The following is a 56,831-nucleotide window of genomic DNA, read 5'->3' on the forward strand; positions in this document are numbered from 1 at the left end:
CTGCCGCCTGCCGCAGGCTGCGATCTTTTGATCTTGTTCTTCGGCAAAAAGTCAAAAGATCGCAGCCTGCGGCAGCTCCTACACGGGGATCAGGGAAGCCCGAGCCGCCGTTGGCGTTTGTTACGAGGCTGTTTTAATGCCGTTGTCCAACATCCACATCATCCATCAGGATGCCGCCGTACTGGTGGTGAACAAACCGACCCTGTTGCTCTCCGTCCCCGGCCGGGCCGATGACAACAAGGACTGCCTGATTACCCGTCTGCAGGAAAACGGCTACCCGGAAGCGCGAATCGTCCACCGGCTGGACTGGGAGACGTCCGGCATCATCCTGCTGGCCCGTGACCCGGACACCCATCGCGAGCTGTCCCGGCAATTTCACGACCGCGAAACCGAAAAGGCCTACACAGCCCTGTGCTGGGGCCAGCCGGAACTGGACAGCGGCAGCATCGACCTGCCCTTGCGCTACGACCCGCCGACCAAGCCACGGCACGTGGTCGATCACGAATTCGGCAAACATGCGCTGACCTTCTGGCGCGTGCTCGAACGTTGCGGCGACTGGTGCCGCGTTGAGCTGACACCGATCACCGGCCGTTCCCACCAGTTGCGCGTGCATATGCTCTCGATTGGTCATCCGCTGCTGGGTGACGGCCTCTACGCCCATGAACAGGCATTGGCGGCCTGGCCGCGCCTGTGCCTGCACGCGAGCATGCTCAGCTTCACTCACCCGCAAAGTGGCGAGCGCCTTCGCTTCGAGTGTCCTGCGCCGTTCTGAAGCTACAACTGCAGTCAATGTGGGAGCGACGGTGCGGCGATCCGACCTGCTCGCGAAAACGGAGTGTCAGTCGACATTTGTATTGTCTGATACTCCGCTATCGCGAGCAGGCTCACTCCCACAGGGTCCGCCTTCACATTCATCTTCGGTGTCCACCCCAACATCAGCCCACCGCCAATTCCATGGCCAATACGTTAAACTGGCGCCACTGCTGTCTGGAGCTACTTTATGCGCGAAGAGTTGAACCAAGGCCTGATCGATTTCCTCAAGGCCTCCCCTACCCCGTTCCATGCCACCGCCAGCCTTGTTCAGCGCCTGGAAGCGGCGGGCTATCAACGCCTCGACGAGCGCGAGCCGTGGAATACCGAAGCCAACGGTCGCTACTACGTCACCCGCAACGACTCTTCGATTGTCGCGATCAAGATGGGCCGTCACTCACCGCTGCACGGTGGCATTCGACTGGTCGGCGCCCACACCGACAGCCCGTGCCTGCGGGTCAAGCCGCAACCGGAACTGCAACGCCAGGGCTTCTGGCAATTGGGCGTCGAAGTGTATGGCGGCGCGCTGCTGGCGCCGTGGTTCGACCGTGACCTGTCTCTGGCGGGCCGCGTAACCTTCCGTCGTGATGGCAAGGTCGAGAGCCAGTTGATCGACTTCAAGACTCCGGTCGCGATCATTCCGAACCTGGCGATTCACCTCAACCGTGAAGCCAACATGGGCTGGGCCATCAACGCCCAGACCGAATTGCCGCCGATCCTTGCGCAATTTGCCGGTGACGAGCGCGTGGACTTCCGCGCGGTGCTCACCGATCAACTCGCCCGCGAACACGGCCTGAACGCTGATGTGGTGCTCGATTACGAGTTGAGTTTCTACGACACCCAAAGCGCGGCGGTCATTGGTTTGCATGGCGACTTCATCGCCGGCGCGCGCCTGGACAACCTGCTGTCGTGCTACGCCGGCCTGCAAGCGCTGCTGACAGCCGACACCGACGAAACCTGCGTGCTGGTCTGCAACGACCACGAAGAAGTCGGCTCCTGCTCGGCGTGCGGTGCCGACGGTCCGATGCTCGAGCAAACCTTGCGTCGCCTGCTGCCTGAAGGTGATGAATTCGTACGCACTATTCAGAAATCCCTGCTGGTTTCGGCTGACAACGCCCACGGCGTGCACCCGAACTACGCCGACAAACACGATGCCAACCACGGCCCGAAACTCAACGCCGGCCCGGTGATCAAGGTCAACAGCAACCAGCGCTACGCCACCAACAGCGAAACCGCCGGGTTCTTCCGTCATCTGTGCATGGCTGAAGAAGTGCCGGTGCAGAGTTTCGTGGTGCGCAGCGACATGGGCTGTGGCTCGACCATCGGCCCGATCACCGCCAGCCACCTGGGCGTGCGCACCGTGGACATCGGCCTGCCGACGTTCGCCATGCACTCGATCCGCGAATTGTGCGGCAGCCAAGATCTGGCGCATCTGGTCAAGGTGCTGAGCGCGTTCTACGCCTGCCGCGAATTGCCTTAACACCGGTAGGAGCTGCCGCAGGCTGCGATCTCTTGATCCTGATTTTGACGCCAGGTTAATCGCCGAAGATCAGATCAAAAGATCGCAGCCTTCGGCAGCTCCTACACACATCACACCGGCCCCGTCAAAAGCCGCCTAGACTTCAAGTATCCCTTCGACAAGGCCGTCTCCATGATCTCGATGTCTAGCTTTCACGCCATGCTGATCCCGATTCTTGCCGGGATGCTCCTGCTGGCCGTCGGCTTCAACTTCCGCGATAAAAACGCCGGCGTGTTCGGCATGTGGATCGGCATGCTGACCATTCTCGCAACCGTGGTGATCAAGATCCTCGCCAAACTCAACGAATAATTCATCGCCCTTGGCTCGCATTGATTTTGACGGGCTCGTACACTCGGCCGATCCGCTCCCTGCGAGGTTGACCGCCTAGTGTTCGCTCGTCTTTTTGCCCTGCCGTGTATTTTCCTTGTCTGCCTGATGACGCTGCTGTCAGTGGCGCCTGCCTAGGCGGCCGGCCTGCCAGGCCTGCTCAGCAGCCAGGCCAAGGCCCAGCCCGAAGCACAGGAACCGCTGGGGCAATCCCTGGACGAAGTGATCAAGTCTCTGGAGAACGATCAGCAACGCACCAAGCTGCTGACCGATCTGAAAAAGCTCCGTGACACCACCAAAAAGGCTCAACCAACGACCGAGGAAGGCGTGCTGGGCCTGATTGGCGGAACCCTGTCCAACATCGAGAAGAAATTTTCCGGCGACGACAGTCCGCTCACGCGTTGGTCCAGTGAGTTCGATCAGGCCAGGGAAGAACTGGTGGCGCTGGCGTTGCCGGCCAATGAATGGCTGCCCATGCTGTTCGCCTTTGCCATGATCCTGATGGTCTGGAGCCTGCTGGCCGCCGCCCTGATCTGGATCAGCCACCGCGTGCGGATGCGTTTCGGCCTGACCGAAGAACTGCCGCAGCACCCCCGGGCCCTCGACATGTTGCGCTTCGCCTTGCGCAAACTCGGGCCATGGCTGATCGCCCTGGTGATCACGGTCTACATGAGCTACGCCTTGCCCTCGTCCCTGGGCAAAAGCCTGGCCATGGTACTGGCCTATGCACTGGTAGTCGGCACCTGCTTCTCGGCCATCTGCGTGATTGCCTTTTCCCTGCTCGACGGCCCGCACCGCCACCGCGCCTTGTACATCCTGCGGCACCAGGCGTTTCGGCCGCTGTGGCTGATCGGCAGCTTCGCCGCGTTTGGCGAAGCGCTGAGCGACCCGCAACTGGTCGACAGCCTCGGCAGCCATCTGGCCCATACCGCTGCGACTGTCGCCAATGTCCTGGCAGCGCTGTCCACAGGGCGATTCATCCTGCGCTTCCGCCGACCGATCGCTCACTTGATCCGCAACCAGCCGCTGTCCCGGCGCCTGACCCGTCGCGCCCTCAACGACACCCTGTCGATCCTCGGCACCTTCTGGTACGTGCCGGCGTTGGTGCTGGTGGCCATCTCCCTGTTCGCCACCTTTATTTCCGCTGGCGACACCAGTACCGCCCTGCGCCAGTCGCTGATCTGCACCGTTTTACTGGTGTTGTGCATGGTCATCAACGGCCTGGTACGCCGCTACGCCCTCAAACCCAAGCATGGCATCCGGCGTTACGCCGTGTATTCGGAACGGCTGAAAAACTTTTTCTACACCATCGTTCATCTGCTGGTGTGGCTGGCCTTCATCGAGCTGGGCCTGCGGGTCTGGGGCATGTCGTTGATCCGCTTCACCGAAGGCGACGGCCACGAAGTCAGCGTCAAACTGTTTAGCCTCGCCGGCACGCTGCTGTTCGCCTGGCTGATCTGGATTCTCAGCGACACCGCCGTACATCACGCGCTGACCCGCTCGCGCAAAGGCCTGGCCAATGCCCGCGCACAGACGATGATGCCGCTGATCCGCAACGTGCTGTTCGTGGCGATTTTCATCATCGCGCTGATCGTTGCCCTGGCGAACATGGGCATGAACGTCACGCCACTGCTGGCCGGTGCCGGTGTGATCGGTCTGGCCATCGGTTTTGGTGCGCAGTCGCTGGTAGCCGACCTGATTACCGGGTTGTTCATCATCATCGAAGACTCCCTGGCCATCGACGACTACGTGGATGTCGGCGGCCACCTCGGCACAGTCGAAGGCCTGACCATCCGCACCGTGCGCCTGCGGGACATCGACGGCATTGTCCACACCATTCCATTCAGCGAAATCAAAAGCATCAAGAACTACTCTCGGGAATTCGGCTATGCGATCTTCCGGGTCGCGGTGCCGGCCAGCATGGACATCGACAACGCAATCAAACTGATGCGCGAAGTTGGTCAGAAAATGCGCACCGATCCGTTGCAGCGGCGCAATATCTGGTCGCCACTGGAGTTTCAGGGGGTGGAAAGTTTTGAGTCGGGCAATGCGATCCTCCGCGCCCGTTTCAAGACCGCGCCAATCAAGCAGTGGGAAGTGTCGCGAGCGTTCAATCTGTCACTCAAGCGGCACATGGATGAAGCCGGACTGGATCTGGCGACACCGCGGATGAGTATTCAGGTGATGACCGCTGGCGGTGACCCGCAGAATGAATAACCTCCTACAAAAGCAGTATCAGACAACATCCACCCCGACATGAATCGCATCATGCCGCCAGAACTCCAGGTCGCAGTCGATCAACCGTTCATGCTGGTCATAGTTGACCCGGGCAATCCGCAGGCCCGGGCTGCCCACCGACACTTTCAAAGCCGCCGCCGCATCCACCGACAACGCCGTGGGCACAATCTCGAAGCGCACCCGCCCGTAGTGCAATTCGTAATGCCGTGCATACAACTCGGTGATCGACTGATTCAAATCGAAATCGAGGATCCCGGGAAAGTACTGCGGGTTCAGATAGTGCTCCACATACAGCACCAGTCGCCCGTCGATCCGTCGCGAGCGGCAGATCTGGATAACGCTCGACAGCGCTGGCAATTGTAGCCAGGCACAGACCGCCGCCGATGCCGGTTGCAATCGCGCTGAAATCACCTCGGTGGACGGGATCCGCCCCTGGGCGCTGACCATTGCGTGAAAGTGGCTGCGCTGCATGAGGTTGTACGCCAGGCGTGGTGGCGAGACGAACCAGCCGCGACGCTCCTCGCGATAGATCTGCCCCTGTGACTCCAACTGCAACAACGCTTCACGCAAAGTGATCCGCGTGGTGCCGAACAATTCACTGAGTTTGCGCTCGGCCGGCAATTTGCTGCCGGGGGTCAACAGTCCATGGTCGATCTGCTCCTGAAGCACCTGGCCGATGGCTGTTACCGCTTTTGTTGCCTCTTCACGCATCAGCGTTTCCTTTCTGGACTAGACCAGCACCAATTCAGGGCAGAACCGCAGCGCAAACCGGCTCATTCAATAGTCTGCAAGCGTAGGCAGCGCAGATGACCGAGATATGACAAAACTGCCCAACGGTCGCCATTCCCTGACTTCCTCTTCTTTCAACAACGTGCAATTCATCGGCCAAGTCCCTTGCCTGCCGGAGCTTTGGCCATGGTCTACGCTTAGCAGGCCAGTCGCGATACCGCTGAACAAAAAGTCATCCCGGGCGACGAACGACATCAAAGTGTCATCCAGCCCCCTTAAATTGGCTCAGGTATTGCTGACCTAGACCAACACAACCGCAATCGCAGCGTTGAACACGCCCCAAGGAGCTTTGGAATGAAACAGTTTTTCCTGGCATCACTGTTAGGCTCGACCATTGCAATGTGCACCGCCGCCATGGCGGCCGACACCGATCTGAAAACCCTGGAAGCCGCTGCGAAAGCGGAAGGCGCCGTCAACAGCGTCGGCATGCCCAATGACTGGGCCAACTGGGCCGGCACCTGGAAAGACCTGAGCGACAAATACGGCCTCAAGCACATCGACACCGACATGAGCTCGGCCCAGGAGATCGCCAAGTTCGCCGCGGAAAAAGACAACGCCAGCGCCGACATCGGCGACGTCGGTGCAGCGTTCGGCCCGATCGCGGTCAAGCAAGGCGTGGTCCAGCCTTACRAGCCTTCCACCTGGGATCAGGTGCCAGCCTGGGCCAAGGACAAGGACGGCAATTGGGCACTGGCCTACACCGGCACCATAGCGTTCATCGTCAACAAGAAGTTGCTGCACGGCTCCGAAGCCCCAACCAAGTGGGCTGACCTCAAGGGCGGTAAATACAAGGTCTCCATCGGCGACGTGAGCACCGCAGCCCAGGCCGCCAACGGCGTACTGGCAGCGGCACTGGCCAATGGTGGCGACGAGAAAAACCTCAAGCCTGCCCTGGACCTGTTCGCCGACATTGCCAAGCAAGGTCGCCTGTCGATGTCCAACCCGACCATCGCCACCATGGAAAAGGGCGAGATCGAAGTCGGCGTGGTCTGGGATTTCAACGGCCTGAGCTACAAGGCCAAGATGGCCAACCCGGATGATTACGTGGTGCTGATCCCGTCCGACGGTTCGGTGATTTCCGGCTACACCACCATCATCAACAAGTACGCGAAAAACCCGAACGCCGCCAAGCTGACCCGCGAATACATCTTCAGCGACGCCGGCCAGATCAACCTGGCCAAGGGCAACGCCCGTCCGATCCGTGCCGAGCACCTGACCCTGCCAGCCGAGGTGCAGTCCAAGCTGCTGCCTAACGAGCAGTACAAAAAGGTCACGCCGATCAAGGACGCGGACGCCTGGGAAAAGACCTCCAAGGCCCTTCCTCAGAAGTGGCAGGAAGAAGTCATCATCAATATGCAGTAATGCTGCATCCGTAGGAGCTGCCGCAGGCTGCGATCTTTTGATTTKGTTTTGGGGCACCTGCAGGCTTACGTCGGCGCCGGACGCGCCGCACTCTACCAACTGGAGTGCGAGTTGCCGGCCCTGTCCCGCCCGCTGTACGAATGCATCCTGACCGGCGTTGCGCCCATCGACAGCGGGATTGTCCACAACAACGTCTCGCGCCTGTCCAACCAGCGCAGCATCTATCACTACGCCACTGACGCAGGTCTTGTAACCGCGGCGGCGGCCTACCACTGGGTCAGCGAGCTGTACAACCGTTCGCCCTTCGTGGCGGCCCGGGATCGCCACACCGATGATCCGCAACTGCCGATCCAGCATGGGCATTTCTACTGGAACGATCACTACCCGGACTCGCACCTGTTCGCCGACGCTGAAAGCCTGCGCCTGCGCCATGCGCCGAACTTCCTGTTGATCCACCCGATGAACATCGACGACGCCGGGCACAAGCATGGCCTCGACACCCCGCAGTACCGCAACAGCGCCCGCTCGGCGGACATCATCCTGGCCGACTACCTGCAAGGCTGGCTCGATGCCGGCTATCAGGTGCTGGTCACCGCCGACCATGGCATGAACAACGACCGCTCCCACAACGGCCTGCTGCCGGAAGAACGTGAAGTGCCGCTGTTCGTTCTCGGTGACGCGTTCAGCTTCGACGCCGACGCCGCGCCGAAACAGACCGAGATCTGCGGCACCGTCTGCGAATTGCTGGGCGTGCCCCACGACAAACCGGTCTGCCGGGAGCTGTTGAAGTGAATGCCATGACCCGCAGTAAATGGCTCGCTGCCCTGTGCCTGCTCCCGTTCACGCTGTTCTTCATCGTATTCGAGATCGCACCGCTGACCTGGGTGATGATCAACAGCCTGCAATCGGAAGAATTCGGCTGGGGCCTGGCCAACTTCAGCAAGATCTTCAGCTCGAAGTTTTACCTGCAGGCCATCCAGTACAGCCTTGAGATCAGCTTCTGGTCCAGCGTGTTCGGGATCATCATTGCGATACTGGGCGCCTACTCCCTGCGACGGGTCGATTCGAAACTGCGCAACTTCGTCAACGCCTTCGCCAACATGACCAGCAATTTCGCCGGTGTGCCCCTGGCCTTCGCGTTCATCATTTTGCTCGGCTTCAACGGCAGTTTCACCATCATGCTCAAGCAGGCTGGCATCATTCAGGATTTCAACCTGTACTCGAAAACCGGGCTGATCATTCTCTACACCTACTTCCAGATTCCCCTCGGCGTACTGTTGCTGTACCCGGCCTTCGATGCACTGCGCGAAGACTGGCGTGAGTCCGCCGAACTGCTCGGCGCCAGCGGCTGGCAATTCTGGCGACACATCGGTTTACCGGTGTTGACGCCTGCGCTGCTCGGCACTTTCGTGATCCTGCTGGCCAACGCCCTCGGCGCCTACGCCACGGTGTACGCCCTGACCACCGGCAACTTCAACGTGCTGACGATCCGTATTGCGGCGATGGTCTCCGGCGACATTTCCCTGGACCCGAACCTGGCCAGCGCCCTGGCCGTGGTGCTGGTGGCCTTGATGACCCTGGTGACCATCGTGCATCAGCTGCTGTTGAAGAGGAGCTACCATGTCTCGCGCTGAATTGGGGCCCGCCGGTGTCTACCACCGCGTCGTGGTGTACTTGCTGTTTGCCATCCTGCTGTTGCCGCTGGCCGGCACGCTGATCTACTCGATCGCCAGCAGTTGGTCGGCGACCATTCTGCCCAGCGGTTTCACCCTCAAGTGGTACATCCAGCTGTGGAGCGATCCGCGCTTCCTGCAAGCGTTCGGGCAATCATTGCTGGTCTGCGTCGGTTCGTTGATTCTTTCAGTAGTACTGATTCTGCCGCTGCTGTTCGTGGTGCATTACCACTTCCCGAAACTCGACGCGCTGATGAACATCCTGATCCTGCTGCCCTTCGCCGTACCGCCGGTGGTGTCGTCGGTGGGGCTGTTGCAGCTCTATGGTTCCGGACCGTTCGCCATGGTCGGGACGCCGTGGATCCTGATCGGTTGCTACTTCACCGTGGCGCTGCCGTTCATGTACCGGGCGATCACCAACAACCTGCAAGCGATCAACCTGCGCGACCTGATGGACGCCGCCCAGTTGCTCGGCGCCAGCACCTTTCAAGCCGCATTCCTGGTGGTGCTGCCGAACCTGCGCAAGGGCCTGATGGTGGCGTTGCTGCTGTCGTTCTCGTTCCTGTTCGGTGAGTTCGTGTTCGCCAACATCCTTGTCGGCACCCGCTACGAAACCCTGCAGGTCTACCTCAACAACATGCGCAACAGCAGCGGTCATTTCACCAGTGCGCTGGTGATTTCCTACTTCTTCTTTGTGCTGGTTCTGACCTGGATTGCCAATATCTTGAACAGGGACAAAAGCGAATGAGCTATGTCAGCGTCCAACATCTTCAGAAAAGCTTCGCAGGCACCACGGTGTTCAGCGACATCAACTGCGAAGTCCAGAAAGGTGAGTTCGTCACCCTGCTCGGCCCCTCCGGTTGCGGCAAATCCACCCTGCTGCGCTGCATCGCCGGCCTGACCTCGGTGGATGGCGGCAAAATCCTGCTCGATGGCGTCGATATCGTGCCGGTGAGCCCGCAGAAACGCGGGATCGGCATGGTGTTCCAGAGCTATGCGTTGTTCCCCAACATGACCGTGGAGCAAAACGTCGCCTTTGGCCTGCGCATGCAAAAGGTCAATGCCGATGACAGCCGCAAACGCGTCGCGGAAGTGCTCAGACTGGTGGAGCTCAATGACTTTGCCGCGCGTTACCCGCATCAGCTCTCGGGGGGCCAGTGCCAGCGCGTCGCCCTCGCCCGCTCCCTGGTGACCCGGCCACGCCTGTTGCTGCTCGACGAACCGTTGTCAGCCCTGGACGCGCGGATTCGCAAGCACCTGCGCGAACAGATCCGTCAGATCCAGCGCGAGCTGGGCTTGACCACGATTTTCGTCACACACGATCAGGAAGAAGCCCTGACCATGTCTGACCGGATTTTCCTGATGAATCAGGGAAAAATCGTACAAAGCGGCGACGCCGAAACCCTCTACACCGCGCCCGTAGATGTATTCGCGGCAGGCTTCATCGGCAACTACAACCTGCTGGACGCCGACAGTGCCTCCAAACTGCTGCAGCGACCGATCAGCAAGCGCATCGCCATCCGCCCGGAAGCCATCGAACTGAGCCTCAATGGCGAACTGGACGCGCAGGTGCGTAGCCACAGCCTGCTGGGCAACGTGATTCGCTACCGGGTCGAAGCCCGGGGCGTGGAATTGGTGGTGGACGTTCTGAACCGCTCGGCGGCCGACCTGCATCCCGATGGTCAGCGCCTGGCGCTTTCCATCGATCCGACGGCCTTGTGTGAGGTAGCCTGATGACTTTGCTGACGCTGAAGAGAGAACTGCACTGATGGCCCTGGCAATTTTTGATCTGGACGAAACCCTGATCCACGGCGACTGCGCCTCACTGTGGAGCGAGCAAATGGTCCGCCTCGGTTGGGTCGATGGCGAATCGTTCCTGCGTCGCGACAAGGAACTGATGGATGCCTACGGCCGCGGCCACCTGGCGATGGAGGACTACATGGCCTTCAGCCTGGAACCGTTGATCGGTCGCACGCCCGCAGAGGTCGAGCATCTGGTTGGCCCATGGGTGGAAGACTTCATCGAACCGATCATCTTCAGCGACGCCACCAAAACCATCGCGGCGCATCGCAAGGCCGGTGACCGGATTCTGGTGATCTCCGCTTCGGGCACCCACCTGGTCGGCCCCATCGCCGAACGCCTGGGCATCGACGAGATTCTGGGCATCGAACTGGAAGTCGCCCACGGCGCTTACAGCGGCCATACCGTCGGCACCCTGACCTACCGCGAAGGCAAGATCACCCGCTTGCTGGAATGGCTGGATGCAGAGGAGGAAAACCTCGAAGGCGCGAGTTTCTATTCCGACTCACGCAACGATCTGCCGTTGTTACTGAAGGTGGATTTTCCCCACGTGGTCAACCCCGATCCAGTGCTGCGCGAGCAGGCTGAAAAGGCTGGCTGGCCGATACATCTCTGGAAGTAACCGAAAAGATCGCAGCCTGCGGCAGCTCCTACATGGGAATACAATCTCCTGTAGGAGCTGCCGCAGGCTGCGATCTTTTCAAAGCCAACCCGATATCAGCTCAAGCTTTCATCAATCACCAACACCACCTTCCCCGCCACGGTATTACTCGCCAGCTCGGCAAACGCCGCCTCGGCATCCTTGACCAGAAAAGCTTTGGCCAGTTGCGGGCTCAACCGCCCTTCGGCGAACAACGGCCACACATGCTGACCGAGATCACTGAATAGATCCGCCTTGAACTGATCACCACGGCTGCGCAGGGTCGAGCCCAGTAACTGCACACGCTTGGCCAGCACCTGGGCCAGATCCAGCTTGGCCTCGCGCCCGCCCATCAGACCGATCAACACCCAACGGCCATCCTGCGCGAGCAACTTGAGGTTCAATGCCGCATAATTGCCGCCCACCGGGTCGAGAATCACGTCGAACGGCCCCAGATCCCGCAGGCTCTCCAGATCACCATCGCGCACCACGCCGCCCTGGGCGCCCAGCGCTTCGCAGTACGCCAGTCGTTCGGCGGAGCCGACGCTGACCCAGCACGGGTTACCGAAGGCCTTGCACAGCTGAATAGCCGCTGAACCAATTCCACTTGCTCCGGCGTGCAGCAGAACTTTCTGACCCGGCTTGAGCGCAGCCAGTTGAAACAAATTCAGCCAGACCGTTGCATAGACTTCGGGCAGTGCTGCCGCTTCGACCAGTGACACTCCGTCGGGAACCGGCAATACATGCCGCCCGTCGACAACCACTTCTTCGGCCATGCCGCCCCCGGCCAGCAAGGCGCAAACCCGATCACCAATCTGCCAGGAGGACCCGGCGCCCACCTCGCTGATCACGCCCGAGCACTCTAGACCAAGCACCTGGCTGGCCCCTGGCGGCGGCGGATAAAGGCCGGCTTTCTGTAACAAATCGGCGCGATTGAGGCCCGCTGCGGCCACTCGAATACGAACTTGTCCTACATCGCACGCAGGACTCGCCTCATCAACCCACACCACTCGACCGTCAACGCCTTGCAATGCTTTCACAGTGCCTCCATAGTGAGTCTGGACTGAGCCCGAAGCTATAGCGTCGGGCTTTTTGCATTATGCGACCGGTTCCCAAAGATCCGGCGACTTCAAAGACGGCCTAATATGCGTTATCAATTGTCCCCGCGTCGAATCAGCATGAAGCATCTGTTCCCCAGCACTGCCCTCGCCTTATTCATCGGTATCGGCTTGCTGCCGATGTCGAGCAATACATTCGCAGCCAATAGCTGGGACAATCTTCAACCCGATCGTGACGAAGTGATCGCCAGCCTGAACGTCGTGGAGTTGCTCAAACGCCACCACTACAGCAAGCCGCCACTCGATGACGCGCGCTCGGTGATCATCTACGACAGCTACCTCAAGCTGCTGGATCCGTCGCGCAGCTACTTCATGGCCAGCGACATTGCCGAATTCGACAAGTGGAAGACGCAGTTCGACGATTTCCTCAAGAGTGGCGACCTGAACGCCGGGTTCACCATCTACAAGCGCTACCTGGACCGCGTAAAGGCGCGTCTGGACTTCGCCCTTGCCGAGCTGGGCAAAGGCGTCGACAAGATGGACTTCACCACCAAGGAAACCTTGCTGATCGACCGCAAGGACGCTCCTTGGCTCAAATCCACCGCAGAACTCGACGACCTGTGGCACAAACGCGTCAAGGACGAAGTGCTGCGGATGAAGATCGCCGGCAAAGAGCCCAAGCAGATCCAGGAAACCCTGACCAAGCGCTACAAGAACCAGTTGGCACGCCTGGACCAGACCCGCGCGGAAGACATCTTCCAGGCGTACATCAATACCTTCGCCATGTCCTACGACCCGCACACCAACTATCTGTCGCCGGATAATGCGGAGAACTTCGACATCAACATGAGCCTGTCCCTCGAGGGCATCGGCGCCGTGTTGCAGAGCGATAACGACCAGGTGAAAGTCGTACGCCTGGTGCCGGCAGGTCCGGCGGACAAGACCAAGCAGGTTGCACCGGCCGACAAGATCATCGGCGTTGCCCAGGGCAACAAGGAAATGGTCGATGTGGTGGGCTGGCGCCTGGACGAAGTGGTCAAGCTGATTCGTGGTCCGAAGGGCACCGTAGTGCGTCTGGAAGTCATCCCGGCCAGCAATGCGCCGAACGACCAGACCACCAAGATCGTGCCGATCACCCGTGAAGCGGTGAAGCTCGAAGATCAGGCCGTGAAGAAATCGGTCTTGAACCTGAAGCAGGACGGCAAGGACTACAAGCTCGGCATTATCGAAATCCCGGCGTTCTATCTGGACTTCAAGGCCTTCCGTGCCGGCGACCCGGATTACAAGAGCACCACCCGCGACGTCAAGAAACTGCTGACCGAGTTGCAGAAAGAGAAAGTCGACGGCGTGGTCATCGACCTGCGTAACAACGGCGGCGGTTCCTTGCAAGAGGCCACCGAGCTGACCAGCCTGTTCATCGACAAAGGCCCGACCGTGCTCGTGCGTAACGCCGATGGCCGCGTCGATGTCCTGGAAGATGAAAACCCGGGCGCATTCTACAAAGGCCCGATGGCGTTGCTGGTCAACCGCTTGTCCGCCTCGGCATCAGAGATTTTTGCCGGCGCCATGCAGGACTACCACCGCGCACTGATCATCGGTGGCCAGACCTTCGGCAAAGGCACCGTGCAGACCATTCAGCCGCTCAATCATGGCGAACTGAAACTGACCCTGGCCAAGTTCTACCGGGTTTCCGGGCAGAGCACCCAGCATCAGGGCGTCTTGCCGGACATCGATTACCCGTCGATCATCGACACCAAGGAAATCGGTGAAAGCGCCCTGCCGGAAGCCATGCCATGGGACACCATCAAGGCCGCCATCAAGCCTGCGCTGGATCCGTTCAAGCCGTACATTTCGCAGCTCAAGTCCGAGCATGACGTGCGTACGGCCAAGGATGCAGAGTTCGTATTCATCCGCGACAAGCTGGCCCTGGCGCAGAAACTGATGTTGGAAAAAACCGTCAGCCTCAATGAAGCCGAGCGTCGTGCGCAGCACGCCGACATCGAAGCCAAACAGCTGACCATGGAAAACATCCGTCGCAAAGCCAAGGGCGAAGAACCACTCAAAGAGCTGAAGAAAGAAGACGAGGACGTTATTGCGGCCGAAGATGATAAAACCAAACCGGAAGACGACGCCTACCTGAGCGAAACCGGGCGGATTCTGCTGGACTACCTGAAACTCAACACGGCAGTGGCCAAGCACTGAGTTTCTACACACAACTGATGGCAATTTAATACTGATGCTCCCCGGAGCGTCATCAAACAGTCATCACTCTGTCGTGAAATAAAGGACCGGCCGTGCTCTTTACCAAGGGCACGCCCGGTCCTTTTTTTATCGCCAGAGATCGCCATGACCACAACCGAACAGCTGAGTGCATTGAGCTCGATCCTGACTCAAGGCGGTTTGCACAGCCTGTTCCAGCCGATCATCAGCCTCTCTGAACGGCGTATTCTCGGCTACGAAGCCCTCAGTCGCGGCCCGTCCAACAGCCCTCTGCACTCCCCTGTCGCCCTGTTCGCCGTCGCCCGCCAGGCCGGACGTCTGAGCGAGCTGGAAATTGCCTGCCGCGAGAGCGCTTGCCGACGCTTCAATGAACAGCAATTGCCTGGCCTGTTGTTCCTTAACGTATCCCCGGAATCCCTGCTTGAAGCGGCCCATCAACCGGGGCGCACCTTGCAACTGCTGCAAGACTTCGGCATCCCTCCGAACCAGGTGGTCATCGAGTTGACCGAACAAACGCCAACGGATGATTTCCAGCTGCTGCAAACCGCCCTGCATCACTATCGGGCGATGGGGTTTTCGATTGCGCTGGATGATCTGGGGGCGGGCTATTCGAGTTTGCGGTTGTGGTCTGAACTGCGGCCGGACTACGTGAAAATTGACCGGCACTTCATTGATGGCATTCATCAGGATGCGCTCAAGCGCGAGTTCGTCGGCTCGATCCTGCAAATCGCCAAGGCCTCGCGGGCGCAAGTCATCGCCGAAGGTATCGAACTACCGGAAGAGCTCACGGTGCTGACCGAAATGGGTGTGGACCTGGTGCAGGGCTACCTGCTCTGCCGCCCCCAGGAACACCCACCGCGGGATGCCCGGGCAATGATACCCCGACAGGACAGCATCGCCGTTGTACTGAGCGAAGACGGCAGCGACCTCAGCGCCCTGCTCAACGAGCAACCCGCAGTGAACCGCGACACCCCGACCGCCACTGTGCTCGAAGCCTTTCGCCGCCAGGCCAACCTGAACTCGCTGGCGGTCCTGGATGAACAGGGTCAGCCCTGCGGCATTGTTCATCGTCATTCGCTCTCCGACGTCCTGCTCAAGCCCTTTGCCACCGACTTGTTCGCCCGCAAGCCCATCAGCCGCTTGATGAACGATGACTTCCTCGCCGTCGAGCTGAGCCAGTCCCTGCAACAGGTCAGCCGCTTGATCACCAGCCGTGCCCGCCAGCGTATCGAGGAGGATTTCATCATCACGCTCAATGGCGGCTATCTCGGGCTTGGCCGGGTGATTGACGTGCTCAAGTTGATCACGGAACTGAAGATCCAGCAGGCCCGATACGCCAACCCGTTGACCTTGCTGCCGGGCAACGTGCCGATCCAGCAATGCCTGACACGACTGCTGCAACAGCAACGGGAATCGGTGATCTGCTACGTGGACATCGACAGTTTCAAGCCTTTCAACGATATCTACGGCTACGGCCGCGGCGACGAAGTCCTGCTGTGCCTGGCGCAATGCCTGAACGACCGCGTCGACCCGGCCCGCGACTTTGTCGGCCACATCGGTGGTGATGACTTCCTGCTGGTGCTCGGCCCGGAAGACTGGCGCAAACGTTTGAACCAGTTGCTCGACGACTTCCAGAGCCAGTGCCGACGTTTCTACCGTAGCGAGCACCTGGAAGCCGGCTGCTTTGTCGCACCGAACCGCCAGGGCGTGCGTCAGGAGTTTGCGCTGTTGTCACTGTCGATCGGGGTGGTGCATCTGCATCCACAGGCCTGTGAACAACTCGATGCGAGCCAGTTGGCCGAGATAGCATCACAGGCCAAGCACCATGCGAAGAATGTGCAAGGGTCTAGCGTGCATGTGATTGATAGCCTGGTGGTTTCGACTGTAGATGAGGTGCTCGTTTCCGGGTATCGATAAGGGAGCTTTTCGGCATCTGTCCAATCAACGAGGCGCCGAGGAAGACTTCAGCTCTTCGAGCTTGATCGGCGCCAACGGATGCCCGGCCTTCGCCGCGATCGCCCAGAATCGCGCCGCTTCGACCGGGTCCGGAGCCTTGCTCGTCGTTCCGGCCAGACTGATCACGCCCACTTGATACGCCGCCTTTCCATCGCCCGCCAACGCCGCCAGGCGCAACAAACGCACGCCCTCCTCACGAGCCCCGAGGCCGACGCCGCGAAACGTCAGGATGTGCCCATAGAAGCTCTGGGCGCCGACATCGCCCAGGTTGGCCATGCGGGCGAACTGGCCTTCGAGCCAGCGCCAGCCACGTGGCTGACGGACAAACCACGACCAGTGAAACAACCGGCGCGCGAGCCAGTATCCGGCCCGCGCCTTGAGTCGCAAAAACACTCAGGCCTCGGCCGATTCCGGGTATTCGTACTCGAACACCCGCACCACTTCCGAAGCATGCCAGGACGCGGCGGCAACGCCGTCTGACGGCCCGGAAAAACGCCCGAGACGCTCGACACATTCAAAGAATCCGGTGCGCGGCAAGCGGCTGGCGCCCTGACTGATCACCAGTGAACTGCGCAATGGCTGCTCCGCCCTGGCGTCCAGGGCCGCCAAATGCTCAAGGGCCGCTGTCAGGGTTTGCATGGCCGGTGTCGGCAACTGCAAACGTTCCAGTAATGCCCGATAAGTCAGGAGATGGCGCTGACGACGCGCCTGATCCAGTTCGCCCAGCAATCCGTCCCAATGTTGACGACTGATGCGTACGCTCACGATTCATCCCTCCACCCCGGCACCGTCAATTCCCAGGCCAGGCTGCGACGAATCGCGGCGTCGGGCAGACGTTCGCCACTTTCGATCATGGCCAGGTAAGACGGGCTGATGCCTACCGTGCGGGCCAGCGCCTCGATGGCGATGCCCTTTCCTTCGCGCAAACTGCGTAGTTGATCCAGACCCGGAAGAATCGCGTCTGGTGTTGCCGTCTGAAGCTTCGTGGCTTCAGGTAACGCTTGCTCCTTGATGCCTGCTGCTTTCAGTAACGCCTGATACTGAGCCCATGGCAGAACCGCATATTCGGGCTCGCCTTCGCGTGTAATTATCTGAATATCCATGACTACCCCGTAGGACAACAACACTTAGCGAGTCGGCACTTTTCCCTAGAAGTGTAATCCTAACAGCGGCCAAGGTCGCGGGGGGTATCAATCTGTGAACAGGTCGAAATCGGCTCAGTGTTTTTTCGGGCCTTGAAGTTGCAGTTGCTCGGGGGTATCAGGCAGGCGCTCAACCACCGCGAGCTTCTCCGGCACCTGGCGTTTGCGCCAGACGCGGAAGGCATTGAGTTCGTTGTCGAGCACTTTCATAAGCCACGCCAATACCGCGATGTCATCGAGCATGCCGAACACTGGAATGAAATCCGGGATCGCATCCACCGGGCTGAGGAAGTACATCAGGCCCGCGACGACCGAAACCAGCGCCTTGGGGCTGATGGCGCGATATTCACCACGCCAGTAGGCCAGGCAGAGTGCCTGCAACAGCTTCAAGTCATCCTTGAGTTTGCCCAGTCGGTTGCCCTGGCTCGCGCCCTTGCTGGCGACTGCGAACAACAGGGTCGGCAATCGGCCGCGTGCCAGCAGGCGTCCGGCCATCGGCAGGAAACGAGCGAAATTCCAGGGTGCTTTCATGACTCCTCCCGTTAAAATGTTATCCACACAAATTGTGGATAACCTTGTGAACAGAGCTGCTTTTCATCGCTGCAAGCCCCGTTTTACAAKGCCTCCGTTCAGATCGGGCGTTTTTTACCCATCAAAAAAAACCTATAATTTCATTGACTTGGCGGACTTGTACGTCTAACGCCAACGCCTACTATGCCTGAGACTCCGGCCTGGAGCGTCTGTTCGTTTTGTTTACCCGTGCCAAACGCCAGATGCAACAACGCCCCGCAAAAGCGAGGCGTTGTTATCGAAGCAGGCGCCGATTACTTGGCTGCGTCGTCTTCTTTTGCCGGATCCTTGATGGCCAGCAGTTCCAGGTCGAATACCAGCACCGAGTTGGCCGGAATCGCCGGGCTCGGGCTTTGAGCGCCGTAAGCCAGATCAGCAGGGATGTACAGTTTGTACTTCTCGCCAACGTGCATCAGTTGCAGGCCTTCGACCCAACCCGGGATCACACCGCTGACCGGCAGATCGATCGGGCTGCCGCGCTCGACGGAACTGTCGAATACGGTGCCATTGGTCAGCTTGCCGGTGTAGTGAACGGTCACTACGTCAGTCGGCTTTGGCTGAGGGCCATCGGCTTTCTGCACGACTTCGTACTGCAAGCCCGAAGCGGTGGTGGTCACGCCGGCTTTCTTGGCGTTTTCTTCGAGGAATTTCTTGCCGGCAGCGGCCGACTCTTCGCTCATCTTGGCCATGCGTTCTTCGGCACGCTTTTGCAGCGCGGCGAACGCCTCAACCAGTTCTTCGTCCTTGAGCTTCTGCTCTTTCTTGCCGACCGCGTCTTCGATGCCCTGGGCTACAGCTTTGGAATCCAGGTCATCCATGCCTTCCTGAGCCAGGCTCTTGCCCATATTCAGGCCAATGCCGTAGGAAGCTTTTTGCGCCGGAGTTTTCAGCTCTACGCTGGTCTGCGAATCACAACCCGCGAGTACCAGGCCAACCAGGGCCACCGCCGCCGCCAACCGATGCTGTTTCATGCTATTTCCTTGTTCATGCGCCTAAAGGGCAATCGAGTAAAGCCGCGAGCTTATCAGGCCGCCACGACCAATGGCTACCGGCATGAGAGCCGGAAACAATTGATAAGTTCAGGTGTTTAAAACGCAATTCACAATTCGGCTGATGAAGCTTCTTTCATCTTGTTCCGACGCAGACTGATTCCTGAACCTACAACATCTGGTGTAATGGCCTCTTGCCGCACCTCGGGTACTCGGGCATAACGGCATGATCATTCGACAAGGACGTTTATCTTGCGCCTCTTCTTTCGCTTGCTGGTTCTCATCGCAGTACTGCTCGGGCTGGTCATGTCCGTGGTTCTTTACTACGTCGCCAACCCGAAATTGCCGGCCTGGTCGCCTCCACAACAGGTGCATTACCTGGAGCAATGGAGCGCCACGGATCGCGAGACCTATTACTTCACACCCCAGGGCACACAGGTCAAAGGCTTGCGCTATGACTGGTTCACCGCCCTCGAACTGCCCTTCTCGCAGCAACGCTTCGCCGCCCCCGAGTACCTCGCCCGCTTCGGTTTCCTGGTGGACCCCGACCAGAAACCGACACCGAATAACCCCGGCAACCTCCCGGCAGGCTTTACCCGGCACCAGAATACGGGGAGCCCGGATGTGTTTCTGGATGTCACCTGCGCGGCCTGCCACACCGGTGAACTGCGTTTCAAGGGTCAAGCCGTGCGTATCGACGGCGGCTCGGCGCAGCACGTCCTGCCGTCCAGTGTTCCTACACTCAAAGGGGGCAGTTTCGGACAAGCACTGGTGGCCAGCCTGACCTCGACTTACTACAACCCGTGGAAGTTCGAACGTTTCGCACGCAATGTGCTGGGCCAGGACTACGACGCCCGCCACCAACAGTTGCGCAAAGAATTCAAATCCTCACTCGATACGTTCCTCAAGGTGGCCTGGAACGACACCCATCGCGGGCTCTATCCGACCGAGGAAGGCCCCGGGCGCACAGACGCCTTCGGTCGCATTGCCAACGCCAGCTTCGGTGATGCGATTTCCCCCGACAACTACCGCGTGGCCAATGCCCCCGTTGACTATCCGCAGTTGTGGGACATGTGGACGTTCGAATGGGTGCAGTGGAACGGTTCGGCGAAACAACCGATGGCGCGCAACATCGGCGAAGCGTTGGGTGTCGGCGCCACGCTGAACTTCTTCGACAAGAACGACCAGCCACTGATGGGCGATGCCCGCTATCCCTCCAGTGTCCGTGTGCGCGACCTGCACCTGATCGAAGAAACCCTGCAACGACTCAAGCCTCCAGCCTGGCCGGAAGATCTGTTGGGCGCGGTCGACAAACCTCTGGCAGCAAGGGGGCGCGCCTTGTTCGCCGAAAACTGCGCGGGTTGTCATGTACCGCACAACACCCAGGGCGACGGGCGATACGTTCAGCATCTGAAAATGCTCCCGGTGGATTACATTGGCACAGACCCCGGCGCGGCCAACAACATCGCCGACCACCGCTTCGACCTGACTGCGCTGCAATGGAAGCAGGCGGAGCTGGAAAACCTTGACGTGGAGCCAAAACCCACCGAACCGCTGGACCTGAGCAAGATGTCCGTGGCCAAGGGGCTGGCCTATGTCACCGCCTATGTCCAGGACCGTGCATATCAAGACGCCAATATCACCCCTGCCGAGCGTGCTGAAATGGACGGTTTCGGCCTGCCAATCGGCGTGCGCGAATTGCGTTCGTACAAGGCCAGGCCACTGGCGGGTGTATGGGCGACAGCGCCGTTTCTGCACAACGGTTCGGTACCGAACATTTATCAATTGCTGTCGCCTCAGGATGAGCGTGCGACCACGTTCTACAAAGGCACTTTCGAATTCGACCCACAGCATCTGGGATATCGCACCGAAGCCTTCAACAACGCTTTTCTGTTCGACACGCAAATCACCGGCAACCACAACAGCGGTCATGAATTCCGTGCCGGCAAACTCGGCAATGGCGTGATTGGCCGCGGGTTGCAGCCGCAAGAACGCCGGGCACTGCTGGAATATCTGAAAGTGCTGGGCGGCCCGCTGGAAGCGCAATTGCCATGACCACAGTCTCAGCCAAAAGGACTTTCCCATGCTGATAACTCTCTGGCTGCGCCTGGGCGCCTTTCTCGGCAAGCTGTTGCTGTGGCTGCTGGGTCTCGGTGTGCTTGGCTGGGCCCTGGCCAGCGCCTGGTTTGCCTGGCAGCATCGCGGGCCTGTCTCGGCGCAGGAGCTGATTGCGGATGGTGAGGCAGCGATGACCCAGGACATCATCCAGACTGCCGTACGCATCGTCGATCAGCACCGCGAAAGCACCCGCTACCTGCGAGATGCCCATGCCAAGGCCCACGGTTGTGTGAAGGCTGAGGTCCAAGTGCTGCCGGAACTGCCAGGCGAACTGCGCCAGGGCGTGTTCAGCGAGCCGGGCAAAACCTGGCAAGCGACGATGCGCCTGTCCAACGGCAATGCCTACCCGCAGTTCGATAGCATTCGCGATGCCCGGGGCATGGCGATCAAACTGTTCGATGTTCCAGGCAAACAACTGTTGAGCGATCAGCAGGGGCGAGGCGAACAGGACTTTGTAATGTTCAGCCACCCGAACTTCTTTGTCAGTAATGTCGCCGAATACCGTCAGAACGTCGCCGCCCAGGCCGACGGTAAAAAGATGATGGCTTTCTTCCCCGGCCGGGATCCACGCACCTGGCAGGTTCGCCACCTGTTTATCGCCCTGGCGACGCTGTCCCCTGCCCCGCCAAGCCCAACCCGGACGACGTACTTTTCGGTTTCACCCTACAAATTCGGTGAAGCCAATGCGAAGTTCCGGGTTGCACCCGATCCGGACAGTTGCCCGGCCTACAGCCTGCCGGAACAAAATCGCAAGCTGCCGAACTTCCTGCGCAATGCGCTGAATCAACAGCTGTCAACCGATCGGGTACCCGCGTGTTTCGTCTTGCAAATCCAGCGACAGGACGCCAACAAGTACATGCCGATTGAAGACACCAGCATTGAGTGGCGCGAAAGCGATGCGCCCTTCGAGACGGTGGCGCGGATCAACGTGCCGGCGCAGGACTTCGATACACCGGCGCTGAACCTGCAATGCGACAACCAGTCGTTCAATCCCTGGTTCGGCGTGGAAGCACACCGCCCCATCGGCGGTATCAATCGCTTGCGCAAGGCCGTGTATGAAGCCGTCAGCGACTACCGCCACAGGCGCAATGCCGGACTGTAGGAGCGAGCTTGCTCGCGAAGAAGCCATGGGCGCCGCTGGGCATCTGAATTTACGCGTTATCGTTCACGACCTTCGCGAGCTAGCTCGCTCCTACAGAGAGCGAGGAAAGCCAAATCCCGGACAGCAAAAAGCCCGCACAAGGCGGGCTTTCTGTGGTGACCTGGCGTTCAGCGTTCCAGGTTACCGAATATGGCGCAGCGGACGGGACTCGAACCCGCGACCCCCGGCGTGACAGGCCGGTATTCTAACCGACTGAACTACCGCTGCGCGTAGCGTTGAAAGTGGTGGGTGATGACGGGATCGAACCGCCGACATTCTGCTTGTAAGGCAGACGCTCTCCCAGCTGAGCTAATCACCCTTTACCTTCGTTGCGGGGCACATTATGCCACAGGTTTTTATAAAGTGTTGATTTATTTGAAGTTTTTTTCAAAAAAATCTAAAAACCGGTGAAACGATGCAACCCGCAGGAACAACATACAAACTTGGAACAGAAAAAAACCCGCGTTAGCGGGTTTTTCCGTGGTGACCTGGCGTTCAGTGTTCCAGGTTACCGAATATGGCGCAGCGGACGGGACTCGAACCCGCGACCCCCGGCGTGACAGGCCGGTATTCTAACCGACTGAACTACCGCTGCGCGTAACACTTGAAACGAATGGTGGGTGATGACGGGATCGAACCGCCGACATTCTGCTTGTAAGGCAGACGCTCTCCCAGCTGAGCTAATCACCCTTCGCTTCGGTGTGGCGCGCATTCTACGGAGCGACCCAACCTCTGGCAAGCACTTTTTAAAATAATTTTCCGAGGCCTTCCAAAGGCTTAGAGAAAGGTTGGCCTATGGCACGGCGAAGACAATAATGCCCCCCTTTGTATAAAGGAGAGACTCACCCCATGTGGTTCAAAAACCTGCTTATCTATCGCCTGACCCAAGATCTGCCTGTTGATGCCGAGGCGTTGGAAACTGCACTGGCCACCAAACTGGCGCGCCCATGTGCAAGCCAGGAGTTGACCACCTACGGTTTCGTCGCGCCGTTCGGCAAAGGCGAAGATGCGCCACTGGTACACGTCAGCGGTGACTTCCTGCTGGTGTCCGCCCGCAAGGAAGAACGTATTTTGCCGGGCAGCGTCGTGCGTGACGCGGTCAAAGAAAAGGTCGAAGAGATCGAAGCCGAGCAAATGCGCAAGGTCTATAAGAAGGAGCGCGATCAGATCAAGGATGAAATCATCCAGGCCTTCCTGCCCCGCGCCTTTATCCGCCGCTCGTCGACCTTCGCCGCCATCGCGCCGAAACAGGGCCTGATCCTGGTCAACTCGGCCAGCCCGAAACGCGCCGAAGACTTGCTGTCGACCCTGCGCGAAGTGATCGGCACCCTGCCGGTGCGTCCACTGACCGTGAAGATGTCCCCGACCGCGACCATGACCGAGTGGGTCACCACCCAGAAAGCCGCGGACGATTTCTTCGTGCTGGACGAGTGCGAACTGCGCGACACCCACGAAGACGGCGGCATTGTGCGTTGCAAGCGCCAGGACCTGACCAGCGAAGAAATCCAGCTGCACCTGAGCACGGGCAAAGTGGTCACTCAACTGTCCCTGGCCTGGCAGGACAAACTGTCGTTCGTCCTCGACGACAAAATGGTGGTCAAGCGCCTGAAATTCGAAGACCTGCTGCAAGACCAGGCGGAACAGGACGGCGGCGACGAAGCCCTGGGCCAACTGGACGCCAGCTTCACCCTGATGATGCTGACTTTCGGCGACTTCCTGCCGGCGCTGGTTGAAGCGCTGGGTGGCGAAGAGACTCCGCAAGGCATCTGATCGCCTGAATCGTTAGACTCTGTAAAAAGATCGCAGCCTGTGGCAGCTCCTACATCTGGAATGCGTTTCCTTGTAGGAGCTGCCGCAGGCTGCGATCTTTTTTTGCGAGCAGCGTATGCTTAGCTCCCTAACGCTTTCACATAACAAGGATCAAGCCATGCGCGCACTGGCTGCATTGAGTCGTTTTGTCGGCAACACCTTCGCCTACTGGGTACTGATTTTCGCTGTCGTGGCGTTTCTGCAACCGGCGTGGTTCCTCGGTCTCAAAGGCGCCATCGTGCCCTTGCTGGGGCTGGTGATGTTCGGCATGGGCCTGACCCTCAAACTCGAAGACTTCGCCGAAGTCGCTCGCCATCCATGGCGCGTGGCCCTGGGCGTGGTTGCACATTTCGTGATCATGCCCGGCGTGGCGTGGTTGCTCTGCCAAGTGTTCCACTTGCCGCCGGAAATCGCCGTCGGCGTGATTCTGGTCGGCTGCTGCCCAAGCGGCACCTCGTCGAACGTGATGACCTGGCTGGCCCGTGGCGACCTGGCGCTGTCGGTGGCCATCGCCGCCGTCACCACCCTCCTCGCCCCGCTGCTGACCCCAGCCCTGATCTGGCTGCTGGCCTCGGCCTGGTTGCCGGTGTCATTCATGGAGTTGTTCTGGTCGATCCTGCAAGTGGTGCTGCTGCCGATTGTGCTGGGCGTGGTTGCCCAACGGGTGCTCGCCGACAAGGTTCGCCACGCCGTGGACGTTTTGCCGCTGGTGTCGGTGATCAGCATCGTGATCATCGTCACCGCAGTCGTCGCCGCCAGCCAGGCCAAGATTGCCGAGTCCGGCCTGTTGATCATGGCCGTGGTCATGCTGCACAACAGCTTTGGCTACCTGCTGGGTTACTTCACCGGGCGCCTGTTCAAGCTGCCTCTGGCCCAGCGCAAGTCCCTGGCCCTGGAAGTCGGCATGCAGAATTCCGGATTGGGCGCGGCCCTGGCCAGTGCGCACTTCTCACCACTGGCGGCAGTGCCCAGCGCATTGTTCAGCGTCTGGCACAACATTTCCGGGGCATTGCTCTCCACGTATTTCCGCCGCATGAGCGAGAAACAGGATCGGGAAATGGCGGCGCAACAGATCAGTGATTGACTCGAAAACTTGATCACCCGGTCAATGTTGGGCACCATATTGCGCATCGCGAGGACGACCTCGCGGCTCGATCGAGTCATTAATCAGGGGACGACCCCGTCAGACGATGGAGGTCTTCATGTCCTGGATCATTCTGTTTTTCGCCGGCCTGTTCGAAGTCGGCTGGGCCGTCGGCCTCAAGTACACCGACGGCTTCACCCGCCCGCTCCCCACTGTGTTGACCGTTGCGGCCATGGCTATCAGCCTTGGCTTGCTCGGCCTTGCAATGAAGGAATTGCCGCTGGGTACGGCCTATGCGATCTGGACCGGGGTCGGCGCCGTTGGCACGGTGATCGCCGGGATCATTCTGTTTGGCGAATCCATGGCGCTGGTGCGGTTGGCGAGTGTGGCGTTGATCATTTCCGGGCTGGTTGGGCTCAAGGTTAGCGCTTAAGCGACTACCGCCAATCGCGAGCAGGCTCACTCCTACAAGGTTTTATGGTGTGTCGGAGACTTTCACCACTCCCGCGATCCCTGTAGGAGCGGGCTTGCCCGCGAAGAGGCCTTCAATGACTACAACTATTTAACGGCCCCACGCAGTTCCCCCACCAATCGCTGCAATTCCACCGGCTCCGCTGCCTCAACCGCCACCGCCGACCCTGCCACCAACGTCACCCGCGACCACAGGCGATGAAACAGTCCCTTGCCCGGATCGCGGCTGAAGAAACTCCCCCACAACCCCTGCAAGGCCAGCGGAATCACCGGCACCGGCGTCTCCTCGAGAATTCGCGTCAACCCGCCCTTGAACTCATTGATCTCGCCATCGGCGGTCAATTTACCCTCGGGGAAGATGCAAACCAGCTCACCGTCCTTCAGATACCGGGCAATGCGCGTGAAGGCTTTTTCGTAGATCTGGATGTCTTCCTGACGCCCCGCGATAGGAATCGTCCCCGCGGTACGGAAGATGAAGTTCAGCACCGGCAGGTTGTAGATCTTGTAATACATCACAAAGCGAATCGGCCGGCGTACCGCGCCGCCAATCAGCAAGGCGTCGACGAATGACACGTGATTGCACACCAGCAACGCCGCGCCTTCATCGGGGATCAAATCCAGATTGCGGTGCTCGACGCGGTACATGGAATGGCTGAGCAGCCAGATCATGAAACGCATGGTGAACTCGGGGACGATCTTGAAGATGTAGGCGTTGACGCCGATGTTCAGCAACGACACCACCAGGAACAGCTGCGGGATCGACAGCTTGGCCACACTCAGCAAGACGATCGAGACAATCGCCGACACCACCATGAACAACGCATTGAGGATGTTGTTGGCGGCAATCACCCGCGCCCGTTCGTTTTCCGCAGTACGTGACTGGATCAGCGCGTACAGCGGCACGATGTAGAAACCGCCGAAGACGCCCAGGCCGAGGATGTCGAGCAACACCAGCCAGGCGTGGCCGAAACCGAGGATATCGATCCAGCCATGACCGGCGGCGCTGTCCGGTATTGAGCCGGAATGCCACCACAACAGCAGGCCGAAAACAGTCAGGCCGAACGATCCGAACGGCACCAGCCCAATTTCGACTTTACGCCCGGACAATTTCTCACACAGCATCGACCCCAACGCGATGCCGATCGAGAACACCGTCAGAATCAGCGTCACCACGGTTTCGTCGCCGTGCATCCATTCCTTGGCATAGGCCGGGATCTGCGTCAGATAAATCGCCCCGACAAACCAGAACCACGAGTTGCCGACAATCGAGCGTGATACCGCCGGCGTTTGCCCAAGGCCCAGTTTCAACGTGGCCCAGGACTGGCTGAAAATGTTCCAGTTCAGGCGCATTTGTGGCGTCGCGGCCGCCGCCCGGGGAATGCTGCGACTGGCCAGGTAACCGAGCACGGCAGTGCCGATGATCGCCATGGACACCACCGGCGCGTAATGCGCCGAAGACATCATGATCCCGGCGCCAATGGTGCCGGCGAGGATCGCCAGGAATGTGCCCATTTCCACCAGGCCGTTGCCGCCTACCAGTTCATCTTCCCGCAGGGCCTGTGGCAGGATCGAGTACTTCACCGGCCCGAACAGCGCCGAATGGGTGCCCATGGCGAACAGCGCCACCAGCATCAACGACAGGTGATCGAACAGGAAGCCGACCGCTCCGACCGCCATGATGGCGATTTCTCCCAGCTTGATCAGGCGGATCAACGCATCCTTGGCGAACTTTTCCCCGAATTGCCCGGCCAGGGCCGAGAACAGGAAAAACGGCAGGATAAACAGCAGCGCACACAGGTTGACCCAGATCGAGCGGTCACCTTCGATGGTCAGCTTGTACAAAATGGCGAGGATCAACGACTGCTTGAACACGTTGTCATTGAACGCCCCGAGGGACTGGGTGATGAAGAACGGCAGGAAGCGCCGGGTGCGCAGCAAGGTGAACTGTGAGGGGTGACTCATCTTCCATGTGTCCCTGATGATAGGTAACGAGTGGCCTGGATTCTTATTGGATTATCAAAAGTCGATCCAGGCCACACCTTACCTAAACTTTGCCGGTTATTTCTTCAATCCGGCAATGCACGGCGAGACAAACAGCTCGCCGCGCCAGGCGCCCAGCACCGTGCGCTTGCCGACGATCAGCCACATCATCGCCAGCAATGCCACCAGCACACAGCCAAACACACTGAAGAACATCAGGTTCAAGGTACTGGCCAGCTTCAACGTCGCCAGAGAATAGACGCCCAACGGGAAAGTGAAACCCCACCAGCCGAGATTGAAAGGAATGCCGGCACGCAGGTAGCGCACAGTGATCAGCAACGCCATCAGCATCCACCACAGACCGAAGCCCCACAGGGTGATGCCGGCCACCAGACCCAATCCTGCAGCAGTCTCACCGACGCCTGGCAAACCGTTGGCCGCGAAAATCAGCGGTGCATCGCCGCCCAGTACCAGCATGCCCAACGCACCGGTGCCGATCGGACCAAGGGCCAGCCAGCTCGAGGCGGCCATGTTTTCGTGGGGCAGTTTATGCAGAGCCATGCGCAGCAACAGAATGGTCAGGATGCTGAAGGCCACCGGCAGGGAAAAAGCCCAGAGCACGTAGCTGGTCACCAGCACCACCAGTTGCGATTGAGCGTCGGCCAGATGCGGCGCCAACAGGCCCCCGCTGGCGGCCGCCACTTCTGCCGCGACCACCGGCAACAGCCAGACCGCGGTCATCTGGTCGATGCTGTGCTCCTGACGGGTGAACATCATGTAGGGAATCAGCACACCGCAGGCCAGCGACATGGCCACATCCAGCCACCACAGCACCTCGACGACGTGAATCACACCGTCGCCCCAGCGCGGCAGGCCAAACACCAGGAAGCCATTGATGATGGTCGCCAGGCCCATCGGGATGGTGCCGAAAAACATCGAAACCGTGGAGTGGCCGAAAATCCGCCGCGCTTCGTCGAAAAACAGCACCCAACGCGCCGTGTATAGCGCCGTAAACAGCAGAAACAGCGCGATGTTGAACAGCCAGAGGGCTTCGGCGAAGGCGTGCAAGGCAGGTATGGCGAGCGGCAATTGCGCCAGTGCCAACGCCAGCACACCGGTGCCCATGGTGGCCGCGAACCAGTTGGGGGTGAACTGGCGGACCACCTCGCGGGGATGCTGCAAGTGACTGAAAGGTTTGATTCCGGGCTTGATGCTATTGGCGCATGTCATGGCGAACTCCTGTCCTCTTGTGAGGTAGAGCCCATGTTAGATCCGAATAGAATATCTATATAACGGGTAATATCTCTATATCTTATCTATTATGCAAATATAGACTCAAACAGGCCCAACGGCCAACCCACTTTCATGGGTTAGCCGCACAGGCGTTGGCAGAACGCTGACGCAGCAAGCCGACCAGCGCGCCGAGGGCCAGGACGATCAGCACCACGCCATAGCCATCGGTGGTGGTGACCAGGCCGAACGTCCGCGTCAGGATTCCGGCCAGCAACGACGGCAAGCAGAACGCCAGGTAACTGAGCACGTAATACGCCGACATCAAACCCGCGCGCTCATGGGGCATGGCCAGCGGCACCAGACTGCGTACTGCCCCCAGGAAACCCGCACCGAATCCACAACCGGCAACGAGGGTGCCAAGGAAAAACAGCGACAGGCTGGCGCCATGCACACCCAGTAAAACCAGGACAAGGCCCGTCGGCAGCAAACTGGCACCCAACTGCAGCGCCAGGGTGGCAGGTCGGTTGCGCAGGGTAAAAATCATCAACGCGCCCGTCACCGTCAATGCGGCGACGGTCGCCCCGCCAATCAGGTTCGACGTTGAACCGGTCGCCGTGCGCACCAGTGAAGGTGCCAGCGACGCGTAAAAACCGCCCAGCGCCCAGGTCGCCGTGTTGAGCGGCAACACCCGCCATAACGTCGCGCGCGCCTGGACCGGCACATGCAGGGTGGGTCGCAATGATGCCCAAGCCCCAGACTGGCGCGTAACACTCTCCGGCAAACGCCAGACAACTACAGCCTGCATCGCGAACAGAACAAGTAACAGCCAATAGGTCAGGTGCAACGGCGCCGGCGCAAACTCGGCCAGCAAGCCGCAGCCCATTCCACCCAGAGCCATGCCGAGCAAGGGTGCGACGCTATTGACCAACGGGCCTTGCTGGCGATCGGTGTCCAGCAACGTTGCACTCAACACGGCAGTCGCCATGCCGGTGGCAAACCCTTGCAGCACCCGGGCACTGATCAGCCACGCAACGCTGTCGGCGTTGATAAACAGCAACATCGCCAGGATGTTCAGCATCACCGCCGTAAAGATTACCGGTTTGCGCCCCAGGTAATCCGACAGCGAGCCGACCGTCAGCAACGCCGCCAACAGGCTGAGGGCGTAGACGGCAAAAATCAGGGTCAGCATCGCGGCCGAAAACCGCATCTGCTCCTGATACAGGTGATACAGCGGCGTCGGCGCAGTGGAAGCCGCCAGGAAACTGAGCAAGGTAACAGCCAGAAACCACAGGCTGGCACGATTTGAATGAGAACCGGGCATGGATACACTCCGCAAAAGCTAATTTTTTGCTTTTGCGGAGTGTGCTACTGGATCCCTCTTAAAGCAAATTCTTTGTGTTAAGGTCCGATGCATGGCTTTCAGGACCGGATGCCAGCCACAAGATCCGGTGCAATACAGGAAACACAAGATGGCAGCTCCCACATTACGCCCCGGCGGCCGTAGCGCCCGGGTACAAGAGTCGATTCATTCGGCCGTGCGTCAACTCCTCGAGGAACAGGACCGCGCCAGTGTAACCGTGCCGCAAATTGCTGCGCGTGCGGGTGTCACGCCGTCCACCATCTATCGACGCTGGGGCGATGTGTCGGCGCTGCTGGCCGACGTCGCCCTCGCCCGCATGCAACCCGACAACGAGCCGGCCAACACCGGCAGCCTTCACGGCGACGTGCGGGCCTGGGCCGAGCAGTACCTGGACGAGATGAGCTCCGAGCCCGGCCGCAACATGCTGTGCGACGTGCAGGCGGCGCTGAAGCCGGGTTATTGCGCGACGATCATTGGCGGGCAACTGCAGACGATTCTGGATCGCTATCCGGATGAGCCCACGCCCAGTGTCGATCGGCTGATCAATCTGATCGCCGCGCCGACGGTGTTTCGCATCCTGTTTGCCGAGGCGCCGCTGGAGGTCGAAGAGTTGCATCGGTTGATCGAGATTGCGCTGGATCAGTAAAAACCATTCGCGAGCAGGCTCGCTCCCACATTTGCCCTGTGTTCGCAGGCCCCTGTGGGAGCGAGCCTGCTCGCGATGGGGCCAGTCCAGACACTGAAAATCCCCCTGCGACACCCCGCCACGCCACGACCTTGGTCGACACTGACTAACGCTGGCGGTCGTGCGAGACTGTCTGTCCGGGCGGGAGCCCGGGAGTCTTTTGTCTGGAGTCCCCATGTCGCTGTCCACCGGGCTGATTGCCGTCGTCGCCCTGGCCTATATGGCCATCATGTTCGCCATCGCCTTCTATGGCGATCGTCGCAGCGCGCCCTTGCCGCCGCGTGTGCGTGCCTGGGTGTACAGCCTGTCGCTGGCGGTCTATTGCACCAGCTGGACTTTCTTCGGCGCCGTGGGCCAGGCCGCCGAACAGCTCTGGTCGTTCCTGCCGATCTACCTCGGGCCGATCCTGTTGCTGCTCGGCGCGCCCTGGGTCCTGCAAAAAATGGTGATGATCAGCAAACAGGAGAACATCACCTCCATCGCCGACTTCATCGCCGCACGCTATGGCAAATCCCAGTCATTGGCGGTGGTGGTGGCGTTGATTTGCCTGGTCGGCGTGTTGCCCTACATCGCGCTGCAACTCAAAGGCATTGTGCTCGGCGTGAACCTGCTGATCGGCGCCGGTGCCGATGCCATGGGCACCCGCGCCCAGGACACTGCGCTGATCGTATCGCTAGTGCTGGCGCTGTTCACCATCGTCTTCGGTACCCGCAACCTCGACGCCACGGAGCACCACCGCGGCATGGTGATGGCCATCGCCTTCGAATCATTGGTGAAGCTGTTCGCGTTTCTCGCCGTCGGCGCCTTCGTGACCTACGGCCTGTACGACGGTTTCGACGACCTGTTCGACCAGGCCATGTTGGCGCCGCGACTCGAACAGTACTGGAAGGAAACCATCAACTGGCCGTCGATGGTGGTGCAGACCGGCGTGGCGATGATGGCGATCATTTGCTTGCCGCGGCAGTTCCACGTGACCGTTGTCGAGAACATCGACCCTCAGGATCTGCGCCTGGCCAAGTGGGTATTCCCGGCCTACCTCGCCCTCGCGGCATTGTTTGTCGTGCCGATCGCACTGGCCGGGCAGATGATGCTGCCCAGCTCGGTGTTGCCAGACTCGTTCGTCATCAGCCTGCCCCTGGCCCAGGCGCACCCGGCGCTGGCCCTGTTGGCATTTATCGGTGGCGCATCGGCGGCCACCGGCATGGTGATCGTGGCCAGCGTGGCGCTGTCGACCATGGTGTCCAACGACATGCTGTTGCCGTGGCTGCTGCGGCGCAACAACGCCGAGCGCCCGTTCGAAGTGTTCCGCCAGTGGATGTTGTCGGTGCGCCGCGTCAGCATCGTGGTCATTCTGCTGCTGGCCTACGTCAGTTACCGCCTGCTGGGCTCGACCGCCAGTCTGGCGACAATCGGCCAGATCGCCTTCGCTGCCGTGACCCAACTGGCCCCCGCCATGCTCGGTGCGCTGTACTGGAAACAGGCCAACCGCCGCGGCGTTTTCGCTGGCCTCGCGGCGGGCACGTTCCTGTGGTTCTACACCCTGATCCTGCCGATTGCCGCTAATAGCCTCGGTCTGTCCCTGAGCACGTTCCCGGGCCTGGCCTGGCTGCACAGCAATCCACTGAATCTGCCGATCACCCCGCTGACCCAGGGCGTGGTGCTGTCACTGGCAGGCAACTTCACGCTGTTCGCCTGGGTCTCGGTGCTGTCCCGCACCCGGGTTTCCGAGCACTGGCAGGCGGGCCGCTTCATCGGCCAGGAAATCAGTGCCCGCCCCAGCTCACGCTCGATGCTTTCAGTGCAGATCGACGACCTGCTGCAACTGGCGGCGCGCTTCGTCGGCGAAGAACGTGCCCGTCAAAGCTTCATCCGCTTTGCCTATCGCCAGGGCAAAGGCTTCAACCCGAACCAGAACGCCGACAGTGAATGGATCGCCCATACCGAACGCTTGCTGGCCGGTGTGCTCGGCGCCTCTTCGACCCGCGCGGTGGTAAAAGCCGCCATTGAAGGCCGGGAGATGCAATTGGAAGACGTCGTGCGCATCGCCGACGAAGCCTCGGAGGTGCTGCAATTCAACCGTGCGTTGCTGCAAGGCGCCATCGAGAACATCACCCAGGGCATCAGCGTGGTCGACCAGTCGCTGAAACTGGTGGCCTGGAACCGTCGCTATCTGGATTTGTTCAACTACCCGGATGGCCTGATCAGAGTCGGCCGGCCGATTGCCGACATCATCCGTCACAATGCCGAGCGTGGACTGTGCGGCCCCGGCGAGGCGGAAGTTCACGTCGCGCGCCGCCTGCACTGGATGCGCCAGGGCCGCGCGCACACCTCCGAGCGCTTGTTCCCCAACGGTCGGGTAATCGAGCTGATCGGCAATCCGATGCCAGGCGGTGGCTTCGTCATGAGTTTCACCGACATCACCGCGTTCCGCGAAGCCGAGCAGGCGCTGACCGAAGCCAACGAAGGCCTGGAGCAACGGGTCACCGAACGCACCCACGAATTGTCACAGCTCAACGTCGCCCTGACCGAAGCCAAGGGCACCGCCGAGGCGGCCAACCAGTCCAAGACCCGTTTCCTCGCGGCTGTCAGCCATGACCTGATGCAGCCGCTGAATGCGGCGCGGCTGTTCTCCGCCGCCCTCTCCCACCAGAACGATGGTTTGTCCGGCGAAGCGCAGAAACTGGTCGAGCACCTGGACAGCTCACTGCGCTCGGCCGAGGACTTGATCAGCGACCTGCTGGACATTTCCCGCCTGGAGAACGGCAAGATCAACCCGAATCGCCAGCCATTCGCTCTCAACGAACTGTTCGACACCCTTGGTACCGAGTTCAAGGTGATGGCGCGAGAACAAAAACTGGAGTTCCGCGTTCGCGGCAGCGCGCTACGGGTCGACAGCGACATCAAACTGCTGCGGCGGATTTTGCAAAACTTCCTGACCAACGCTTTCCGCTACGGCAAAGGGCCGGTGCTGCTGGGGGTTCGCCGGCACAGGGAAGCATTGAGCCTGGAAGTCTGGGACCGTGGGCCAGGTATTCCGGAAGACAAGCAGCAGGTGATTTTCGAAGAGTTCAAGCGCCTCGACAGCCACCAGACACGGGCCGAAAAAGGCCTCGGCCTGGGGCTGGCGATTGCCGACGGGCTATGTCGCGTGCTCGGTCATACCTTGCGCGTACGCTCCTGGCCGGGACGCGGTAGCGTGTTCAGCGTCAGCGTGCCCCTGGCCCGGGCGCAAACCGCAGCGCCGGTCAAAGTCGCCGAGCTCAATGGCAAATTGCTCAATGGGGCGCAGGTGCTGTGCATCGACAACGAGGACAGCATCCTGATCGGCATGAACAGCCTGCTCAGCCGCTGGGGTTGCCAGGTCTGGACCGCGCGCAATCGCGAAGAATGCGCAGCGTTGCTGGGCGAAGGCGTGCGCCCGCAATTGGCGCTGGTGGATTACCACCTCGATCATGGCGAGACAGGCACCGATTTGATGGCCTGGTTGCGCACGCAAATGGGCGAGCCGGTTCCCGGGGTGGTGATCAGCGCCGATGGCCGGCCGGAGACGGTCGACCTGGTGCATGCCGCGGGACTGGACTATCTGGCAAAACCGGTGAAACCGGCGGCGTTGCGGGCGTTGTTGAGTCGGTATTTGCCGTTGTAGCGCGGCAAGCTAACACTTTACCCACTGTGGCGAGGGGGCTTATTCCGGCAACTCGACCAACCCATCGACATCCGTCATCGCCCGCTCCAGCAAGTCCGCCGGCAGGCTCTTGCTCGCCCGTGCGCCCAGCAGCTTGAGCTGTTCACTGCGACTGACCAGGTTGCCACGCCCCTCTGTCAGCTTGTTGCGTGCCGAACTGTAGGCCTTGTCCAGTTGCTGCAGGCGATTGCCAACTTCGTCCAGATCCTGAATGAACAGTACGAACTTGTCGTACAGCCACCCGGCCCGCTCGGCGATCTCCCGGGCATTCTGGCTCTGGCGCTCCTGTTTCCACAGGCTGTCGATGACACGCAGGGTCGCCAGCAAAGTGGTGGGGCTGACGATCACGATGTTACGGTCGAATGCCTCCTGAAACAGCGTCGGCTCAGCCTGCAACGCGGCAGAAAACGCCGCCTCGATCGGTACGAAGAGCAACACGAAATCCAGGCTGTGCAAGCCATCGAGACGCTTGTAATCCTTGCCGGCCAGGCCTTTGACGTGATTACGCAATGACAGCACGTGCTGCTTGATGGCGATCTGGCCGATGGCCTCGTCCTCAGCCGCCACGTATTGCTGATAGGCCGTCAGGCTGACCTTGGAGTCGACCACGACCTGCTTGTCGCCCGGCAGATAAATGATCACGTCCGGCTGAAAACGCTCGCCGTCCGGTCCCTTGAGATTGACCTGCGTCTGGTACTCGCGGCCCTTCTCCAGTCCCGCATGCTCGAGCACGCGCTCCAGAATCAGTTCACCCCAATTGCCCTGGGTCTTCTGCCCTTTCAAGGCGCGGGTCAGGTTGGTGGCTTCATCGCTCAAGCGCAAGTTCAGCTGTTGCAGTCGTTCCAGCTCCTTGGCCAGGGAGAAACGCTCACGCGCCTCGTTCTGATAGCTTTCCTCGACACGTTTTTCGAAGGACTGGATGCGTTCCTTGAGTGGATCGAGCAACTGCCCCAGGCGCTGCTGGCTGGTTTCGGCAAAACGCTGCTCGCGCTCATCGAAAATTTTCCCCGCCAGCTCGGCGAACTGCGCGCGCAACTCGTCCCGCGAACCTTGCAGGTCGTTGAGGCGTTGCTGATGACTGTCCTGTTGCTCGCGCAATTCGGCGTTGAGCGACGCGGCCTGGGCATCCAGACGGCGCAATTCGGCTTCCTTGCCGGCGCGTTCGATATTCCACGCATGGGCGGCGTCCCGGGCGTCGTCGCGCTCGATCTGCAGCAGTTCGACTTCACGACGAAGCGCCGCCAGATCCGCCTGTTTGGCGGCGTTGGCCTGGGTCAGATCAGCCGCTTCATCGCGACTGGACTCGAGCTGAGCATTCAATCCGTCCTGCGCCAGTTGCGCCATGGCCAGGCGTTCTTGCAGCAGCGCGACATCGGCTTGCGTGGTGCTGGCCCGACGCTGAAGTTGCCAGGCCAATACCAGCAACGGCAACGCAGCCGCTGCCAGACCCAGCAATACGCTGGTCAAGTCCATTGCCATAGCCACTCCTGCCATTCGAATAAAGCCTGAAGGTTAACCAAGGCGCCAGATCTTGGACAGCTCAGTCTTCGATCAGCCCCAGTTCCTGTTGAGCGCGGCGATCGCCTGCCCGAGCGGCCTGACGCAGCAGGTCCTGGCCGATCCGGCGGTCCCGGGCATTCCCGCATTCCCGGCACATCAATTGGCCAAGGCGACTTTGCGCAGCCACCACGCCTTCACGGGCCGGTTGCTTGAGCAGACGTCCGGCAATGTGTTTGACGTTACGGTTTTCGCCCAGATGCGGACTGTCCAACAGCCACTCTGCCACGCGCATGGAAAAGCGCTTGGTAGGGGCAGCAGAGGGTGGTGTAGAGGAAGAGGAAACGGAGGCTGAGCGAAACTTCATAAAGCACTGTGGGGCAGATCGGAAGGCGCGCAACTTTACTCTCTTTTTCTTACAGGTAAAGCTGAAAATATCCCGGCACGCCCGTCCTAGAGCAAGCGCTCGGGACAATCCACAGAAGCTGTGGATAACTCAGTGGACAACCGCTCCTGAACCCGCTCAAAGCCCTGTGGAATGGGGCTCGCAGTCAAACTGACGATTTTTTCACCAGTAAAAAAAAGCGATGTTTTTCATTGACTTAAATTTTGGATACAGGCAGCCACTACGCTTGAACGTGAGATGACAGCGGGGTGACAGAGTGCGCAACTAATGTGCACAAGTGCCTTCGCGACGGTTATATCGATGCACTTTTTCGGCGCGCTTTTTGGTCATGCCTGGGGATAAGCCTTGGCAAACCCGGTGTTTAGACGGCTGCGTTGCTACCAAGGTCGATGACCGATGGTCGGATTTTGTTCTGCTACAGGGCGTAGCAATCGCAGGCACAGCAACTTCATACGCTTGGCTACAAGACAAAACAGCCCGCTTGAGCACCTGCCGGGAAATTCTTTTCGCTAACACACTTCCCTTGGCCGGTTCAATCCGTTAGTATCCGCGGCGTTAGTACCAAGCTGAAAGTCAATTCTGGTCGAACAAATCCCCCCGGTCAGCCTTCCCAACGGAAGCCTCCACCGAACTAGCGGGATCGACCACCTCGATGGTTTCCAGGTAAATCTTGCGCCAACACAACCTTTGAATCGAAAGCAAAGGGTGTTGCTCCGCCTGCTTACTCTGCTCGAACCAACCTGCAAATTGATCAGGATCTTCACCCCGGGCCCAGAACCTTTGCCCTCGATGTGTTGCCTGCCCTCCTAAGTACCTACCTGCCAGCCCAAGCGCGCCAACTTGTCAGCGCTTCAAACTGGCTGCTTTGTTCCAGTCGGGTTCTTCGTTCGACCAATGGTGGTCGTCGTCACTGGAACGTTTTAACTTTGCACGGTTCTTATCCGTGTCGCTTGTAGGAACACCAATTATGTCCACTCAAATCCACACTCAGGATGCCATTCGCACCCTAACCAACGCTTTTGCTCCAATGAACTGCCTGATCATGGCCGCTCGCAAAGGCTGCTTCAGCTTCACTCTGGTCAATGAACATGGCATCGCCCGTCACAGCGAACGCCTGTACCCCGATCAATACTCCAGCGCCGAGCCGCTGCAGGCCGTGATCGAGCGTACCCGTCAGGCACTGGTTGCCTGAAACACCAGAAAGGCTGAAAAACCGAAAGCCCTGCCCCGAAAAGCAGGGCTTTTTATTGCTCGATATTTCCCTTTCCTCGAATCACGACTAAGCACGATCCGATATAACGGTTATAACTGGTCGCCGGAAATATTTTAAAAACAGGCCTTTACAACGCAAATATGACACTACACTTCAACTCAAGCGGCTTGACCCGCTTGCGGCGAGCCTGATTCGATTCACTGCTGCCAAGCCCCCCCTTCAGGTATCGCCGTCCAACTCAGGTTTCGAGGGTTTTATGGGTATCGCTGCCAGCGAACTGTGCCGTTATGTGATTCGTCCGACATTGATCTACCTCGGACGCCATAGCGCTACTGCCGAATCCCTGCTGCTGGGCATTGCCGCCAGCCAGTCCGCCCTTGGTTCCGCCCTGCATGACCGCCGTGGGCACGGCCTGTACCGCATCGCCGAGCCCCGCCACCAGGCCCTTTGGGACCATTACCTGGCCCTTGATCCGGAGCGTGCAAGCCTGGTCCGTGGCCTGGCCAGCCAGCATGCGTTTCTGAGTGGCCCGCACCTCGAATTGACCGTCAACCTGCGTTACGCCACAGCCATCGCCTGGCTGCTGGTGGAAGAACAGAATACCCCCCTCCCCGCCCCGGATGATTTGTTGGGTATGGCCAGAATCTGGCGCCAGACCTTTCAGCCCCAGGGGCGTCTGCGTGATTTCACCTGCGCCTGGCAAACCTGTGTTTCACCCCTGAATCAGGTCGCCTGCTGACACGTCTGAATCCAAAGATCGCGCAACACGCCGCGATTCTGGTCGGATTGTCCTACAAAACCGCTCTAAATCAAGCGATACAGCCTATGGCGCCGGGACGAAAATATTGGTAATTTTCGCCCCGGTGATCACCAGGAGTTCTAATAATGAAAAAAGTAATGCTCAAAACCACCCTTAGCCTCGCCGTTGCCTTGGCATCCACCCAGATTTTCGCGAGTGGTTTTGCCCTCAACGAACAGAGCATCAGTGGAATGGGGACTGGTTTTGCGGGACGATCTTCATCTGCCGATGATGCAAGCACTGTTTTTGGCAACCCTGCCGGCATGTCGCGAATCAAGCGCCAGGAAGTCACTGGCGGGATCGCAGCTATCGATGCCTCGTCTGATATCAAAGACGCCCAAGGCGCCCACCCGGGTACCAACAAAGGCGACATGGTGCCATTCACAGCCGTTCCGATGGGCTATTACGTCAAGCCGATTGATGATCACTGGGCATTCGGCCTCGGTGTCTACGCACCTTTTGGTCTGATTACCGACTATGAAAATGGCTTCCAGGGTGCCGGTTTCGGCAGCAAGAGCGAAGTCAAGGTTGTCACCTTCCAGCCTACCGTCAGCTACGCCTTTAACGACAAAGTATCGATTGGTTTCGGCCCGACCATCAACCGCATTGGCGGCACTCTGGAGTCGGATGTACCTCTTTTTGGCGATACCCACGTCAAAATCAAAGGGGATGATGTCGCTCTTGGCTACAACTTCGGGGTCCTGGTACAAGCAACAGACACCACTCGTGTCGGCCTGACCTATCACTCGAAAGTGAAATACAAGATTGAAGGTCATACCGATATCAGCGCAGGCGCAAATTCACCTTCCGCCCTCCTGAAAAGCAATCGATACGATGCTTCGCTGAAAATCGAAACACCTGAATCTGTCGACTTCTCCGTGACACAACAGCTGACGGATGCGTGGACCCTTTATGCAGGTTCCACCTGGACTCGCTGGAGCCGTTTGAAAGACATCACCGTCAACAACGACGGCGTAACCGCGGCACAAGGCGGTGCATTGTCCCCGGCCCTGTTCGGCACCATTACGGAAGAGCAGAACTGGCACGATACCTGGGCCTACGCCATCGGTACCTCCTACCAGCTGAATAAGCAGTGGGTATTGCGCACCGGCCTGAGCTTTGACCAGTCGCCTACCAACAATACCGACCGATCCCCACGTATTCCTACAGGTGACCGCACAATCTTCAGCCTTGGCGCCGGCTACAACGTCACCGATGATCTGACCATCGACGTCGCCTACTCCTACCTGAAGGAAGAAGCTGTCAAGATGGATCGCTCCAACCTGGTAGACAGTTACAGCGCCAAGTACGAAAACAGCGCCAACGGTTTCGGTGTCGGTGCGACCTACCGCTTCTGATGATTCCCGGCGAGCCTGAACCGCTCGCCATCGGAATCAAAAAAGCCCCGCTCTCCTCACGGAGGCGGGGCTTTTCATTTGCAGGAGCAGCCGGTCGACGCTCGAATGCTCGCGATGGACGCGAACGATGACGCGTGCTTTCAGGATGTACGAGACGCCTTGAGGTTTTCGCGAGCAAGCTCGCTCCTGCAGGTCAGGGGGTCGAAACGAGCGGCGGTGAAGCCAGGGCTTTTTCCACCGCGGCGATGAACTCGGGATCATCCGGCCTGGTCAGGCTGGAGAAACTGGCGATCACCTTGCCCTGGCGATCCACCACATACTTGTAGAAATTCCACTTCGGCGCGCTGGTTTGACGGGCGAGGACTTGGAACAAGTGCGTCGCATCGTCGCCACGAACCTTTTGCGGTTCGGTCATGGTGAAGGTCACGCCATAGTTGACGTAGCAGACCTTGGCGGTTTCGGCACCGTCCCTGGACTCCTGTTTGAAGTCATTGGACGGAACGCCAATCACCTCCAGCCCTTGCCCCTTGAAGCGCTGGTTCAGCGCCTCAAGGCCTTTGAACTGCGGAGCAAAGCCACAGAAGCTTGCGGTATTGACCACCACCAACGGTTTACCGGCGAAGCGCTGGCACAAATCGATGGATTCCTTGGCACGCAACTTGGGCAACGAGCCTTGCAAAAGATCCGGGCAACCTGCCGCGTGAGCCAACCCGGTAAACGCGACCAGTAACGCGGGAACTGCCAGGCAGCGCATCAGCATGTCGGGACACCCTTGAGAATTCGTCAGGATTCGACGTTACTCGCCCCGCCATCCCGCTAGCAAGTCCCCATGCCCAACTGCAAAAGCGCCAGCCCGCCCTGATGCCAGCCCCACCATGTCAGGGCAAGCAGCAAGGCGCAGACAGCGCAAATCGTGATACGAGGCCAGAGACTGTTCATATCGCACTCATTTGTGTTTGCAGGCGCGCCACCGGCCGTTCACGCACCGGCCAGTTCAGGGCGGCGGCCAACAGGCTCAAGAGAATCGCGACCTGCCAGATCAAGTCATAGCTGCCGGTACGGTCGTACACCACGCCACCCAACCAGCCGCCCAGGAACGAACCGAGCTGGTGAAACAGGAAAACAATCCCGCCGAGCATGGACAGGTTTCGCACACCAAACAAGGTCGCCACGGTGCCGTTGGTCAACGGCACCGTCGACAGCCACAAAAAGCCCATGGCCATGCCGAATAGGTAGGCCGTGGTGGTTGTCACCGGCGCCCACAGGAACAACGCAATGACCACCGCCCGCAGCAAGTACAAACCGGTGAGCAACCGCGGCTTGGACATGCGCCCGCCGAGCCATCCAGCGGTATAGGTGCCGAATATGTTGAACAGGCCGATCAGCGCCAGCACCGTGGTGCCGACCGTCGCCGGAAGATGTTGATCCACCAGATAGGCCGGCAAGTGCACACCGATGAACACCACCTGGAATCCGCACACAAAAAAGCCGAACGCCAGCAGCCAGAATCCGGAGTGGGAGCAGGCTTCGCGCAGCGCTTCGCCAAGGGTTTGTTCGTGCCCCAGGACAGGCAGCGGCTTGTCCTTGAGCATGCTCACCAGCGGCACGATCAGCGCCACCAGCAAGCCCAGCACCAGCAGTGCCGCGGACCAGCCAAGCCATCCGATCAAACCGAGGGTGCCGGGCAACATCGCGAACTGGCCGAACGAACCGGCAGCACTGGCGATCCCCATGCCCATGCTGCGTTTTTCCGGTGGCACCGCGCGGCCGACTACACCCAGAATCACCGAGAACGACGTACCGGACAGTCCGATGCCGATCAGCAGGCCGGCACTCAGCGACAGGGTCACCGCCGAGTCGGAGAGCCCCATGCACATCAGACCCGCTGCGTACAGGACGCCACCGATCAGCACCACTTTCGCTGCGCCGAAGCGGTCGGCCAGCGCGCCGGTGAATGGCTGGGCAAGGCCCCAGATCAGGTTCTGCAGGGCGATGGCGAAGGCAAAGACTTCCCGACCCCAGCCGAACTCGGCGCTCATCGGAGCCAGAAACAGCCCAAAGCCATGTCGAACGCCCAGAGACAACGCAAGGATCAGCGCACTCCCCAACAGAACCCAGCCGCATGTACGCCACATCGATGTCATTGTTGTTCTCCGGTAGCGGGTATATACCCGCTTATAATCGAAAAAACCGGCATCATGCCAGTTCATCCAGCAGCTTCAGTAAGATTTCGCGCTTCTCGGCCCCCAGGCGATCGATCAAACGCTGCTGCGCGGCCTCCCAGGCCGGCAAGGCGGCCTTGAGGCGCTCTGCCCCGGCCTCGGTCAGCAGGACGATGCGGTTGCGCATGTCCTCGCCCTCGACCAGCGTCACCAGGCCATCACCCTCCAGCACCCGCAAGTTGCGCCCCAAGGTGCTGCGATCCAGCCCCATGGCCTCGGCCAGGGTTGAGATGCTCGGCTGATCCAGGCGTTGCAGGTTGCACAGCAAAGAATACTGCGCAACGTTGATCCCGAAGCCGTCGAGAGCGCCGTCATAATGCCTGCTGACGCCACGGGCGGCGCGACGCAGGTTGATGCATAAACATTGGGAATCGAGCATGGTGCGTGTATATACCCGCGAATCGGTTAAATCAAGTTACAGAACCGGAGTAACAGTCAGAACAGCGCCAAGCCTACCAGCACTGCAAATTCCAGCAACTCCAGCATCGCACCCGCCGTGTCACCCGTCGTGCCGCCCAGGCGCCGCAGCATCACCTGGCGCAACCAGACAAACCCCAGCGCTGCCAGCACCAGCGCCAGCACACCACTGACGCCGGCAATCAGCACACAAGCCAGTGCGCTGACCGCCAATACCTGCTTGCCCGTCGAACGCGGTAGATGATCGGCCAGCGCCTGACCCAAGCCACCGGCGCGCACATACGGTGTGGTCAGGAACAGGCCGAGCAAGGCGCTGCGCCCTATCAACGGCACGATGATCAATGCCAGCGAATGCGATTGCTCGATCAACGCCAGCAGCGCGGTGAACTTGAGCAACAACACCAGCACCAACGTCACCACCGCGATCGGCCCGCTGCGCGGGTCTTTCATGATGGTCAGCGTACGCTCACGGTCGCCAAAACCGCCGAGCCAGGCATCGGCGCTGTCCGCCAGGCCATCCAGATGCAACCCTCCACTGAGCAGCACCCAAACGCTCAGCAACAGCGCCGCGTGCAGCAACGTCGGCGTGCCCAGCAGCAGCCAGTTGAATACCCACAAAATCGCGCCAAACAGTAATCCCACCAGCGGATAAAACAGCAGCGACCGCCCCAGATCCCGGGGCTCAGGCATGCCGGGCAGGCGAATCGGCAGGCTGCTGAGAAATTGCAGGGCTATCCAGAATGGCAGCATGGTCAGAGCACTTCCTTCAACACGCCGACGGACTCCAGCGTCAGCGAAAACAGTGCGCCATGCCCGACCTCAACGTTGAGCAGTTGCTCTCGCGGCAGCCCCCGGGCTTTTGCCAGCAACAGGCGCATCACTCCACCGTGGCTGATCAGTAAAATGCGCTCACCGGCACAGGTCGCGTGCAAACGCTCCAGCGCTGCCAGCACCCGCGCCGAAAAATCTGCTACCGGTTCACCCTGAGGCGGCGTGAACAAATATGGATCGGCCCAGAACAAACCCAGAGCCTGCGCGTCGGTTTCCATCAACGCCGCCGCGCTCTGCCCTTCCCAGGCGCCGAAATGCAACTCTTGCAGGTCTTTATCCAGGTGCACCGGCACACCCGATTGCGCACCGAGTTCCTCGGCAAACCGCGCACAACGTTGCAAGGGTGAACTGACCAGCCGATCCCATGGCCCTTGCCCGACCACCGCGGCGCGCATCTGCGCCCAGCCCGTATCGGTCAATGCATCATCGATACTGCCGCGCAGGCCGCCGCCGAGTTCGGTTTCACCGTGCCGCAACAGATCCACGCGCAAGGTCATGCCGGACGATCTGCCACGGCGGCTTCGGCGAAGGTCGCCATCTGCCCGTGCAGGTCGCACGCCAGGCGCAGCAGCGGCACAGCCAATGCCGCGCCACTGCCTTCACCCAGACGCAGGCCGAGATCGAGCAAGGGTTGCGCCTTCAGGGTTTCCAGCACATGACGATGCCCCGGCTCGGCGCCGCGATGGCCGAACAACAGCCACTGACGGCAATCAGGATTCAAGCGCACCGCAACCAGCGCCGCGACACTGCAAATAAAGCCGTCCACCAGCACCGCGACACCCTCCTGAGCACAGGCGAGATAGGCACCGACCAGCGCGGCGATCTCAAAACCGCCGAGGTTGAACAGGGTCTGCAAGGCATCGCCACGCTGCGCACCATGCAATGCCAAGGCGCGTTCGATCACTTGGGCTTTGTGGCTGACACCTTCTGCGTTGAGCCCGGTGCCTGGCCCGGTCAAATGGCCCACCGGGCAATCGAGCAGCGCACACGCCAGGGCGCTGGCGGCGGTGGTGTTGCCGATGCCCATTTCGCCACCGATAAACAACTGCGCACCGGTGGACATTGCCCGCTGCACGCTGTCACGACCGGCCTGCAAGGCGAGTTTCCCCTGGGCCTGGGTCATGGCCGGCCCCTGGACAAAATTCGCCGTGCCTGGGCCGACATTCAGGTGCCGCACGCCCGGCAGGTTCAGCGACGGCGTCACCGTGCCGAGGTCCACCACCTCAAGGGAAGCGCCCAACTGCCGCGCCAGTACACTGATCGCCGCACCACCGCTGACGAAGTTGAGCAGCATCTGCCCGGTCACTTCCTGGGGAAACGCCGACACCCCCTCAGCGACCACACCATGGTCGCCGGCAAAAATCGCAATCCACACCTGCTCCAGACTCGGCTTGACCCGCCCCTGCAATCCCGCCAGTTGCACCGCCACCGCTTCCAGCTGGCCGAGGGAGCCGGCCGGTTTGGTCAGTTGCTGTTGCCGCGCCTGGGCCTGTTCGACCGCTTGGGTATCGACCGGCTTGCACGGGTTCAGCCACCAGGATTGAGTCATAACGCAGTTCCTTTCAGAGTCAGAGGCAGGCCGGCGACGGTCAGGACGACACGCTGACAACGCTCAGCCAGAGCTTGATGCAGCCAACCGGCTGCATCGACATAGCGGCGAGTCAATTCGCCCAGCGGCACGACACCCATTCCGGTCTCGTTGCTGACAAAAATGATTTCACCCGGCAACAACGCCAGGCAGTCCAGCAAGGCATCACGCTCGGCTTGCAAGCGCTCGGCATCGTCGAGCATCAGCAGGTTGGTCAGCCACAGGGTCAGGCAATCCACCAGCAGGCAGCGGTCGGCGCGGGCGGATTCGCGCAGCACCCGGGCCAGCTCCACCGGCTCTTCGATCAATGCCCATTCGGCAGGACGACGGGCGCGATGATGGGCCACCCGCTCGCTCATTTCTCCATCGAGTGGCTGGCTGGTGGCGATGTATGTGACGGCCAGAGCGCTGTCGATGGCGAGTTTTTCAGCCAGACGACTCTTGCCGGAGCGGGCACCGCCGAGGATCAGTTGGAGCATGGTTGTTTCCTTGAAATCTTCGGTGAGGCGACTGGCCCCTTCGCGGGCAAGCCCGCTCCTACAGTTGACCTGCGTCGATCATAAATATTGGGTACACCTCATAACCCTGTAGGAGCGGCGATGCGGCGGTCCGACTTGCCCGCGAAGGGGCCATGACAGTCACCTCATACCCCACAGAGTTTCCGCAACAGCCCGGTATCCAAATGCTTCTCCACCAGATCCGCCAGCCGCTCGATATCACGTTCGCGCAAGCCGTGGTAATCCACGTCCTGCACCTCCTGCAAACCCGCCCAGCGCAGCAGCGCACTGCACGCCGCCGGCGATTCGAACAGCCCGTGCAGGTAGGTGCCGAAAATCTGCCCGTCAGCACTTTGCGCACCATCACAGCGGCCGTCATCCAGATGCACGGCGGCATGTTCCAGGGCCGGTCCGGTGGTCACGCCAGCATGAATTTCATAACCCGCAACGGGCGCATCTTCCAGCGCCAGGCGACCACGCACATTGCGCAACTGCTTCTCTTGTTCGAGCAGAGTCTGGAACGCCAGCAGCCCCAAACCGGCACTGGAACCCGGCGCACCTTCGAGACCCAGCGGGTCATGCACTTGCTCACCGAGCATTTGCAGGCCGCCACAAATTCCCAGCAGTTTCCCGCCGTAACGCAGATGCCGGGCGATGGCGGTGTCCCAGCCGTTGGCCCGCAGGTACGCGAGGTCGCTGCGCACACTTTTCGAGCCAGGAAGAATGATCAGGTCGGCAGGCGGAATCGCCTGGCCGGGGCCAATGAATTGCAGGTCCACTTGCGGATGCAGGCGCAGCGGATCGAAATCGGTGTGATTGCTGATGCGCGGCAGCACCGGCACCACCACCTTCAGCACCTGCTCGGCTTTGTCGGTCTGGCGTTGATCGATGCCGTCCTCGGCCTCCAGGTGCAGGTCCATCACGTACGGCAGCACGCCGATCACCGGTTTGCCGGTGCGCTCTTCGAGCCAGTCGAGACCGGGTTGCAGCAACGCGATGTCGCCACGAAAACGATTGATCACGAAGCCTTTGACCCGCGCCTGTTCGCTCGGCGACAGCAGTTCGAGGGTGCCTACCAGGTGGGCGAAAACCCCGCCGCGATTGATATCGGCGATCAGCAGCACCGGGCAATCCACCGCTTCGGCGAAACCCATGTTGGCGATGTCGCCGGCCCGCAGATTGATTTCCGCCGGCGAGCCCGCGCCCTCGACCATCACCAGCGGATACGCCGCGCTCAAGCGCTCGTGGGAGGCCAGCACCGCTTGCATGGCGATGGTTTTGTAGTCGTGATAGGCGACGGCATTCATGGTCGTGACAGCGCGGCCATGGATAATCACCTGGGCACCGGTGTCACTGTTGGGCTTGAGCAACACCGGGTTCATGTCGGTGTGCGGTTCAAGGTGCGCGGCCTGGGCCTGTACCGCCTGGGCGCGGCCGATCTCGCCACCGTCGGCGGTCACCGCACTGTTGAGTGCCATGTTCTGCGGCTTGAACGGCACCACCCTTATGCCCTGACGTGTGACCCAACGGCACAGCGCGGTTACCAGCGTGCTTTTACCGGCGTCCGATGTAGTGCCCTGCACCATCAGCGTGGTCATTGGTTTTCCTTGGCGAAATCGTCGAACGCCCGCGCCAGTCGTACCCAGGCGATTTCGTCACCGGGCAAGCCGAATCGCAGGCTGCTGTTGTGCGTGAACAATCGCAGGAGAATGCCGCGCCGGGCCATGAACTCATGCAGCTCTTCGGCGCGCTCGGTGATCAGCCACTGGAACAGCGCACAACCGCCCTGAGGCTGGAACCCCTGTTGTTCCAGCAACGACGCAAGGCGCTCGCTGGCCTCATCCGCGCGCACCCGTTGCCGCGTCTGCCCTTCGGTATCGCGCAGGCAGGCCTGACCCACTACCCGGGTTGCCCCGCTCACGGCCCACGGCCCCACTTGTTCAGCCAGCAACTTGAGCAACTTGCGCTCGGCCAGCACAAACCCCAGGCGCACTCCGGCCAGGCCGAAAAACTTCCCGAAGGAGCGCAGGACGATCAACCCGACTTGATGGGCATACGGAGCCAGGCTCAGATGCGGCGTGTTATCCATGAACGCTTCGTCCACCACCAGCCAGCCACCGCGCTGGGCCAGCCGCGCGTGCCAGTCGAGGAGGCGACTGGGCGTCAGGCTCAAGCCTGTGGGGTTATTCGGATTGACCACCACCAGCACATCGAAACTGTCGATAAAGAAGTCGACTTCGTGCACCAGCACTTCACGCACGATGTAGCCGTTACGACGCCACGCTTCAGCGTGCTCGGCATAACACGGCGACAGCACGCCGACCTTGCCCGCCCGACGCAATCGCGGCAGCAGCTGGATTGCCATTTGCGAGCCGGCCACCGGCAAAGCCTGCAAGGTGCCGTAGTAATCACAGGCGGCTTGCTCCAGACCATCGTCCGCTTCCGGCAAACGGGCCCAGGCCCGCAGCGGAATATCCGGCACAGGAAACGGCCAGGGCGCAAGGCCCGTGGACAGATCCAGCCAGTCGGCTTCATCTATGCCGTATTCGAGCGCCGCCTTGCGCAATCGCCCCCCGTGTTCAAGCATAAAATTCGGCCCCCAGGCAGAGAATCAGCAGCCATAACCATACCCCGCGCTGGACCAATTGCCAGCCCCGGTCAATGGAGTCGGCATCCGCCGGCACGCCTTCGCCCAACTGCGGACGCTGATGCAGTTCGCCATGATAAATCGCCGCCCCGCCCAACTCGACGCCAAGGGCGCCCGCCCCTGCCGCCATCACCGGGCCGGCGTTCGGGCTGTCCCAGGTCGGGCCCTGGGTGCGCCAGCATTTCAACGCCAGCCGGGTTTTGCCCAGCAGCGCGTAAGTCAGTGCCACCAGGCGCGCAGGAATGTAATTGAGCACGTCGTCGACCTTCGCCGCCGCCCAGCCGAACCGTTCGAAGCGCTCATTGCGATAACCCCACATCGCATCCAGCGTATTGCTCAGGCGATAGAGCACCACGCCCGGCGCACCCGCCACGGCAAACCAGAACAACGCCGCGAACACTGCGTCGCTGCCGTTTTCCAGTACCGACTCGGTAGCGGCACGGGCGACTTCGGTTTTATCCAGATCACTGGTTTTACGGCTGACCAGATAACTCACACGTTTGCGCGCTTCATCAAGATCATCGCCGCGCAATGCCTTGGCCACAGGCGTGACGTGCTCACCGAGGCTGCGCATGCCGAGGGCGCAATAGAGCGCGAGAATCTCGATGATCCAGCCGACATAAGGCGCCCAGGACAATGCCGTGACCAACAGCGTCAGCGGCAACACGGCGATCACCCACGCGGTGACGCCATGACTGCGCCAGCCGCGACCGCCGCCATTGAAGCGTTGCTCGATGCGGTCGGCAAAACGGCCGAACGCCACCAGCGGATGCCAGCGTTTGGGTTCGCCCAGCAGCGCATCCAGCGCAACCGCAGCGACACTCAACAACGCCACACTCATTGACTCACTCCCCAATAGTTTTCATACAGCAATTCATGTAGCGGACGCGCCTGCGCCCAGCCTTCTAGCACCAGCATCGGTGCCGGATAGAACTCCTTCACCGGCCCAAGGCACAGCACCGCCAGCGGTTTGGCTCCCGGTGGCAGCCTCAACAGGTCCGCCAGTGCCTGTGGTTCGAACAGCGACACCCAGCCCATGCCCAGCCCTTCGGCGCGGGATGCCAGCCACAGGTTCTGGATCGCACAGGACAGCGAGGCCATGTCCATTTCCGGCAAGGTGCGGCGGCCGAAGATATGCTGCTCGCGGTCGTCCATCAGTGCGGCGACCAGTACCTCGGCGCAATCGTTGATGCCTTCCACCTTGAGCTTCATGAACTCGTCGCTGCGCTCGCCGAGGGCTTCGGCGGTGCGGACGCGTTCTTCTTCCACCAAGGCCTGGATTTGTCCGCGCAAGGCACGATCGCTGATGCGGATGAAGCGCCAGGGCTGCATCAGGCCGACACTCGGTGCCTGATGTGCGGCCTCGAGCAGGCGCAGCAGCAATTCGGGCTCGACGGTGCCGCCGCTGAAGTGGCGCATGTCGCGCCGTTCGGCGATGGCGCGATAGACCGCTGCGCGTTCGGCTTCGGAAAATGCGTCGTCCGTCATGGCCGTTTCGCTGGCAAGGCAGCTCCTACAGGGGCTAGCTGATCCATTGTAGGAGCTGGCTTGTCGGATCGCCGCATCGCAGCGAAAGCGGCTTCAAGGTCAGGCGCAAACAATGCGGCAATCGCCGAGGGGTTCGACGGAAAATAAAAGTGCACATAAGAGGCGGTCATCCGCCCTTCACGGTAGACCGCCTCCGCTCCGCGTCCGCCGTTAGGGCTCAAGCCACGGGCAATCGGCGCCAGTTCAGTGGTGGTCAGCGAATGGTGATAGGTGTGCCCGCGCAGCGAACCTTCCGGCAGTTCCACCGCTTGCAACGCCAGCGCGGCCAGACGCTTTTGCATGACCGCATCACCGGCCAGCAAGCCAACCAGTTCGGCGCGAGTGCCCTCGACATCGGTCAGGGAATCGAGCAGATACAGCATGCCGCCACACTCGGCGAGCAACGGTTTGCCTGCCCGGTGGTGGGCACGGATCGCGTCGAGCATCGCGGTGTTTTGCGCCAACCCAACATGGTGCAGTTCCGGGTAACCACCGGGCAGATACAGGCTGTCCGACTCCGGCAACGCACGGTCGCGGATCGGCGAGAAGAACGACAACTCGGCGCCCATCGCCCGCAGCAGATCCAGGCTCGCGCCGTAGGTGAACGCAAAGGCTTCATCGCGGGCGACGGCAATGCGTACACCGGCCAGCAGCGGTTCGGCTGCAATGACATCAGGGGCGGCGAACTCGACCGCCGGCGGCAGCGCAACCTCGCAACTACTGGCCAGTGCATCGGCGGCCGCATCGAGGCGCAGGTCGAGATCGTTCAGCTCACTGGCCTGCACCAGCCCCAGGTGCCGGCTCGGCAATTCGATCCCGGTTTCCCGGGACAGCGCGCCGTACCAGCGCAAACCTTCAGTCAGGCTGCCTTCGAGCAGTTGCGCGTGGCGCAGCGTACCGACACGATTGGCCAGCACCCCGGCGAACGGCAAGTCCGGCTGATAACGCGCCAGCCCCAGGGCCAGGGCGCCAAAGGTCTGGGCCATGGCCGTGCCATCGATCACACCCAGCACCGGCACACCGAAATGCCGCGCCAGATCGGCGCTCGACGGCGTACCGTCGAACAGCCCCATGACGCCTTCGATCAGGATCAGGTCGGCTTCAGCAGCGGCTTCCCACAGCAGCCGGCGACTTTCTTGCTCACCAACCATCCACATGTCCAGCTGATACACCGGCGCACCGCTGGCGCGCTCGAGGATCATCGGATCGAGAAAGTCGGGGCCGCACTTGAACACGCGGACCTTGCGCCCCTGATTGCGATGCAATCGGGCCAGCGCCGCGGTGACGGTGGTCTTGCCCTGGCCGGAAGCCGGCGCGGCAATCAGTACCGCCGGACAGAGTCGAGGCTGACTCACAATTCGACGCCTTTCTGCGCTTTGATCCCGGCCTGGAAGGCGTGCTTGATCATGCCCATTTCGGTGACGGTGTCGGCCATCTCGATCATTTCCGGCTTGGCGGCACGCCCGGTGACTACCACGTGTTGCATCGGTGGTCGGGCCTGCAAGTCGCTGAGCACCTGATCGAGATCGAGGTAGCCGTGCTTGAGGGCAATGTTCAGCTCATCCAGCACCACCAGACCGATGGACGGATTGCGCAGCAGTTGCTGCGACACCGCCCAGGCGGCTTCGGCGGCGGCGATGTCGCGCTGACGATCCTGGGTTTCCCAGGTAAAGCCTTCGCCCATCACATGAAAGCGCACCTGCTCGGGAAAGCGCCGGAAGAACAGCTCTTCGCCGGTGCTGTTGCGGCCCTTGATGAACTGCACCACGCCGCACTGCATGCCGTGCCCCATGGCGCGGGCAAGCATGCCGAAGGCCGAACTGCTCTTGCCCTTGCCGTTGCCGGTCAACACCAGCAGCAGGCCGCATTCGTTCGGGGAATTGGCGATGCGCTCGTCGATCACGGCTTTTTTGCGCTGCATGCGCGCCAGGTGGCGTTCGTCACGATCGGGGGTATCAGTCATGGGGGAGCTCTCCGTTGAGGCAGGAATAACGGCGGGCAGGCACAAGAATAGAAGGCAAAAAGCCTGGCATCGCCCACCGTGATGCCGCTGGATGAATCAGGCCGGTCTCCGGGCTCATGAGTGGCGCGAGGCCAGACTGTGCGCCTTCCCGCATCGAATCGACACAGTGGCATCACACACAGTTTTCACTCATTTACCGTTGCGGGGGCAGCGCCGGAATTGCGGGCCTTCGACCAACAGAAGGACTCACTCACCGGCTTCCCTGTTTCACTCTGTCGACCCAAGCCACAGAGCACCTGAAACAAGCCGCGAAGGTTAGAGGGTTGGGGGTGGAGCGTCAATTAAAGCCGGGAGGCGATCGACCGAATATCTGCCATCAATCAATAAACTGACGTCAATCTTGTGCCACGCCCAAAGCAGTGATATCAAAGAGCCACAACCCCACAACACAATAACAAGGGTGAACCCATGCAAGGCATGATCATCAGCAATCCAAAGCTGGAATTCCTGCGCCCGGTGCTCGAGCGCTGGTTCGAATGCATCGACCGCTATAACGCCGTCCGCGGTGATGGCGACACACCGTACTGGCACGACGAAAAGGCCAACCTCGGGCTGCTGTCCGCCGCCGCCTGGATGGCCGAGATGGTCACGCTGCAACAGACGCCCACCCGCAAACAGACCGAAGAAGGCGAACGCAACAGCCGTGCCGACCTGTTCCTCGCCTCGCCCGAAACCCGCGCGTACATCCAGACCAGCCAGCGCTGGCCACGGGTCAACAGCCTCAACCTGACCCAGGCCCTGCTCGACATCACCAGCGATGCAAAGCGACTGAGCCACGCCAGCGACCTGAAAGTCGGCTGCCTGTTCGTTGCCCCGCAAAAAGCCCAGCAAGGCGCAACGCCGGAAGAACTCCAGGACATGGTCGACGACCTGCAAAAGGAACACACCTGCGCCGTTGCCTGGTACTTCCCTTACGCCTATCGCAAGTTGCGCAACGAAGCCGGCAACTATCACCCCGGCATTGCGGTGCTGTTCAAGGAAGCACGTGGCTAAGGGTTGAACCATCGGACGACAACGCATCTCTATGATTAGAACAAGGCATTCATAGGGAACACCAGCATGCGCAAGCCCCCGCTCGTTCTCGTTATCGCACTCTGCGGAGGGCTCGCCGCTTGTGGCGAGACCTCCCGCCTGCAAGTCTCCGACGGCACCGGTCCATCGCCACAATTGCCGGAACCGAACAAAACCCTGATCCCGACCATGAACATCGCCCCGGCCATCGGTTGGCCGCCGGGTGCAAAACCCGTCGCCGCCACGGGCACTCAAGTGGCCGCTTTTGCCGAAGACCTGGATCACCCGCGCTGGCTTTATGTGCTGCCCAATGGCGATGTGCTGGTGGCGGAAACCGCCGCACCACCCAAACCCGAAGACGGCAATGGCATTCGCGGCTGGGTCATGAAGAAAGTCATGGGGCGTGCCGGCTCTACCGTGCCCAGCCCGAACCGCATCACGTTGCTGCGGGACAAGGATCACGATGGCATCGCGGAAACCCGCACGGTGTTTCTGCAAAACCTCAATTCCCCTTTCGGCATGACGCTGGTCGGCAACGACCTGTACGTGGCCGACACTGACAGCCTGCTGCGATTCCATTATGAAAACGGCGATACGCAGATCAAGTCACCAGCCATCAAGGTGATCGACCTGCCGGGCGGCCCGCTGAACCACCACTGGACCAAAAACGTCATCGCCAGCAAGGACGGCAGCAAGCTCTACGTCAGCGTGGGTTCCAACAGCAACGTCGCCGAAAACGGCATGGACAAGGAAGAAGGTCGCGCAGCGATCTGGGAAGTGGACCGTGCCACCGGCCGGCACCGGATCTTCGCCTCCGGCCTGCGCAACCCCAACGGCATGGCCTGGGAACCGCACAGTGGCGCACTGTGGACCGCGGTCAACGAGCGGGATGAAATCGGCGGTGATCTGGTACCGGACTACATCACCTCGGTGAAAGACGGCGCGTTCTATGGCTGGCCGTTCAGTTACTACGGCCAGCATGTCGATGTTCGTGTCGAGCCGCAGAACCCGGACCTGGTGGCCAAGGCCATTGCCCCGGACTACGCCGTCGGCCCGCACACGGCGTCACTGGGCCTGACCTTCGCCGAAAACAGCAAGCTGCCGGCGCCATTCACCCAAGGGGCATTCATCGGTCAGCACGGCTCGTGGAACCGCAAGCCACACAGTGGCTACAAAGTGATTTTCGTGCCGTTCAGCGCAGGCAAACCTGTCGGAAAGCCCATTGAAGTGCTCAGCGGTTTTCTCAACGACAAAGAACAAGCCATGGGCCGCCCGGTGGGCGTGGTGATCGACCGGCAAGGCGATCTGCTGGTGGCCGATGACGTGGGGAACAAGGTGTGGCGGGTTTCGGCTGCCAGGTAACGGGATACATCACCTGTGGGAGCGACGGTGCGGCGATCCGACCTGCTCGCGAATGCGCACGGTCAGTCGACAAATTTGGTGACTGATACACCGCTTTCGCGAGCAGGCTCGCTCCCACAAAGGCTTAGCGTTTGCGACAGAGTGTTAGCCCATCACCCAACGGCAACAACGACAGATCCACCCGCACATCGTCTTTCAACGCTCGGTTGAGCGCCTGGATTGCCCGGGTGTCCGCGCTCTCGGGGCTGGCCTCGAGCACACGCCCGCTCCACAGGGTGTTATCGAACACCGCCAACCCACCGACCCGCAGCAATCCCAGGGCGTGTTCCAGATAAGCCGGGTAGTTGGCCTTGTCGGCATCAATGAACACCAGGTCGTACTGCCCGCCCTGCCCTTGTCGCTCAAGCTCGGCGAGGGTTTCCAGCGCCGGAGCCAGTCGCAGGTCAATCCGCCCGGCGAGCCCCGCCTCTTGCCAGTAGCGCCGTGCGATGGCGTTGTAGTCGCCGGGGATATCACAGCAAATCAGCGAGCCATCAGCCGGCAATGCCGCCGCCATGCACAGGGCACTGTAACCGGTAAAGGTGCCGACTTCGAGCAAGCGCCCGGCCCCCGTCAGTTTCACCAGCAAAGCGAGAAACTGCCCCTGCTCCGGAGCCACCTGCCAACGTGCCATCGGCAGCGCCTGGGTCTCATCGCGCAAGCGCTTGAGCAGTGGCGTTTCGCGCAGGGAGACATCGAGCAGGTATTGGTACAGGGCGTCGTCGAGATTAAGCGTGCGAGCAGTCATGACCGGCAGCTCCGGACGTTACGGGTTGCGCGCCAGGTGTTCAGGCTGCAGAACACGCTTGGCGCTCAGATAAGCTTTTTGCCAATAGGCCTTGGACAAGCTGTCGAGCTTCACGGTGCCGCCAGTGGCTGGTGCGTGGACGAAGCGCCCTTCTCCCACGTAGATGCCGGCATGACTGACCTGGGAACCGCCATTGGTGGCGAAGAAAATCAGGTCACCGGTTTGCAGGCCTTCCTTGCCCACATTCGCCGCTTGCATGGAGATCATCTCGCGAGTGGTGCGCGGCAAGGAAATACCGGCGACATCGCGATACACGTAGCCGATCAGGCCGCTGCAATCAAATCCGGAATCCGGCGTGTTGCCACCCCAGCGATAAGGCGTGCCCACAAGGCCGAGCGCGCGAAACAGCACGTCTTCCGCTTCGGGCGAAAAAGCTTGTGAGGAGCCAAATACGATGGGAGCGCGAACCACCGGCGCAGGTGGCGGTGTACGACTGGCGCAGGCGCTGAGTAGCGCAGCGAAGAACATGATTGCGAGGCGGGCCGACGTCGTCATAAGCAGAGCATCCTGATCTGGCTGCGGCTTTTTTCTGCTGGGAATGCAGAAAAGAAAACCGCCTGCGCGTGACGCAGGCGGTTTGCCATCATTCATATATCAGGATTCTAGCGGTTATATGGCAAACTTCAAGTAAGACTTTAAGTTCGCCTTACAAATTGTCCGCTTATTTACGTGCAGTGACGATTGGCGACGCATTCGGTGCCATCGCCAGGGCGCGCTTGGCTTCGATGAAGGTCTTGCTCCAGTAGCTGTCACCCAGACTATCGATCCGCACACCACCGCTACGGCGGCTGCTGGAGTGGATGAACTGGTTGTCACCCAGGTAGATCCCGGCGTGACTGACGCGACCGCGACGACCGTTGGTTGCGAAGAACAGCAGGTCGCCCGGCTCAAGCTTGCTGCGCGAGACCAGCGGAGCGTCCACGTTGATCATTTCGCGGGTGGAGCGTGGCAGGTTCATGCCCGCTTCTTCGCGGAACAGGTAACCGATGAAACCGCTGCAATCGAAGCCGGCTTCAGAAGTACCGCCGAAACGGTAACGGGTACCGATCAGGGACATGCCACGTTCGAGGATGCTGTCGGCCAGGACCGGAAGCTGGTAGGACTTGCCGCCAGCGAAGTCTGCGAGTTCTTTTTCGGTCGCCAGCTCTTCCTGAAAGAAAGCGGAAGACTGGGCAGTAACGGAGTTTTGAACCTGTTGCTGCGGGGCTTGCTGGGACACCGGAGTGTGGGCAGCGCAACCGAACAACAGGGTAACGAGTGCGAGAGGCACGAGGGGTGCGAAGCGATTTAGCATGGGCACGACCGTGGCTGATAGTTGTAAAGAAGCCGAGACTATGCCCGCTATCATCCTCATTTGCAAATTCAATCGATCTTTTTGTGACTTATCCGTTTCTCGTTTACATCTAAGCGCTTAAGCCCATTTTAAACATACGCGCAGCCTGCAACCGGGCAGGAAAGCGGGGTTTCTGGTGCCTGTAATTCGCCGAACTGGCTAAAAGCCCCGGATTCAGCGGGTTTACCAGCCGAGGGTTTCTTTCAAAAACGGGATTGTCAGCTTGCGCTGAGCCTGGAGGGAGGCCTGATCGAGACGCTCGAGCAGCTCGAACAGCGCACTCATGCTGCGGGTACCGCGAGTCAAAATGAAATGCCCGACTTCATCGGTCAGATGCAGCCCGCGACGGGATGCGCGCAATTGCAGGGCACGCAATTTGTCCTCATCGGACAGCGGGCGCATCTGGAAGATCAAGGCCAGGGTCAGGCGCGATTTGAGATCCGCCAGCTTCACCGGCAACTCACGGGGGGATGTCGACGCGGCAATCAGCAAGCGTCGACCACTGTCGCGCAAACGATTGAACAGATGGAACAGCGCCTCTTCCCAGTCCGCCTTGCCGGCAACCGCCTGCAGGTCATCGAGACAGACCAGCTC

At 60.4% G+C, this 56,831-nt stretch carries 52 protein-coding genes, 4 tRNA genes, 1 pseudogene and 1 riboswitch (1 of these 58 running past the window's edge); of the genes and pseudogenes, 24 read left to right on the plus strand and 33 right to left on the minus strand.

What is annotated here, in order from left to right:
- The first annotated feature begins 136 nt into the window (after positions 1-136).
- The 4 genes from AC1DWG_RS24275 (at position 137) to AC1DWG_RS24290 (ending at position 4,873) form a co-directional block, all read left to right on the plus strand.
- Complete coding sequence (locus AC1DWG_RS24275) at positions 137-772, plus strand: RluA family pseudouridine synthase (RefSeq protein WP_046037585.1); 636 nt, start codon at positions 137-139, stop codon at positions 770-772.
- Positions 773-1,000: 228 nt separating this feature from the next.
- Positions 1,001-2,290 carry a M18 family aminopeptidase gene (locus tag AC1DWG_RS24280; protein ID WP_477762435.1) on the plus strand — a complete coding sequence of 430 codons (1,290 nt, stop codon included), beginning with the start codon at positions 1,001-1,003 and terminating at the stop codon, positions 2,288-2,290.
- 171 nt (positions 2,291-2,461) lie between these two features.
- Entirely contained in the window at positions 2,462-2,638 is a 177-nt protein-coding gene (locus AC1DWG_RS24285) for a hypothetical protein (RefSeq protein WP_477762436.1), read from the plus strand.
- A 165-nt stretch (positions 2,639-2,803) separates the two neighbouring features.
- Entirely contained in the window at positions 2,804-4,873 is a 2,070-nt protein-coding gene (locus tag AC1DWG_RS24290) for a mechanosensitive ion channel family protein (RefSeq protein ID WP_477788459.1), read from the plus strand.
- 18 nt (positions 4,874-4,891) lie between these two features.
- Here the strand turns inward: AC1DWG_RS24290 and AC1DWG_RS24295 are convergent, their stop codons facing one another.
- Entirely contained in the window at positions 4,892-5,605 is a 714-nt protein-coding gene (locus AC1DWG_RS24295) for a UTRA domain-containing protein (RefSeq protein WP_477762438.1), read from the minus strand.
- 372 nt (positions 5,606-5,977) lie between these two features.
- Here AC1DWG_RS24295 and AC1DWG_RS24300 point away from each other — a divergent pair, with 372 nt between their 5' ends.
- The 6 genes and pseudogenes from AC1DWG_RS24300 to AC1DWG_RS24325 all read left to right on the plus strand — a co-directional run bounded on the left by AC1DWG_RS24300 (position 5,978) and on the right by AC1DWG_RS24325 (position 11,140).
- Positions 5,978-7,045, plus strand: coding sequence for an ABC transporter substrate-binding protein (locus AC1DWG_RS24300; RefSeq protein WP_477788444.1), 1,068 nt, complete (start codon positions 5,978-5,980; stop codon positions 7,043-7,045).
- A 48-nt stretch (positions 7,046-7,093) separates the two neighbouring features.
- Positions 7,094-7,837, plus strand: a pseudogene (locus tag AC1DWG_RS24305) (alkaline phosphatase family protein); the annotation flags it as partial.
- Positions 7,838-7,842: 5 nt separating this feature from the next.
- Positions 7,843-8,679, plus strand: a complete 837-nt coding sequence (locus AC1DWG_RS24310) for an ABC transporter permease (RefSeq protein ID WP_477754109.1) — start codon at positions 7,843-7,845, stop codon at positions 8,677-8,679.
- Positions 8,666-9,466, plus strand: a complete 801-nt coding sequence (locus tag AC1DWG_RS24315) for an ABC transporter permease (RefSeq protein WP_477754102.1) — start codon at positions 8,666-8,668, stop codon at positions 9,464-9,466. The genes AC1DWG_RS24310 and AC1DWG_RS24315 overlap by 14 nt, the downstream gene beginning before the upstream one ends.
- Entirely contained in the window at positions 9,463-10,452 is a 990-nt protein-coding gene (locus tag AC1DWG_RS24320) for an ABC transporter ATP-binding protein (protein ID WP_477754101.1), read from the plus strand. Before AC1DWG_RS24315 ends, AC1DWG_RS24320 begins: the two co-directional genes overlap by 4 nt.
- 34 nt (positions 10,453-10,486) lie before the next feature.
- A complete protein-coding gene (locus AC1DWG_RS24325) occupies positions 10,487-11,140 on the plus strand; it encodes an HAD family hydrolase (protein ID WP_477754100.1) in 654 nt (217 codons plus the stop codon).
- Positions 11,141-11,235: 95 nt separating this feature from the next.
- Here AC1DWG_RS24325 and AC1DWG_RS24330 read toward each other — a convergent pair whose 3' ends face one another.
- Positions 11,236-12,198, minus strand: a complete 963-nt coding sequence (locus AC1DWG_RS24330; protein WP_477762441.1) for a zinc-binding dehydrogenase — start codon at positions 12,196-12,198, stop codon at positions 11,236-11,238.
- A gap of 138 nt (positions 12,199-12,336) precedes the next feature.
- Here AC1DWG_RS24330 and AC1DWG_RS24335 point away from each other — a divergent pair, with 138 nt between their 5' ends.
- Both AC1DWG_RS24335 and AC1DWG_RS24340 read left to right on the plus strand, forming a co-directional pair.
- Positions 12,337-14,418: a carboxy terminal-processing peptidase gene (locus AC1DWG_RS24335; protein ID WP_477754098.1), complete on the plus strand. Its 2,082-nt coding sequence runs from the start codon at positions 12,337-12,339 to the stop codon at positions 14,416-14,418.
- A gap of 144 nt (positions 14,419-14,562) precedes the next feature.
- Positions 14,563-16,353: a bifunctional diguanylate cyclase/phosphodiesterase gene (locus AC1DWG_RS24340; protein WP_477788445.1), complete on the plus strand. Its 1,791-nt coding sequence runs from the start codon at positions 14,563-14,565 to the stop codon at positions 16,351-16,353.
- 24 nt (positions 16,354-16,377) lie between these two features.
- On the opposite strand, the gene AC1DWG_RS24345 is transcribed toward AC1DWG_RS24340, so the two are convergent.
- From AC1DWG_RS24345 to AC1DWG_RS24365, 5 genes are all read right to left on the minus strand, one after another.
- A complete protein-coding gene (locus tag AC1DWG_RS24345; RefSeq protein ID WP_477762443.1) occupies positions 16,378-16,785 on the minus strand; it encodes an SEL1-like repeat protein in 408 nt (135 codons plus the stop codon).
- Positions 16,786-17,157 carry a hypothetical protein gene (locus tag AC1DWG_RS24350; protein WP_007898892.1) on the minus strand — a complete coding sequence of 124 codons (372 nt, stop codon included), beginning with the start codon at positions 17,155-17,157 and terminating at the stop codon, positions 16,786-16,788. It lies immediately after the preceding gene.
- Positions 17,154-17,495: a helix-turn-helix domain-containing protein gene (locus AC1DWG_RS24355; protein ID WP_477762444.1), complete on the minus strand. Its 342-nt coding sequence runs from the start codon at positions 17,493-17,495 to the stop codon at positions 17,154-17,156. The genes AC1DWG_RS24350 and AC1DWG_RS24355 overlap by 4 nt, the downstream gene beginning before the upstream one ends.
- A 114-nt stretch (positions 17,496-17,609) precedes the next feature.
- On the minus strand, positions 17,610-18,065 hold the full coding sequence (locus tag AC1DWG_RS24360; RefSeq protein WP_477762445.1) for a YkvA family protein: 456 nt from the start codon (positions 18,063-18,065) through the stop codon (positions 17,610-17,612).
- A gap of 293 nt (positions 18,066-18,358) precedes the next feature.
- The gene (locus tag AC1DWG_RS24365) at positions 18,359-19,075 is read right to left on the minus strand and encodes an FKBP-type peptidyl-prolyl cis-trans isomerase (RefSeq protein WP_218431282.1); all 717 of its coding nucleotides are present in this window, start codon (positions 19,073-19,075) and stop codon (positions 18,359-18,361) included.
- A 270-nt stretch (positions 19,076-19,345) separates the two neighbouring features.
- Between AC1DWG_RS24365 and AC1DWG_RS24370 the strand changes: the two genes are divergently transcribed.
- A complete protein-coding gene (locus AC1DWG_RS24370) occupies positions 19,346-21,148 on the plus strand; it encodes a di-heme-cytochrome C peroxidase (protein WP_477762446.1) in 1,803 nt (600 codons plus the stop codon).
- Between the two features lie 28 nt (positions 21,149-21,176).
- Positions 21,177-22,313 carry a catalase family protein gene (locus AC1DWG_RS24375; protein WP_477762447.1) on the plus strand — a complete coding sequence of 379 codons (1,137 nt, stop codon included), beginning with the start codon at positions 21,177-21,179 and terminating at the stop codon, positions 22,311-22,313.
- 190 nt (positions 22,314-22,503) lie between these two features.
- Here the strand turns inward: AC1DWG_RS24375 and AC1DWG_RS24380 are convergent.
- From AC1DWG_RS24380 to AC1DWG_RS24395, 4 genes are all read right to left on the minus strand, one after another.
- Positions 22,504-22,580, minus strand: a tRNA-Asp gene (locus AC1DWG_RS24380).
- Positions 22,581-22,595: 15 nt separating this feature from the next.
- Positions 22,596-22,671, minus strand: a tRNA-Val gene (locus AC1DWG_RS24385).
- 199 nt (positions 22,672-22,870) lie between these two features.
- A tRNA-Asp gene (locus tag AC1DWG_RS24390) sits at positions 22,871-22,947 on the minus strand.
- 19 nt (positions 22,948-22,966) lie between these two features.
- A tRNA-Val gene (locus tag AC1DWG_RS24395) sits at positions 22,967-23,042 on the minus strand.
- A 159-nt stretch (positions 23,043-23,201) separates the two neighbouring features.
- Between AC1DWG_RS24395 and rdgC the strand changes: the two genes are divergently transcribed.
- The 3 genes from rdgC to sugE all read left to right on the plus strand — a co-directional run bounded on the left by rdgC (position 23,202) and on the right by sugE (position 25,678).
- Complete coding sequence (gene rdgC / locus AC1DWG_RS24400) at positions 23,202-24,122, plus strand: recombination-associated protein RdgC (protein ID WP_007969735.1); 921 nt, start codon at positions 23,202-23,204, stop codon at positions 24,120-24,122.
- A 157-nt stretch (positions 24,123-24,279) separates the two neighbouring features.
- A complete protein-coding gene (locus AC1DWG_RS24405) occupies positions 24,280-25,245 on the plus strand; it encodes a bile acid:sodium symporter family protein (protein ID WP_477754090.1) in 966 nt (321 codons plus the stop codon).
- A gap of 118 nt (positions 25,246-25,363) precedes the next feature.
- Entirely contained in the window at positions 25,364-25,678 is a 315-nt protein-coding gene (gene sugE, locus AC1DWG_RS24410; protein ID WP_007977599.1) for a quaternary ammonium compound efflux SMR transporter SugE, read from the plus strand.
- A 125-nt stretch (positions 25,679-25,803) separates the two neighbouring features.
- Here the strand turns inward: sugE and AC1DWG_RS24415 are convergent, their stop codons facing one another.
- The 3 genes from AC1DWG_RS24415 to AC1DWG_RS24425 form a co-directional block, all read right to left on the minus strand.
- The gene (locus AC1DWG_RS24415; RefSeq protein WP_477762448.1) at positions 25,804-27,678 is read right to left on the minus strand and encodes an MFS transporter; all 1,875 of its coding nucleotides are present in this window, start codon (positions 27,676-27,678) and stop codon (positions 25,804-25,806) included.
- Positions 27,679-27,774: 96 nt separating this feature from the next.
- The gene (locus AC1DWG_RS24420) at positions 27,775-28,926 is read right to left on the minus strand and encodes a TDT family transporter (RefSeq protein ID WP_477762449.1); all 1,152 of its coding nucleotides are present in this window, start codon (positions 28,924-28,926) and stop codon (positions 27,775-27,777) included.
- A gap of 133 nt (positions 28,927-29,059) precedes the next feature.
- Positions 29,060-30,250 (minus strand): MFS transporter, encoded by a 1,191-nt coding sequence (locus AC1DWG_RS24425; RefSeq protein WP_477762450.1) that lies wholly within the window; start codon positions 30,248-30,250, stop codon positions 29,060-29,062.
- Between the two features lie 148 nt (positions 30,251-30,398).
- Here AC1DWG_RS24425 and AC1DWG_RS24430 point away from each other — a divergent pair, with 148 nt between their 5' ends.
- A complete protein-coding gene (locus AC1DWG_RS24430) occupies positions 30,399-30,935 on the plus strand; it encodes a TetR/AcrR family transcriptional regulator (protein WP_477788446.1) in 537 nt (178 codons plus the stop codon).
- A gap of 214 nt (positions 30,936-31,149) precedes the next feature.
- Positions 31,150-34,620, plus strand: a complete 3,471-nt coding sequence (locus AC1DWG_RS24435; RefSeq protein ID WP_477788447.1) for a hybrid sensor histidine kinase/response regulator — start codon at positions 31,150-31,152, stop codon at positions 34,618-34,620.
- Between the two features lie 39 nt (positions 34,621-34,659).
- Here the strand turns inward: AC1DWG_RS24435 and AC1DWG_RS24440 are convergent, their stop codons facing one another.
- Both AC1DWG_RS24440 and AC1DWG_RS24445 read right to left on the minus strand, forming a co-directional pair.
- Positions 34,660-36,024: a DNA recombination protein RmuC gene (locus tag AC1DWG_RS24440; RefSeq protein ID WP_162252406.1), complete on the minus strand. Its 1,365-nt coding sequence runs from the start codon at positions 36,022-36,024 to the stop codon at positions 34,660-34,662.
- 175 nt (positions 36,025-36,199) lie between these two features.
- Positions 36,200-36,523, minus strand: coding sequence for a sel1 repeat family protein (locus tag AC1DWG_RS24445; protein WP_477753327.1), 324 nt, complete (start codon positions 36,521-36,523; stop codon positions 36,200-36,202).
- Positions 36,524-37,529: 1,006 nt separating this feature from the next.
- Between AC1DWG_RS24445 and AC1DWG_RS24450 the strand changes: the two genes are divergently transcribed.
- The 3 genes from AC1DWG_RS24450 to AC1DWG_RS24460 all read left to right on the plus strand — a co-directional run bounded on the left by AC1DWG_RS24450 (position 37,530) and on the right by AC1DWG_RS24460 (position 39,932).
- On the plus strand, positions 37,530-37,754 hold the full coding sequence (locus AC1DWG_RS24450) for a hypothetical protein (RefSeq protein ID WP_007898912.1): 225 nt from the start codon (positions 37,530-37,532) through the stop codon (positions 37,752-37,754).
- Between the two features lie 277 nt (positions 37,755-38,031).
- A complete protein-coding gene (locus tag AC1DWG_RS24455) occupies positions 38,032-38,514 on the plus strand; it encodes a hypothetical protein (RefSeq protein WP_007984504.1) in 483 nt (160 codons plus the stop codon).
- A 146-nt stretch (positions 38,515-38,660) separates the two neighbouring features.
- Positions 38,661-39,932: an OmpP1/FadL family transporter gene (locus AC1DWG_RS24460; protein ID WP_477762453.1), complete on the plus strand. Its 1,272-nt coding sequence runs from the start codon at positions 38,661-38,663 to the stop codon at positions 39,930-39,932.
- Between the two features lie 193 nt (positions 39,933-40,125).
- Here AC1DWG_RS24460 and AC1DWG_RS24465 read toward each other — a convergent pair whose 3' ends face one another.
- From AC1DWG_RS24465 to cobO, 13 genes are all read right to left on the minus strand, one after another.
- Complete coding sequence (locus tag AC1DWG_RS24465; RefSeq protein ID WP_477762454.1) at positions 40,126-40,692, minus strand: glutathione peroxidase; 567 nt, start codon at positions 40,690-40,692, stop codon at positions 40,126-40,128.
- Between the two features lie 175 nt (positions 40,693-40,867).
- On the minus strand, positions 40,868-42,076 hold the full coding sequence (locus AC1DWG_RS24470; RefSeq protein ID WP_477788448.1) for an MFS transporter: 1,209 nt from the start codon (positions 42,074-42,076) through the stop codon (positions 40,868-40,870).
- A 52-nt stretch (positions 42,077-42,128) separates the two neighbouring features.
- Entirely contained in the window at positions 42,129-42,533 is a 405-nt protein-coding gene (locus AC1DWG_RS24475) for a MarR family winged helix-turn-helix transcriptional regulator (RefSeq protein WP_477788449.1), read from the minus strand.
- Positions 42,534-42,589: 56 nt separating this feature from the next.
- Complete coding sequence (locus AC1DWG_RS24480) at positions 42,590-43,321, minus strand: adenosylcobinamide-GDP ribazoletransferase (protein ID WP_477788450.1); 732 nt, start codon at positions 43,319-43,321, stop codon at positions 42,590-42,592.
- Between the two features lie 2 nt (positions 43,322-43,323).
- Complete coding sequence (gene cobC, locus AC1DWG_RS24485) at positions 43,324-43,899, minus strand: alpha-ribazole phosphatase family protein (protein WP_477788451.1); 576 nt, start codon at positions 43,897-43,899, stop codon at positions 43,324-43,326.
- Entirely contained in the window at positions 43,896-44,951 is a 1,056-nt protein-coding gene (cobT, locus tag AC1DWG_RS24490) for a nicotinate-nucleotide--dimethylbenzimidazole phosphoribosyltransferase (protein WP_477788452.1), read from the minus strand. The genes cobC and cobT overlap by 4 nt, the downstream gene beginning before the upstream one ends.
- Positions 44,948-45,469 carry a bifunctional adenosylcobinamide kinase/adenosylcobinamide-phosphate guanylyltransferase gene (gene cobU / locus AC1DWG_RS24495; RefSeq protein ID WP_477762460.1) on the minus strand — a complete coding sequence of 174 codons (522 nt, stop codon included), beginning with the start codon at positions 45,467-45,469 and terminating at the stop codon, positions 44,948-44,950. The genes cobT and cobU overlap by 4 nt, the downstream gene beginning before the upstream one ends.
- A gap of 164 nt (positions 45,470-45,633) precedes the next feature.
- Positions 45,634-47,085: a cobyric acid synthase gene (locus AC1DWG_RS24500; protein WP_477762461.1), complete on the minus strand. Its 1,452-nt coding sequence runs from the start codon at positions 47,083-47,085 to the stop codon at positions 45,634-45,636.
- Positions 47,082-48,074: a threonine-phosphate decarboxylase CobD gene (gene cobD, locus AC1DWG_RS24505; protein WP_477762462.1), complete on the minus strand. Its 993-nt coding sequence runs from the start codon at positions 48,072-48,074 to the stop codon at positions 47,082-47,084. Before cobD ends, AC1DWG_RS24500 begins: the two co-directional genes overlap by 4 nt.
- The gene (cbiB, locus tag AC1DWG_RS24510; protein ID WP_414873660.1) at positions 48,067-48,975 is read right to left on the minus strand and encodes an adenosylcobinamide-phosphate synthase CbiB; all 909 of its coding nucleotides are present in this window, start codon (positions 48,973-48,975) and stop codon (positions 48,067-48,069) included. Before cbiB ends, cobD begins: the two co-directional genes overlap by 8 nt.
- Entirely contained in the window at positions 48,972-49,622 is a 651-nt protein-coding gene (gene bluB, locus AC1DWG_RS24515) for a 5,6-dimethylbenzimidazole synthase (RefSeq protein ID WP_477762463.1), read from the minus strand. The genes cbiB and bluB overlap by 4 nt, the downstream gene beginning before the upstream one ends.
- Positions 49,619-51,016 (minus strand): cobyrinate a,c-diamide synthase, encoded by a 1,398-nt coding sequence (locus AC1DWG_RS24520; RefSeq protein WP_477762464.1) that lies wholly within the window; start codon positions 51,014-51,016, stop codon positions 49,619-49,621. The genes bluB and AC1DWG_RS24520 overlap by 4 nt, the downstream gene beginning before the upstream one ends.
- Positions 51,013-51,624 carry a cob(I)yrinic acid a,c-diamide adenosyltransferase gene (gene cobO / locus AC1DWG_RS24525; protein WP_477762465.1) on the minus strand — a complete coding sequence of 204 codons (612 nt, stop codon included), beginning with the start codon at positions 51,622-51,624 and terminating at the stop codon, positions 51,013-51,015. The genes AC1DWG_RS24520 and cobO overlap by 4 nt, the downstream gene beginning before the upstream one ends.
- A gap of 82 nt (positions 51,625-51,706) precedes the next feature.
- A riboswitch (cobalamin riboswitch) is annotated at positions 51,707-51,939 on the minus strand.
- 153 nt (positions 51,940-52,092) lie between these two features.
- Here cobO and AC1DWG_RS24530 point away from each other — a divergent pair.
- The gene (locus AC1DWG_RS24530) at positions 52,093-52,677 is read left to right on the plus strand and encodes a hypothetical protein (protein ID WP_477762466.1); all 585 of its coding nucleotides are present in this window, start codon (positions 52,093-52,095) and stop codon (positions 52,675-52,677) included.
- Between the two features lie 66 nt (positions 52,678-52,743).
- Positions 52,744-54,057, plus strand: coding sequence for a PQQ-dependent sugar dehydrogenase (locus AC1DWG_RS24535; protein ID WP_477762467.1), 1,314 nt, complete (start codon positions 52,744-52,746; stop codon positions 54,055-54,057).
- Positions 54,058-54,181: 124 nt separating this feature from the next.
- Here AC1DWG_RS24535 and AC1DWG_RS24540 read toward each other — a convergent pair whose 3' ends face one another.
- From AC1DWG_RS24540 to hda, 4 genes are all read right to left on the minus strand, one after another.
- Positions 54,182-54,844 (minus strand): class I SAM-dependent methyltransferase, encoded by a 663-nt coding sequence (locus AC1DWG_RS24540; protein ID WP_477762468.1) that lies wholly within the window; start codon positions 54,842-54,844, stop codon positions 54,182-54,184.
- An 18-nt stretch (positions 54,845-54,862) separates the two neighbouring features.
- Positions 54,863-55,399 (minus strand): C40 family peptidase, encoded by a 537-nt coding sequence (locus tag AC1DWG_RS24545; RefSeq protein WP_477762469.1) that lies wholly within the window; start codon positions 55,397-55,399, stop codon positions 54,863-54,865.
- Between the two features lie 166 nt (positions 55,400-55,565).
- Complete coding sequence (locus AC1DWG_RS24550; RefSeq protein WP_477753344.1) at positions 55,566-56,198, minus strand: C40 family peptidase; 633 nt, start codon at positions 56,196-56,198, stop codon at positions 55,566-55,568.
- Between the two features lie 222 nt (positions 56,199-56,420).
- A protein-coding gene (hda, locus tag AC1DWG_RS24555) for a DnaA regulatory inactivator Hda (protein ID WP_007898944.1) crosses the window boundary here: on the minus strand, positions 56,421-56,831 show its 3' portion. The gene runs 294 nt beyond the window's last position; the window shows 411 of its 705 coding nt (coding positions 295-705); its start codon lies off the right edge, out of view; it ends in the stop codon at positions 56,421-56,423.

Source organism: Pseudomonas sp. P4_B3 (assembly GCF_056402295.1).

Bases quoted from the DNA above. Each gene is read 5' to 3' on its own strand.
- AC1DWG_RS24275 (WP_046037585.1), top strand. From the start codon at position 137: ATGCCGTTGTCCAACATCCACATCATCCATCAGGATGCCGCCGTACTG.
- AC1DWG_RS24280 (WP_477762435.1), top strand. From the start codon at position 1,001: ATGCGCGAAGAGTTGAACCAAGGCCTGATCGATTTCCTCAAGGCCTCC.
- AC1DWG_RS24285 (WP_477762436.1), top strand. From the start codon at position 2,462: ATGATCTCGATGTCTAGCTTTCACGCCATGCTGATCCCGATTCTTGCC.
- AC1DWG_RS24295 (WP_477762438.1), bottom strand. From the start codon at position 5,605: ATGCGTGAAGAGGCAACAAAAGCGGTAACAGCCATCGGCCAGGTGCTT.
- AC1DWG_RS24310 (WP_477754109.1), top strand. From the start codon at position 7,843: ATGACCCGCAGTAAATGGCTCGCTGCCCTGTGCCTGCTCCCGTTCACG.
- AC1DWG_RS24315 (WP_477754102.1), top strand. From the start codon at position 8,666: ATGTCTCGCGCTGAATTGGGGCCCGCCGGTGTCTACCACCGCGTCGTG.
- AC1DWG_RS24320 (WP_477754101.1), top strand. From the start codon at position 9,463: ATGAGCTATGTCAGCGTCCAACATCTTCAGAAAAGCTTCGCAGGCACC.
- AC1DWG_RS24325 (WP_477754100.1), top strand. From the start codon at position 10,487: ATGGCCCTGGCAATTTTTGATCTGGACGAAACCCTGATCCACGGCGAC.
- AC1DWG_RS24335 (WP_477754098.1), top strand. From the start codon at position 12,337: ATGAAGCATCTGTTCCCCAGCACTGCCCTCGCCTTATTCATCGGTATC.
- AC1DWG_RS24340 (WP_477788445.1), top strand. From the start codon at position 14,563: ATGACCACAACCGAACAGCTGAGTGCATTGAGCTCGATCCTGACTCAA.
- AC1DWG_RS24355 (WP_477762444.1), bottom strand. From the start codon at position 17,495: ATGGATATTCAGATAATTACACGCGAAGGCGAGCCCGAATATGCGGTT.
- AC1DWG_RS24360 (WP_477762445.1), bottom strand. From the start codon at position 18,065: ATGAAAGCACCCTGGAATTTCGCTCGTTTCCTGCCGATGGCCGGACGC.
- AC1DWG_RS24365 (WP_218431282.1), bottom strand. From the start codon at position 19,075: ATGAAACAGCATCGGTTGGCGGCGGCGGTGGCCCTGGTTGGCCTGGTA.
- AC1DWG_RS24375 (WP_477762447.1), top strand. From the start codon at position 21,177: ATGCTGATAACTCTCTGGCTGCGCCTGGGCGCCTTTCTCGGCAAGCTG.
- rdgC (WP_007969735.1), top strand. From the start codon at position 23,202: ATGTGGTTCAAAAACCTGCTTATCTATCGCCTGACCCAAGATCTGCCT.
- AC1DWG_RS24405 (WP_477754090.1), top strand. From the start codon at position 24,280: ATGCGCGCACTGGCTGCATTGAGTCGTTTTGTCGGCAACACCTTCGCC.
- sugE (WP_007977599.1), top strand. From the start codon at position 25,364: ATGTCCTGGATCATTCTGTTTTTCGCCGGCCTGTTCGAAGTCGGCTGG.
- AC1DWG_RS24415 (WP_477762448.1), bottom strand. From the start codon at position 27,678: ATGAGTCACCCCTCACAGTTCACCTTGCTGCGCACCCGGCGCTTCCTG.
- AC1DWG_RS24420 (WP_477762449.1), bottom strand. From the start codon at position 28,926: ATGACATGCGCCAATAGCATCAAGCCCGGAATCAAACCTTTCAGTCAC.
- AC1DWG_RS24425 (WP_477762450.1), bottom strand. From the start codon at position 30,250: ATGCCCGGTTCTCATTCAAATCGTGCCAGCCTGTGGTTTCTGGCTGTT.
- AC1DWG_RS24430 (WP_477788446.1), top strand. From the start codon at position 30,399: ATGGCAGCTCCCACATTACGCCCCGGCGGCCGTAGCGCCCGGGTACAA.
- AC1DWG_RS24435 (WP_477788447.1), top strand. From the start codon at position 31,150: ATGTCGCTGTCCACCGGGCTGATTGCCGTCGTCGCCCTGGCCTATATG.
- AC1DWG_RS24445 (WP_477753327.1), bottom strand. From the start codon at position 36,523: ATGAAGTTTCGCTCAGCCTCCGTTTCCTCTTCCTCTACACCACCCTCT.
- AC1DWG_RS24450 (WP_007898912.1), top strand. From the start codon at position 37,530: ATGTCCACTCAAATCCACACTCAGGATGCCATTCGCACCCTAACCAAC.
- AC1DWG_RS24455 (WP_007984504.1), top strand. From the start codon at position 38,032: ATGGGTATCGCTGCCAGCGAACTGTGCCGTTATGTGATTCGTCCGACA.
- AC1DWG_RS24460 (WP_477762453.1), top strand. From the start codon at position 38,661: ATGAAAAAAGTAATGCTCAAAACCACCCTTAGCCTCGCCGTTGCCTTG.
- AC1DWG_RS24465 (WP_477762454.1), bottom strand. From the start codon at position 40,692: ATGCTGATGCGCTGCCTGGCAGTTCCCGCGTTACTGGTCGCGTTTACC.
- AC1DWG_RS24470 (WP_477788448.1), bottom strand. From the start codon at position 42,076: ATGACATCGATGTGGCGTACATGCGGCTGGGTTCTGTTGGGGAGTGCG.
- AC1DWG_RS24475 (WP_477788449.1), bottom strand. From the start codon at position 42,533: ATGCTCGATTCCCAATGTTTATGCATCAACCTGCGTCGCGCCGCCCGT.
- AC1DWG_RS24480 (WP_477788450.1), bottom strand. From the start codon at position 43,321: ATGCTGCCATTCTGGATAGCCCTGCAATTTCTCAGCAGCCTGCCGATT.
- cobC (WP_477788451.1), bottom strand. From the start codon at position 43,899: ATGACCTTGCGCGTGGATCTGTTGCGGCACGGTGAAACCGAACTCGGC.
- cobT (WP_477788452.1), bottom strand. From the start codon at position 44,951: ATGACTCAATCCTGGTGGCTGAACCCGTGCAAGCCGGTCGATACCCAA.
- cobU (WP_477762460.1), bottom strand. From the start codon at position 45,469: ATGCTCCAACTGATCCTCGGCGGTGCCCGCTCCGGCAAGAGTCGTCTG.
- AC1DWG_RS24500 (WP_477762461.1), bottom strand. From the start codon at position 47,085: ATGACCACGCTGATGGTGCAGGGCACTACATCGGACGCCGGTAAAAGC.
- cobD (WP_477762462.1), bottom strand. From the start codon at position 48,074: ATGCTTGAACACGGGGGGCGATTGCGCAAGGCGGCGCTCGAATACGGC.
- cbiB (WP_414873660.1), bottom strand. From the start codon at position 48,975: ATGAGTGTGGCGTTGTTGAGTGTCGCTGCGGTTGCGCTGGATGCGCTG.
- bluB (WP_477762463.1), bottom strand. From the start codon at position 49,622: ATGACGGACGACGCATTTTCCGAAGCCGAACGCGCAGCGGTCTATCGC.
- cobO (WP_477762465.1), bottom strand. From the start codon at position 51,624: ATGACTGATACCCCCGATCGTGACGAACGCCACCTGGCGCGCATGCAG.
- AC1DWG_RS24530 (WP_477762466.1), top strand. From the start codon at position 52,093: ATGCAAGGCATGATCATCAGCAATCCAAAGCTGGAATTCCTGCGCCCG.
- AC1DWG_RS24535 (WP_477762467.1), top strand. From the start codon at position 52,744: ATGCGCAAGCCCCCGCTCGTTCTCGTTATCGCACTCTGCGGAGGGCTC.
- AC1DWG_RS24540 (WP_477762468.1), bottom strand. From the start codon at position 54,844: ATGACTGCTCGCACGCTTAATCTCGACGACGCCCTGTACCAATACCTG.
- AC1DWG_RS24545 (WP_477762469.1), bottom strand. From the start codon at position 55,399: ATGACGACGTCGGCCCGCCTCGCAATCATGTTCTTCGCTGCGCTACTC.
- AC1DWG_RS24550 (WP_477753344.1), bottom strand. From the start codon at position 56,198: ATGCTAAATCGCTTCGCACCCCTCGTGCCTCTCGCACTCGTTACCCTG.